At 34.9% G+C, this 57,671-nt stretch carries 59 protein-coding genes, 2 pseudogenes, 1 riboswitch and 1 other annotated feature (1 of these 63 cut by a window edge); of the genes and pseudogenes, 45 read left to right on the top strand and 16 right to left on the bottom strand.

What is annotated here, in order from left to right; translation table 11 throughout:
* Positions 1-593: 593 nt before the first annotated feature.
* From sigI to FS802_RS13900, 3 genes are all read left to right on the top strand, one after another.
* The gene (gene sigI / locus FS802_RS13910) at positions 594-1,316 is read left to right on the top strand and encodes an RNA polymerase sigma factor SigI (protein ID WP_098654169.1); all 723 of its coding nucleotides are present in this window, start codon (positions 594-596) and stop codon (positions 1,314-1,316) included.
* Positions 1,309-2,637: an anti-sigma-I factor RsgI family protein gene (locus FS802_RS13905; RefSeq protein WP_313960236.1), complete on the top strand. Its 1,329-nt coding sequence runs from the start codon at positions 1,309-1,311 to the stop codon at positions 2,635-2,637. The genes sigI and FS802_RS13905 overlap by 8 nt, the downstream gene beginning before the upstream one ends.
* Before the next feature lie 175 nt (positions 2,638-2,812).
* Positions 2,813-3,079: an ArsR/SmtB family transcription factor gene (locus FS802_RS13900; protein ID WP_097908011.1), complete on the top strand. Its 267-nt coding sequence runs from the start codon at positions 2,813-2,815 to the stop codon at positions 3,077-3,079.
* Between the two features lie 160 nt (positions 3,080-3,239).
* Here FS802_RS13900 and FS802_RS13895 read toward each other — a convergent pair whose 3' ends face one another.
* Positions 3,240-4,442, bottom strand: a complete 1,203-nt coding sequence (locus tag FS802_RS13895; RefSeq protein ID WP_144525100.1) for an ankyrin repeat domain-containing protein — start codon at positions 4,440-4,442, stop codon at positions 3,240-3,242.
* A gap of 355 nt (positions 4,443-4,797) precedes the next feature.
* Here FS802_RS13895 and FS802_RS13890 point away from each other — a divergent pair.
* A pseudogene (locus tag FS802_RS13890) lies at positions 4,798-5,600 on the top strand (ABC transporter ATP-binding protein).
* A 192-nt stretch (positions 5,601-5,792) separates the two neighbouring features.
* On the opposite strand, the gene FS802_RS13885 reads toward FS802_RS13890, so the two are convergent.
* Positions 5,793-6,116 (bottom strand): winged helix-turn-helix transcriptional regulator, encoded by a 324-nt coding sequence (locus tag FS802_RS13885; RefSeq protein ID WP_073515730.1) that lies wholly within the window; start codon positions 6,114-6,116, stop codon positions 5,793-5,795.
* A gap of 124 nt (positions 6,117-6,240) precedes the next feature.
* Here FS802_RS13885 and FS802_RS13880 point away from each other — a divergent pair, with 124 nt between their 5' ends.
* The 5 genes from FS802_RS13880 (at position 6,241) to FS802_RS13860 (ending at position 10,830) form a co-directional block, all read left to right on the top strand.
* Positions 6,241-6,774 (top strand): NAD(P)H-dependent oxidoreductase, encoded by a 534-nt coding sequence (locus tag FS802_RS13880; protein WP_141546046.1) that lies wholly within the window; start codon positions 6,241-6,243, stop codon positions 6,772-6,774.
* A gap of 132 nt (positions 6,775-6,906) precedes the next feature.
* Complete coding sequence (locus FS802_RS13875; protein WP_098654165.1) at positions 6,907-8,409, top strand: class I adenylate-forming enzyme family protein; 1,503 nt, start codon at positions 6,907-6,909, stop codon at positions 8,407-8,409.
* A gap of 144 nt (positions 8,410-8,553) precedes the next feature.
* Positions 8,554-9,117, top strand: a complete 564-nt coding sequence (locus FS802_RS13870; protein ID WP_144525098.1) for a GNAT family N-acetyltransferase — start codon at positions 8,554-8,556, stop codon at positions 9,115-9,117.
* On the top strand, positions 9,114-9,818 hold the full coding sequence (locus FS802_RS13865) for an SDR family NAD(P)-dependent oxidoreductase (protein ID WP_098654163.1): 705 nt from the start codon (positions 9,114-9,116) through the stop codon (positions 9,816-9,818). Before FS802_RS13870 ends, FS802_RS13865 begins: the two co-directional genes overlap by 4 nt.
* Positions 9,819-9,930: 112 nt before the next feature.
* Positions 9,931-10,830 (top strand): PhzF family phenazine biosynthesis protein, encoded by a 900-nt coding sequence (locus FS802_RS13860; RefSeq protein WP_098720692.1) that lies wholly within the window; start codon positions 9,931-9,933, stop codon positions 10,828-10,830.
* 136 nt (positions 10,831-10,966) lie between these two features.
* On the opposite strand, the gene FS802_RS13855 is transcribed toward FS802_RS13860, so the two are convergent.
* On the bottom strand, positions 10,967-11,176 hold the full coding sequence (locus tag FS802_RS13855; protein WP_000801656.1) for a hypothetical protein: 210 nt from the start codon (positions 11,174-11,176) through the stop codon (positions 10,967-10,969).
* Between the two features lie 175 nt (positions 11,177-11,351).
* On the opposite strand from FS802_RS13855, the gene FS802_RS13850 reads away from it, so the two are divergent.
* The 17 genes from FS802_RS13850 to FS802_RS13770 all read left to right on the top strand — a co-directional run bounded on the left by FS802_RS13850 (position 11,352) and on the right by FS802_RS13770 (position 27,957).
* Positions 11,352-12,191, top strand: a complete 840-nt coding sequence (locus FS802_RS13850) for a phosphotransferase (protein ID WP_098720693.1) — start codon at positions 11,352-11,354, stop codon at positions 12,189-12,191.
* A 27-nt stretch (positions 12,192-12,218) separates the two neighbouring features.
* On the top strand, positions 12,219-12,776 hold the full coding sequence (locus FS802_RS13845; protein ID WP_061672760.1) for a DUF7010 family protein: 558 nt from the start codon (positions 12,219-12,221) through the stop codon (positions 12,774-12,776).
* Positions 12,777-12,804: 28 nt separating this feature from the next.
* Positions 12,805-13,629 carry an MBL fold metallo-hydrolase gene (locus FS802_RS13840; protein WP_098654160.1) on the top strand — a complete coding sequence of 275 codons (825 nt, stop codon included), beginning with the start codon at positions 12,805-12,807 and terminating at the stop codon, positions 13,627-13,629.
* A gap of 16 nt (positions 13,630-13,645) precedes the next feature.
* Positions 13,646-14,212 (top strand): SGNH/GDSL hydrolase family protein, encoded by a 567-nt coding sequence (locus FS802_RS13835; RefSeq protein ID WP_000855211.1) that lies wholly within the window; start codon positions 13,646-13,648, stop codon positions 14,210-14,212.
* A 356-nt stretch (positions 14,213-14,568) separates the two neighbouring features.
* Positions 14,569-14,964, top strand: a complete 396-nt coding sequence (gene spxA / locus FS802_RS13830; protein WP_000236196.1) for a transcriptional regulator SpxA — start codon at positions 14,569-14,571, stop codon at positions 14,962-14,964.
* Positions 14,965-14,994: 30 nt separating this feature from the next.
* On the top strand, positions 14,995-15,129 hold the full coding sequence (locus FS802_RS13825) for a BA3454 family stress response protein (RefSeq protein ID WP_000573513.1): 135 nt from the start codon (positions 14,995-14,997) through the stop codon (positions 15,127-15,129).
* Positions 15,130-15,479: 350 nt separating this feature from the next.
* The gene (locus FS802_RS13820) at positions 15,480-16,592 is read left to right on the top strand and encodes an RNA-guided endonuclease TnpB family protein (protein ID WP_144525096.1); all 1,113 of its coding nucleotides are present in this window, start codon (positions 15,480-15,482) and stop codon (positions 16,590-16,592) included.
* A gap of 226 nt (positions 16,593-16,818) precedes the next feature.
* The gene (gene saiR / locus FS802_RS13815; RefSeq protein ID WP_001083470.1) at positions 16,819-17,232 is read left to right on the top strand and encodes an Rrf2-family transcriptional regulator SaiR; all 414 of its coding nucleotides are present in this window, start codon (positions 16,819-16,821) and stop codon (positions 17,230-17,232) included.
* Positions 17,233-17,356: 124 nt separating this feature from the next.
* Positions 17,357-17,692, top strand: a complete 336-nt coding sequence (locus FS802_RS13810) for an IDEAL domain-containing protein (protein WP_000987459.1) — start codon at positions 17,357-17,359, stop codon at positions 17,690-17,692.
* A 1,035-nt stretch (positions 17,693-18,727) separates the two neighbouring features.
* The gene (locus FS802_RS13805) at positions 18,728-20,047 is read left to right on the top strand and encodes an aromatic amino acid transport family protein (RefSeq protein WP_001014153.1); all 1,320 of its coding nucleotides are present in this window, start codon (positions 18,728-18,730) and stop codon (positions 20,045-20,047) included.
* Positions 20,048-20,217: 170 nt separating this feature from the next.
* Positions 20,218-20,640, top strand: coding sequence for an STAS/SEC14 domain-containing protein (locus FS802_RS13800; RefSeq protein ID WP_098653422.1), 423 nt, complete (start codon positions 20,218-20,220; stop codon positions 20,638-20,640).
* Between the two features lie 252 nt (positions 20,641-20,892).
* Positions 20,893-21,369, top strand: coding sequence for a heme-degrading domain-containing protein (locus tag FS802_RS13795; protein WP_000107928.1), 477 nt, complete (start codon positions 20,893-20,895; stop codon positions 21,367-21,369).
* Positions 21,370-21,757: 388 nt separating this feature from the next.
* Positions 21,758-23,242, top strand: a complete 1,485-nt coding sequence (zwf, locus tag FS802_RS13790) for a glucose-6-phosphate dehydrogenase (protein WP_098653423.1) — start codon at positions 21,758-21,760, stop codon at positions 23,240-23,242.
* A gap of 96 nt (positions 23,243-23,338) precedes the next feature.
* Positions 23,339-24,232, top strand: a complete 894-nt coding sequence (gene gnd, locus FS802_RS13785) for a phosphogluconate dehydrogenase (NAD(+)-dependent, decarboxylating) (protein ID WP_001263671.1) — start codon at positions 23,339-23,341, stop codon at positions 24,230-24,232.
* A 51-nt stretch (positions 24,233-24,283) separates the two neighbouring features.
* Positions 24,284-24,952 (top strand): fructose-6-phosphate aldolase, encoded by a 669-nt coding sequence (gene fsa / locus FS802_RS13780; RefSeq protein WP_061672754.1) that lies wholly within the window; start codon positions 24,284-24,286, stop codon positions 24,950-24,952.
* Positions 24,953-25,219: 267 nt separating this feature from the next.
* The gene (gene gntK / locus FS802_RS13775; RefSeq protein WP_033657643.1) at positions 25,220-26,761 is read left to right on the top strand and encodes a gluconokinase; all 1,542 of its coding nucleotides are present in this window, start codon (positions 25,220-25,222) and stop codon (positions 26,759-26,761) included.
* Positions 26,762-26,889: 128 nt separating this feature from the next.
* A complete protein-coding gene (locus FS802_RS13770) occupies positions 26,890-27,957 on the top strand; it encodes a lactonase family protein (protein ID WP_098720277.1) in 1,068 nt (355 codons plus the stop codon).
* Positions 27,958-28,028: 71 nt separating this feature from the next.
* Here the strand turns inward: FS802_RS13770 and FS802_RS13765 are convergent, their stop codons facing one another.
* A complete protein-coding gene (locus FS802_RS13765; protein ID WP_001162795.1) occupies positions 28,029-28,202 on the bottom strand; it encodes a DUF1272 domain-containing protein in 174 nt (57 codons plus the stop codon).
* 195 nt (positions 28,203-28,397) lie between these two features.
* Between FS802_RS13765 and FS802_RS13760 the strand changes: the two genes are divergently transcribed.
* On the top strand, positions 28,398-29,219 hold the full coding sequence (locus FS802_RS13760) for a pentapeptide repeat-containing protein (protein WP_000181439.1): 822 nt from the start codon (positions 28,398-28,400) through the stop codon (positions 29,217-29,219).
* Positions 29,220-29,262: 43 nt separating this feature from the next.
* On the opposite strand, the gene FS802_RS13755 is transcribed toward FS802_RS13760, so the two are convergent.
* Positions 29,263-30,147: a DMT family transporter gene (locus FS802_RS13755; protein ID WP_000814709.1), complete on the bottom strand. Its 885-nt coding sequence runs from the start codon at positions 30,145-30,147 to the stop codon at positions 29,263-29,265.
* A gap of 326 nt (positions 30,148-30,473) precedes the next feature.
* On the opposite strand from FS802_RS13755, the gene FS802_RS13750 reads away from it, so the two are divergent.
* Positions 30,474-31,259, top strand: coding sequence for a glycosyltransferase family 2 protein (locus FS802_RS13750; RefSeq protein ID WP_098653424.1), 786 nt, complete (start codon positions 30,474-30,476; stop codon positions 31,257-31,259).
* On the opposite strand, the gene FS802_RS13745 is transcribed toward FS802_RS13750, so the two are convergent.
* The 5 genes from FS802_RS13745 to FS802_RS13725 all read right to left on the bottom strand — a co-directional run bounded on the left by FS802_RS13745 (position 31,228) and on the right by FS802_RS13725 (position 36,117).
* Entirely contained in the window at positions 31,228-32,151 is a 924-nt protein-coding gene (locus FS802_RS13745) for an NAD-dependent epimerase/dehydratase family protein (RefSeq protein ID WP_141545933.1), read from the bottom strand. The two genes, FS802_RS13750 and FS802_RS13745, sit on opposite strands and share 32 nt — an antisense overlap.
* Positions 32,148-33,371, bottom strand: coding sequence for a class I SAM-dependent methyltransferase (locus FS802_RS13740; RefSeq protein WP_000435761.1), 1,224 nt, complete (start codon positions 33,369-33,371; stop codon positions 32,148-32,150). Before FS802_RS13740 ends, FS802_RS13745 begins: the two co-directional genes overlap by 4 nt.
* A 12-nt stretch (positions 33,372-33,383) precedes the next feature.
* Positions 33,384-34,439, bottom strand: a complete 1,056-nt coding sequence (rfbG, locus tag FS802_RS13735; RefSeq protein WP_000168669.1) for a CDP-glucose 4,6-dehydratase — start codon at positions 34,437-34,439, stop codon at positions 33,384-33,386.
* A 1-nt stretch (position 34,440) separates the two neighbouring features.
* A complete protein-coding gene (rfbF, locus tag FS802_RS13730) occupies positions 34,441-35,208 on the bottom strand; it encodes a glucose-1-phosphate cytidylyltransferase (RefSeq protein WP_098653425.1) in 768 nt (255 codons plus the stop codon).
* 114 nt (positions 35,209-35,322) lie between these two features.
* Positions 35,323-36,117 (bottom strand): glycosyltransferase family 2 protein, encoded by a 795-nt coding sequence (locus FS802_RS13725; RefSeq protein ID WP_002096423.1) that lies wholly within the window; start codon positions 36,115-36,117, stop codon positions 35,323-35,325.
* Positions 36,118-36,393: 276 nt separating this feature from the next.
* Here FS802_RS13725 and FS802_RS13720 point away from each other — a divergent pair, with 276 nt between their 5' ends.
* From FS802_RS13720 to FS802_RS13705, 4 genes are all read left to right on the top strand, one after another.
* Entirely contained in the window at positions 36,394-36,801 is a 408-nt protein-coding gene (locus FS802_RS13720; protein ID WP_000285637.1) for a MerR family transcriptional regulator, read from the top strand.
* A gap of 121 nt (positions 36,802-36,922) precedes the next feature.
* On the top strand, positions 36,923-38,251 hold the full coding sequence (locus FS802_RS13715) for a hemolysin family protein (RefSeq protein WP_002096424.1): 1,329 nt from the start codon (positions 36,923-36,925) through the stop codon (positions 38,249-38,251).
* A 52-nt stretch (positions 38,252-38,303) separates the two neighbouring features.
* Positions 38,304-38,717: an ATP synthase subunit I gene (locus FS802_RS13710; protein WP_046957915.1), complete on the top strand. Its 414-nt coding sequence runs from the start codon at positions 38,304-38,306 to the stop codon at positions 38,715-38,717.
* 200 nt (positions 38,718-38,917) lie between these two features.
* Positions 38,918-39,466, top strand: a complete 549-nt coding sequence (locus FS802_RS13705) for a DUF2179 domain-containing protein (protein ID WP_000938437.1) — start codon at positions 38,918-38,920, stop codon at positions 39,464-39,466.
* A gap of 95 nt (positions 39,467-39,561) precedes the next feature.
* On the opposite strand, the gene FS802_RS13700 is transcribed toward FS802_RS13705, so the two are convergent.
* Positions 39,562-39,789 (bottom strand): DUF3923 family protein, encoded by a 228-nt coding sequence (locus FS802_RS13700; protein WP_000830332.1) that lies wholly within the window; start codon positions 39,787-39,789, stop codon positions 39,562-39,564.
* 76 nt (positions 39,790-39,865) lie between these two features.
* Positions 39,866-40,246, bottom strand: a complete 381-nt coding sequence (locus FS802_RS13695) for a hypothetical protein (protein WP_064475876.1) — start codon at positions 40,244-40,246, stop codon at positions 39,866-39,868.
* Between the two features lie 359 nt (positions 40,247-40,605).
* On the opposite strand from FS802_RS13695, the gene FS802_RS13690 reads away from it, so the two are divergent.
* Complete coding sequence (locus FS802_RS13690) at positions 40,606-41,520, top strand: tetratricopeptide repeat protein (protein WP_098707668.1); 915 nt, start codon at positions 40,606-40,608, stop codon at positions 41,518-41,520.
* Between the two features lie 82 nt (positions 41,521-41,602).
* On the opposite strand, the gene FS802_RS13685 is transcribed toward FS802_RS13690, so the two are convergent.
* Positions 41,603-42,793, bottom strand: coding sequence for an MDR family MFS transporter (locus FS802_RS13685; protein WP_098707667.1), 1,191 nt, complete (start codon positions 42,791-42,793; stop codon positions 41,603-41,605).
* A 113-nt stretch (positions 42,794-42,906) separates the two neighbouring features.
* On the opposite strand from FS802_RS13685, the gene FS802_RS13680 reads away from it, so the two are divergent.
* The 3 genes from FS802_RS13680 to FS802_RS13670 all read left to right on the top strand — a co-directional run bounded on the left by FS802_RS13680 (position 42,907) and on the right by FS802_RS13670 (position 45,812).
* Positions 42,907-43,449 carry a CGNR zinc finger domain-containing protein gene (locus tag FS802_RS13680; protein ID WP_141545932.1) on the top strand — a complete coding sequence of 181 codons (543 nt, stop codon included), beginning with the start codon at positions 42,907-42,909 and terminating at the stop codon, positions 43,447-43,449.
* A gap of 41 nt (positions 43,450-43,490) precedes the next feature.
* A complete protein-coding gene (locus tag FS802_RS13675) occupies positions 43,491-44,246 on the top strand; it encodes a class I SAM-dependent methyltransferase (protein WP_000446400.1) in 756 nt (251 codons plus the stop codon).
* A 147-nt stretch (positions 44,247-44,393) separates the two neighbouring features.
* Entirely contained in the window at positions 44,394-45,812 is a 1,419-nt protein-coding gene (locus FS802_RS13670) for a BclA C-terminal domain-containing protein (RefSeq protein WP_098707666.1), read from the top strand.
* Between the two features lie 54 nt (positions 45,813-45,866).
* Here FS802_RS13670 and FS802_RS31070 read toward each other — a convergent pair whose 3' ends face one another.
* Together FS802_RS31070 and FS802_RS13665 are read right to left on the bottom strand one after the other, a co-directional pair.
* Positions 45,867-46,010, bottom strand: coding sequence for a hypothetical protein (locus tag FS802_RS31070; protein ID WP_000945246.1), 144 nt, complete (start codon positions 46,008-46,010; stop codon positions 45,867-45,869).
* Between the two features lie 96 nt (positions 46,011-46,106).
* Positions 46,107-46,249, bottom strand: a riboswitch (cyclic di-AMP (ydaO/yuaA leader).
* Positions 46,250-46,292: 43 nt separating this feature from the next.
* Positions 46,293-46,748: pseudogene (locus FS802_RS13665) on the bottom strand (GNAT family N-acetyltransferase); the annotation flags it as partial.
* Between the two features lie 137 nt (positions 46,749-46,885).
* Between FS802_RS13665 and FS802_RS13660 the strand changes: the two are divergent.
* Complete coding sequence (locus FS802_RS13660) at positions 46,886-47,134, top strand: GlsB/YeaQ/YmgE family stress response membrane protein (protein ID WP_000539721.1); 249 nt, start codon at positions 46,886-46,888, stop codon at positions 47,132-47,134.
* A gap of 63 nt (positions 47,135-47,197) precedes the next feature.
* Entirely contained in the window at positions 47,198-48,319 is a 1,122-nt protein-coding gene (locus FS802_RS13655; RefSeq protein ID WP_141545931.1) for an AI-2E family transporter, read from the top strand.
* Positions 48,320-48,347: 28 nt separating this feature from the next.
* Here the strand turns inward: FS802_RS13655 and FS802_RS13650 are convergent, their stop codons facing one another.
* Entirely contained in the window at positions 48,348-49,505 is a 1,158-nt protein-coding gene (locus tag FS802_RS13650) for a 1-deoxy-D-xylulose-5-phosphate reductoisomerase (protein ID WP_098707664.1), read from the bottom strand.
* A gap of 138 nt (positions 49,506-49,643) precedes the next feature.
* Positions 49,644-49,852: a binding site (T-box leader), on the top strand.
* A gap of 42 nt (positions 49,853-49,894) precedes the next feature.
* Between FS802_RS13650 and FS802_RS13645 the strand changes: the two genes are divergently transcribed.
* The 7 genes from FS802_RS13645 to FS802_RS13620 form a co-directional block, all read left to right on the top strand.
* Positions 49,895-50,893, top strand: a complete 999-nt coding sequence (locus FS802_RS13645; protein ID WP_098653432.1) for a tryptophan--tRNA ligase — start codon at positions 49,895-49,897, stop codon at positions 50,891-50,893.
* Between the two features lie 77 nt (positions 50,894-50,970).
* The gene (locus FS802_RS31065; protein WP_098199700.1) at positions 50,971-51,120 is read left to right on the top strand and encodes a hypothetical protein; all 150 of its coding nucleotides are present in this window, start codon (positions 50,971-50,973) and stop codon (positions 51,118-51,120) included.
* Positions 51,113-51,871, top strand: a complete 759-nt coding sequence (locus tag FS802_RS13640; protein WP_144525094.1) for an ABC transporter ATP-binding protein — start codon at positions 51,113-51,115, stop codon at positions 51,869-51,871. The genes FS802_RS31065 and FS802_RS13640 overlap by 8 nt, the downstream gene beginning before the upstream one ends.
* The gene (locus tag FS802_RS13635) at positions 51,868-54,357 is read left to right on the top strand and encodes an FtsX-like permease family protein (RefSeq protein ID WP_098653433.1); all 2,490 of its coding nucleotides are present in this window, start codon (positions 51,868-51,870) and stop codon (positions 54,355-54,357) included. The genes FS802_RS13640 and FS802_RS13635 overlap by 4 nt, the downstream gene beginning before the upstream one ends.
* Positions 54,358-54,767: 410 nt before the next feature.
* A complete protein-coding gene (locus FS802_RS13630) occupies positions 54,768-55,331 on the top strand; it encodes a maltose O-acetyltransferase (RefSeq protein ID WP_048560029.1) in 564 nt (187 codons plus the stop codon).
* Positions 55,332-55,400: 69 nt separating this feature from the next.
* Positions 55,401-56,594, top strand: coding sequence for an MFS transporter (locus FS802_RS13625; RefSeq protein ID WP_098653434.1), 1,194 nt, complete (start codon positions 55,401-55,403; stop codon positions 56,592-56,594).
* 122 nt (positions 56,595-56,716) lie between these two features.
* On the top strand, positions 56,717-57,671 hold the 5' portion of the coding sequence (locus FS802_RS13620; RefSeq protein WP_000003034.1) for an ROK family transcriptional regulator. 86 nt of this gene lie beyond the right edge of the window; only the first 955 of its 1,041 coding nucleotides appear in the window; its start codon is at positions 56,717-56,719; its stop codon lies off the right edge, out of view.

Genomic DNA, 57,671 nt, shown 5'->3' with positions numbered 1-57,671 from the left:
AAAGGTAACAATAGAGAAAATCGGCAGGAAATAGTGAGAACAGCAGATATTCTTATATATAATGAGAACCCAACTTAATTTAATAGATATTATAAGAAAACCATTGATTAGCCTTTTTTCAAATCAATGGTTTTTATTTTTGAAATAAATATATATTTTATAAAAAATATTCTTTGACCCCCATAAAACTATGTATTCCTTCGAATATATATAGTGAAGAAAATCAATAGAAGAAAAATGGTTATGAAAGAACATTGAAGTGGTAATAAAATTACTAGATTAAGTGGGGAATCCGAAATAAAAGGATGAAATTACCAATGGTATAGAGAAGAGTTATTCAAGGATTGCAGATAAAATAGAAAAAGAGTAAGCAAAAAACAAGCGGAAGAAAATAAGAAAGTACATTAAGAATACAAACTTAACTTTAGTGCCGAGAGAAAAGGGAAATTATTAAGAAAACGGTGGAAAAAGTTAGTCTCGAAAAATATAAGTTACAGCAAGAGGACAAACCAAAAGAAAAAATACAAAATATGGTTAAATGGTCACTTGTTTAGTGGCCTTTTTGCTATTTGAAGGAGGCTGGAAGATTACTAGTGTTGAGTTTAGTAATGAAGATCCTAAGAAAACCGAAAATAGAAGATATCGTATGTAACATACAAAACAATGGAGGAGATAGGGAAGCATTTATCGTACAGTATCAGCCTTTTATTAGAAAATCCATATCGTCTGTCTGTCGCCGATATATTACAGAACAGGATGATGAATATAGTATTGGACTGTTTGCGTTTAACGAAGCAATTGAACAGTATTCATATAAAAAAGGGAAATCTTTTCTAGCGTTTGCTGATCTTCTTATAAAAAGAGATGTAATTGACTATATACGCAAGGAGTCTAAGCATAACTTTGTCTTTTTAAAAGAAGATGAGCAAGAGGAAATGTTAGAAATGCAAGTATCGCTTACGGAGTATATGAAAGAGATCGAAAATAGTAACCGTAAGGAGGAAATTCTTCATTTTCAAAGTGTGTTAGCTGAGTTTAAAATTACATTTTCAGAGCTTGCTAAAGAATCTCCTAAGCATCGTGATACGCGTGAACATCTAATAGAAGTTGTGAAGATTATTATAAAAGAAGAGGAAATGATGGAAGAGCTGTTCCGAAAGAAAAAATTACCCCTAAAACATATTGAACCACTTGTTAGGGTAAGTCGTAAAACGTTGGAACGACATAGGAAATACATTATTGCAATGTGTATTATTTTTACAAACAACTATACATACATTCTTGATTATATAAGAGGGGAAAAGCATGATGAATAAAGGAATTGTGATGGATATAAAAAAGCATAACGTAGTTGTTTTAACTCCAAATGGAGAGTTTATTACATGTAAAAGAAAAGCGCACCCATACATGATAGGAGAGGAAATCTCATTTAACAAACAAGAACAAAGGGCGCCGCGGTTTTCAATGCCACCTTTCTTAAAGCCTACAACAGTAATTGTTGCTGGTTTTCTATGCGTATTGCTGTTTTTTTACAATCAACCAGAAGAAAAAGTGTTTGCTTATGTCTCAGTTGATATAAATCCAAGTTTAGAGGCGAGCGTAACGGAAGATCTTCGTGTTATAGATTTGCGAGCTTGTAATGATGATGGAAGGCGTATTTTAAAAGAAATGAAAGGGTGGAAAAATAAGCATCTGCAAGATGTGATACGTACGATTGTAAAGCAAAGTCAAGAGGATAAATATTTAACGAATGATAAGCAAGTTATGCTAACAGCTGTTGCAAAGGACAAATCGCTAGAACCACAGTTGGAAAAGGCTTTGCAGGAATTAAAGAAAGAGTATGAGATAAAACATATTACAGTTGAATATCAAAGCAGTACGATGCAAATACGGGAGGATGCCAAGAAAGCAGGAGTTGGAACAGGCGTTTATATAAAACAAGAGAATGAGAAGCACAACTCGCTTACTCCACCTGCACCGTCGTCTAATCAAGAACAACAAAAGTCATCTTCTGATGCATCATCGGACGCGTCTCCTGTAAAAGAAGAAAGCAACGAGAAGAAAGAGTATATAGAACAAAAGCAATCTAAGGAACAACAATCGAAGCAAATAAAAGAAAATTATGGGAACCAGCAAGAGAACAACGGAAGAGGATCGCAAGGGAATAGTGGACATCAACAAGAGAACAACGGAAGAGGATCGCAAGGGAATAGTGGACATCAGCAAGAGAACAACGGAAGAGGATCGCAAGGGAATAATGGAAATCAGGAAGGGAACAATGGCAGAGGATCCCAAGGAAATAGTGGGCATCAACAAGAGAACAACGGAAGAGAATCGCAAGGGAATAATGGGAAGCAGCAAGAGAATAACGGAAGAGGATCGCAAGGGAATAATGGGAACCAGCAAGAGAACAACGGAAGAGGATCGCAAGGGAACAACGGAAGATGGTCTCAAGGGAATAATGGAAATCAGCAAGAGAACAACGGAAGAGGGTCTCAAGGAAATAATGGACACCAGCAAGAGAATAACGGAAGAGGATCGCAAGGGAATAATGGGAAGCAGCAAGAGAACAACGGAAGAGGGTCTCAAGGGAATAATGGGCACCAACAAGAGAACAATGGTAGAGGGGCTCAGTAAGGAAAGTTCCTATCGCATAATATAGAGTGAAAGAAAAATCTATAGAATAGGGAGGATTCCCTCCATCTGAAGAGATTTTTAAATATTTTTTTAAAATGACGGACATAAAATCATATATCCTTTCGAATTATATATATGGATATCATTAATGTTTATATAAAAGGGGAGAAAAAACATGAAAGAAATGTATGAAGAAATCACTGAAATATTGAAGGTATTAGCACATCCTGTCCGTTTATCATTAGTAAAAATAATGCTTGCAAAAGGTCCTATTAACGTAACGACAATGTATGAAACATTACAAATGCCTCAAAGTACAATTAGTCAACATTTATCTAAACTAAAAGCTACGAAAGTCGTTACAGGTACTCGGAAAGGATTAGAAATTTATTATGAGGTAACTGACAATCGCACAAAATCAATATTAGCATGTTTAGTTTAAATGCTGACTTCTATTTCAAAATAAAAAGTGCTATTCTTTCCTACGTATTTACAGAGAGAATAGCATTTTTTACTTTTAAGGAGTATCTTTTTTATTAGTTTGATAGTGATATGGTATTAACTCTAAAATATAAAAATGTTACTTTTGTTTTCATTCTTTCTCAAAAGTTTGAACTCAAAAGTTCGACTATCTCATCGTATCCAAGGCGTTTAGCGGTTTCTATGGGGATTTCTATTAATTTTTGATTCTTTGGCATACTGTATAATGTTGCTTTCGCATGTAAGTTCGGTTGATGTTGTAGTAACACTCGAACCACTTCAATAAAGCCTCGTTCACATGCACTATGTAACGGTGTAACCTTTCCTTGTCCTTTACTATGGATATTAGCTCCATTTTCTAACAACAGCGCTACCATCTCTGGTTTATTGCGGTCGCAAGCAAGACTTAATGCACTCCTTTTGTATTCTTCTAGTAATTCCATATCAATACTGTTGTCTATTAAAACCTTTGCTGCTTCAAGATTGTTATCATCCACTGCGTAGTGAAGAGCTGAACTTTTTCTGCTTGTCACCGCATTTATATTTGTAATACGCTCTAAAATATAATGAACAATTTCTTGATTACCAGACTTACTAATTAAATGAAGAGGAGTGACCTTTCCAACCATTATTTCATTTGCATTTTCACCTCTAGAAATTAAGTATTTAATAATTTCTACGTTACCTTTTCCGCATGCTAGGGCAAAAGGTGTTTCTCCATGATATTTAATCTTCAGATTTGCTCCTGCTTCCACTAGTAATGTAACTATATCAATGTTTTCATTTAAACAAGCAATGTGAAGTGGTGTTTTTCTATCAGGTCCTTTTTTATTTAATGCAGATAATTTAATGTTTACTAACTTTTCTTTAACTGTTTCTATGTCATTCCTCATACACGCGTAGTTTAATGTTTTCTTAAAACTTTCTGCTTTAATAGCGCTTTGTAGTTGTGATTTACCAAAATCAGAGGTTGGTTCAATATGATAATGGCTGTATGCAAGCAAAAGTAGTGCAGAACTGCACTCTAAAGTAGGATTTAAATCATCATAATAATCAACTTCATATAAACCATTTGTTTTGACAGTTAAAACAAATGCAGTCCAGTTTGATTCCCCAGTATGACGTACTCTTTGAATATTGTCCATAATTTCATTAGATGGAAGCCCTTCTGAGCCATGTTCAAATACTTCCATAGATTCATAATGAAAGTAACTATACGTCGTGACAACCCCATTGTAAAATGCAAATAACATCGATTTTTCAGCTGTATTGGATATATGCTTTAACATGATTTCGACAAGTGTTTCTATATATTGATTCTTCAATGATTTCACCTCTATTAATATTTGAACGGGTGACGTTATAATTATTTGGAATTTCTAACATACTAATAATCTTGAACATCACTTTACGTAATTTTTAAAAAAATTGACTTTTACATATATTATAACATTTCATCTTAGTTTGTTGGTAAAAGGCTTTTATGTTCGCTAAGTTATCTGTTCTTTATGTGTGAATTTTTTGAAAACTAAATTGCCAGTAACAAAATTTATTTAGTTGATAATTATGAAGAGTAACAAATAACCTAGGTAGAGAAACTCATACTTTTGGATAGAGAGCATTCTATGTTTTTGATATATTAATAGTTAGAGAACAGAAGTAAGGGGTGAAGATATAGAAATGGAATTATTTGATTACTATAAGCGAAAAGAGAAGTTTAAGCTGTTAATTGGAACGGGTATTTTTATTCTCGCTTTATGCACTGTATATGACGATTGGGGATATATTAATTGGGGGCAGATTGTCTTTTTTGTTATCGCTTCTTCTATCTTTTTTGGAATTGGATTTTGGCAGTTAAGAAAAGGGAATTTGATACAAAAGAATACGGTGAAAAGTAATATGACGTTTTGGGATGTGGAGACTTTTGTCGTATTAGAATTACCTAAACGGAACAAGCAATATGGTTTATATCATCCTGATGGCGGGTATGTTGCAGGAACAAAGATAGTTTCATCTAACATTCTTTTTTCAGTAATACCTTTTTTACATAATAAAGATGTATATACATTAGAAACGAGTAGCGGGGAAATTCTAGCATATTTTCATACTGAAGTGGACGGATATGATTGGGTAATCTATGATTCGAATTATAATCAGATTGGTATGTTTAAAGAAAAAATGATACAAGGATTTACTATGATACGTGGTACTTTGCTGACTGATAAAGCTACAAAATTGTCCGATATAGAAGTAGAATTTGATTTTATTCAAAGTACTCTTCGTACAATAGATGGGCGTATATTAGCAATCGGTAAGCAAGGATATATGCCTATAGAATGGAGTGAAAGGTTCATGGGCTTAAATGTACCTACTATTACATATTAGGTTCTAATGCGTCTAATAATGAAAAAATTCTCAGTTTAGGGGTGCTCCTTTATAGCTTACATACAATTGAAATTCGAAAAAATAGGGCGAGCGTTTAATGAGGGGGAGCAGTGTTTATATGCGAAACTTTATAGGAATTTCATTTTTCTAATTATATCTTTTTAGATTGATGGATGTGGGGTCACGTCCATCAATCTAAGAAAACAAGTTAGCCTAAAGAAGATAAAAATAAACTTTATAAAAACACGAAATATGAACGTAGAGGATTAAACAAAATTTATAGTACTTTTCTAGTCATGTAATCTTTTCATTTGATGATCTTTTCCCCATTCACATAGTTCATCCATAATTTGCATTAAAGATTTCCCGTATTCGCTTATTGTGTATTCAACCTTTGGTGGTACTTCTTGATATACAGTACGATGGATAATCCCATCAGCCTCAAGTTGCCGAAGTTGTTGTGTCAGAACTTTTTGCGTAATGTTTGGGATTTCTCGCCGGATTTCATTTGTTCGCATTTTTCCATCCATCAAAACACATAAAATATGAACTTTCCATTTTCCACCGATAACATCGAGTGTCGTTGCAATTGGGCAGTCTTCATTTTGATTCATATAACACCTCCACAGGTACTTTAAGGTTCCTATAGCACTTTAAAGTACGTACTTTTTAATTATATGTGACTCACTCATACTAATACGTAAAGGATTGAATAATTTAAAAAGGGGATGGAAGATGATGAGAACACTTGTAATTGTAGCACACCCTGATATTGAAAAATCAAAAATTAATAAAAGGTGGATCGAAGAACTTGAGAAACATTCGGATGAAATAACGGTGCATGAATTATATAAAGCGGCACCGAATTGGGAGTTTAATATTGAAGAAGAGCAAAAGCTATTAGTAGAACATGACAGATATATATTTCAATTTCCGCTTTATTGGTACAGTTCACCACCATTATTAAAAAAATGGTTTGACGATGTATTAACATATGGATTTGCGTACGGATCAAAAGGAGATAAAGTGAAGGGGAAAGAGTTTGGTCTAGCTATTTCTATAGGTGGATTAGAACAAGACTATGAAAATAGCGGAATTACAATGGATGAGTTAACGAAACCATTTCAAGCTACTTGCTTATATACAGATATGAAATTTATACCTTCATTTTATTTATATGGTGCCGAATATAAATTAAGTGATGAAGAGATTGATAAAAGTGCACCGGAGTATGTGCGCTATGTGATGAATAAGGAGTATTCTAATATATAAGAGGAAATAGCCATTTACTTGTTAAGTAGATGGCTATTTTTAGTGAATTTATATTCACTAAGTGTAATCTTTAGTAAATTAATAGTTAATCTGGTAAAATAAAATCCTAACATATATAAAGGGGAGTTTTACTTGAGAACGATGCGACAATTATTACAAAAAAGAGCAATGCAATCACCAAATTTGGAAGCGCTTGTAGGGGGAGAGAAAAGGTATTCGTTTCAGCAGTACAATGAACGAGTAAATCAGCTTGCACACGCTTTGCTACATAAAGGTGTACAAAGAGGAAATCGTATTGGAATACTATGCAAAAATAATCATCCGTTTCCGAGCGTTATGATGGCAAGTTTAAAAATTGGAGCTGTATGTATTCCGCTAAATCATCAGCTTACTGCTTTTGAATTAGAAACGATTGTAAAAGAAGCAAAATTAAAAGTGTTAGTTATTGATGAAGAATTTCATGAAGTTTTATTAAAGATTGATGCTATTAAAGAAATTTCTTATGTAATTAAAACGACAGAAGAAGGCTTTGGTTCATTTGAATTAACATTACAAGAACAGCCAAGTACAGAACCGAACGTAGAAGTTCATGAAGATGATGATGCGATTTACTTATTTACTTCAGGAACGACTGGACAGGCGAAAGCATGTGTAATTGGTCATAAAAATTTACATCATTATTTTGCTGAGATTGCGGGCCAAAGAGAAATTCCTGCAGGTGAGCGCTTTTTATCCGTGCATCCGTTATTTCATATGAGTGGCGTGCTTTCTATTTTAAATTGTATTTATCATGGCGTTACGATGATTTTCTTAGCTGATTCGAATCCTACTCTTATTTGGGATAAAATTGAAGAAGAGAAAATTACGACGATGCTTGCGTTCCCAGCCGTTTATAGCTACATGCTTGATGAGCTAAATAAAAAAGAACGTAACATTTCAACTTTTAAAGTAGCGCAAAGTGGTGGTACAAAAGTGCCAGAAACCCTCATTCAAAAATATATGGAAAAAGGAATATATATGGTGCAAGGATATGGGAGTACAGAAGGTTGGGTTGTAACTTCATGGCATCCAATGATGGGAAAAGAAAAGATGTCTTCTGTAGGGAAAACTTTGAAACATGTAGAGTTAAAAATTGTTCATCCAGAAACAGGTGATGAACTAACAACAAATGAAGTTGGCGAGATTCATGTAAGAAGTCCATACATGTTTAAAGGGTATTGGAATAATGAAAAGGCGACAAAAAAGGTAGTAAAAGATAATTGGTTTAACATGGGCGATGCTGGCATGATAGATGATGACGGATTCCTGCATATTATGGGAAGATATAAAGACGTTATCATACGCGGTGGTGACAACGTATATCCAGATCAAGTAGAAGATGTTATTCATGAAATACATGGTGTTTTAGAAGTTGCAGTAGTTGGGGTTTCAGATGACTTTTGGGGAGAGATTCCGACAGCGTACATTGTAAAAGACATGCAAACGTCTTTAACGGAAGAAGAAATTATACAGCATTGTAAAGGAAAATTAGCAAGTTATAAAATACCCGAAGTTGTATTTATGGAAAAATTACCGAAAAATGCTTTAGGGAAAGTGTTGAAGAGGGAATTAAGGGAAGATGTACTTGTAAAATAAAAAGTTATTAGATGATGAGAAATCCAGTTATGCAGTGAGCATGACTGGATTTTTACTTGTAAAGAACATAATAATTTACTAGATTTTGTATTTCTCGTAAGATAATAAAGAATATTCAATCATTAATTAAAGGAAGAGATATAAATGAAGCTGCCGCTATTACAAGTAGAGACAGAGAGACTTATGATTCGTCAGTTCCAAAAAAATGATTATGAAAGTTGGTTAGATGGATTTCGAATGCGGTTACCAGCTCAGTATAAATACGATGATGGCTATCATGATATGTCGTCTTCCACAAAAGAATGGTACACGGAATGGATAAGAGGTTTTGATGAAGCAGCGCATCGAGATGAGATGTATGTATTAGGTATTTTTCGTAAAGAAGATGGGGCTAATATTGGAAAGCTAGAGCTAATAAAAATTTTACGTATGGACTATCAATGGGCGATGATGGGCTATTCCATACATAATCAATACTGGAAAAATGGATATGGCATGGAAAGTGTGAAAGCTGCGTTATCGTTATTTTTTAATAGTCTTCATTTTCATAGAATTGAATTACATATACATGTTGATAATGAGCCATCCATTCGTCTTGCGGAACGAGCAGGTTTTTCTTTTGAATGCAAGAGAGAGGCGTTTTCTTTAGAGAATGGTAAGTGGATGGATTTTCTTATTTATTTTAAAAATAAGGAGATGGAAAAATGAGAGTTCTAATTACAGGTGGAAATCGTGGATTAGGGTTACAGTTAGTAAAAGTATTTCATGAACATGGGCATATCGTTTATCCGTTAGTTAGAACTGAGGTTGCGGTTACGCAATTGAAGCAAATGTTTAGTTGTAGATGTTTTCCTATAATGGCAGACTTATCGATTGATGAGAGTACGGAGCGAATTAAGAACCAGCTTAAGGAATATACGGAGCATATTGATCTAGTTATAAATAACGCTGGAATTACTGGAAAGGAGACTGAGGTTTTACATACGAATTCAGAAGAGTTAACAGACTTATTTAATATTCATTGCTTAGGTGTAATTCGAGCTGTAAAAGGTACCTATGTGGCTTTAGCTAAATCGGATCATCCGAGAATAATAAATGTGTCCTCTCGATTAGGATCATTACATAAAATGGCGAACAAAGAATTTCCGCAAGGTCAGTTCTCATATTCCTATCGAATTGCTAAAGCTGCACAAAATATGTTAACACTCTGCTTACAACAAGAGTTTGAGAATAAAGGAATTCGTGTAACGGCAATTCATCCTGGGAAATTAAAGACTGACATTGGTGCCTTTGATGCGAATATGACTCCGGCTGAAGGAGCGCAAAATATATATGATTGGGTAATAGATTCTAATGAGGGTACTTCAGGGAAGTTTATTGAGCCAGGTGTGGGGGAATTGAAGTGGTAAAGTATGATCTTATAAGTATTCAATGACTATTTGGATTTTCATGGAGAATATGAAATGGTTTGCTACACATAATTACAATTGGAAAATTAGAAGAAGATTAGGAGAAAAGAAAATGAAAACTATAAACGTATTTCATTACGATGCATTTACGAATAAACCGAATATGGGGAATCCAGCAGGTGTTGTATTAGAGGCGGATGGATTAACAGAAGGGGAAATGCAGCGTATTGCTGAAAAAGTTGGATTTAACGAAACGTCATTCGTTCTTTCTTCAGAAGTAGCAGATATAAGAATGCGCTTTTTTACACCTCGTTTTGAAATGGATTTATGTGGACATGGGACAGTTGGGACAATATTTGCCTTGCGTGAAAGAGGTTTATTAGAGGAGAAAACAAATTTTACGATTGAAACGAAAGCAGGGATTTTACCGATACAAATAGATGTAAATGATAAGGGAGAAACCTTTATTAAAATGAGACAGGCTATACCTCATTTTAAAGATTTTGCAGGTTCAAAAGAAGAATTAGCTCATAGCATTGGTTTGGACGTAAGTGATTTAGATGTAAGTTTGCCGATTGTATATGGAAGCACGGGGAACTGGACTGTAATTGTACCAGTCAAAAATCTAAATGTATGTGAGAGAATGAATCCTAACAATGAGGTGTTTCCATCGATATTAAAAGAAATACCTAACGCTTCTATTCATCCAGTTTGTTTAGAAACTTATGATGAGCAGGCACAAATGCATGGGCGACATTTCTCATCGGCTTATGCTGGAACGATTGAAGATCCAGTGACAGGAACGGCTTCAGGTGTGATGGGAGCGTACTATACGATGTATGTGGAGAAAGATTTTGACCATGAAATGGAATTAATCGTTGAACAAGGACAGGAAATGAATAAAGATGGTCGTGTAACCGTATATGTAACGAAAGATGTAGAAAATGAGAAATTACAAATAGATATTTCTGGAACAGCGGTGTATGTGAAGGAGTTTGAAGTTTCAATATAAAGTGAAACTTTAATCAGTGGGAGGGTGTTCGTTCCCCACCTAACTTCTTTATTTCCGCTGAATTTTGAGGTGGAGGTCTTACTGCCCGGCAAATAGCGGGAGAAAAAAGAAAGCCCGGAATACATCCGGACTTTCATTATCTGTTCAACACTTCAATATACGAAGCATCTCCAGTTGTTCTTAAAGCAGAGCGGAAATTGTTGTTTTCTAACGTTTTAGCGACTTGTTGTAACTGCTGTTCATCATCATGATGGATTAGTAAGCTGTCAGCACCACTTTCTTCTATATGAATGTGTTCGACATTTCCAATAGCATCATGTACTGCTTTTAAAAATTCAGGTTTCATTTTGTCCTCCTATATGTATGTAACGTTGTTGTTATTATTTCCTTATTTTTGAAATATAAAAGTAAATGATTTTTTGTTATATTAAGATTTTGGAAGGGATTTCCTATTCGTTTGTCAAATAATAGTAAAGTTGTCTTTTGGATTGAGGGAATTTTCGGGATTAAAGGGTGAGAGAATGGACATTTCAATAATTGCTGCACAACTAGTTAAGGAGAAAGTTATTTTACATTATCCAAATAGCGTAAAAGCGTTGAACGGAGGAACGACAAGTACAGTATATTTGTTGGACGAAAAATATGTTGTAAAGCTGAATGAAGCGGAAGTAATACGTGAAGAAGCTAATTTTCTCTCATTTTATGAGGAGAATAGTTTATTTTCAAAGCTTTTATATAAGGAACCTTTACATACATATTTCGTGTATTCTTTCCTTGAAGGTAATACTTCGTGTAAACAAGGATATAAACGAAGTACGCTTCGTACACTTGTAAAAGAAGTTATCAATAAGTATAAAATGGTTCCAGAGGCAGAAGGCTGGGGATGGAAAGAAAGTCCGGTTCAATGTTGGAATGAATTTTTAACGGCAAATGTGATGGAAGCTTATGAAAATGTAAGACGTTACATAAGTGAGGAAGAGTATAGAATTGTTCTTAAACTAGCAAATAGGGACGCCGGAGTAAATCAGCCATTTTTATTACATGGCGATTTCGGATTTCATAATTTTATATTCCAAGAGAATGAGCTGTATGGAGTAATTGATCCATTACCAGTGCTAGGAGATCCTATATATGATTTAATTTATGCATTCTGTTCAACTCCGGAAGATTTAACGAAAGAAACGATTGATTATGTGATGAAACAATGTGTATTTCATAAAAAAGAACGAGATTTATACGAGGAAATAGTAATAGGATTATATTTGCGTATAGATACATGTTTAAGACACCACCCGAAAGATTTAGAAGATTACTTAGTAGCTTGGCGTTATTGGATGGGTGAAATTGAGCCGGCTTTATAGTACAAATAGTTTGGGGGAGATAGTGAAATGAACATAGCAGAAGCAAAACGAGATTTAGCACAAAGAACGAAAAAAGGATTTCCAGTTATAATAGCTGGTATTTTATTTTGGATTGTAGCGAGTGTAACGGGTATTCTTCTTTCAGAAAAACAAGTTGTGTGGGTGTATTTAATTGGTATGGGCTGTGTGTTTCCTTGTGGCTTAATGATAGCTGCTATATTGAAAATTGATATGTTTGCGAAAGGAAATCCGCTAGGGACTTTAGCTGGATTAATTGGCGGGATAAATGTATTAAATATTCCGTTTGTGTTACTTGCCTATTTTCAATTTCCAGAGTGGTTACCTTTTGTAGTAGCGATGTTAATAGGTGTTCATTTTGTGCCGTACGTATGGATTTATGAAAGTAAAAGTTATGGTTTACTGTCAGTAGGGACTGTATTCGTAACGTCAGTTTGCGGGATTCTTTTTGCCGACAATGGATTTACTGTAATTCCATTGTCAGTTACAGCTGTCTATTTACTGACTCTAATAGGTTTAGTAATTGAAAATAAAAAAGTAGATCATTATCAACAAAAATCAGCTTAATAAAAATATAGGGATAGGGGGAATTAGTTTGAAAAATTTCGTTTGTACAACGTGCGGCGTACAGTATGCAGCGAGTGTGGAAGAACCGGTAAGTTGTGTTATTTGTGATGAGGAGAGACAATATGTGAATCCGAAAGGGCAGTCTTGGACGACTTTAGAAAACTTGCGAACGAGTGATACATATAAAAATGAAATAATAGAAGAAGAGCATGGACTTTATAGCATTACGACAAAACCGAAATTTGCAATCGGTCAAACCGCATTTGTTATAAAAACGGATTCCTATCGTTTATTATGGGATTGTATTACTTATTTAGATGAAACGACAATTGAGAAGATAAAAGAGTGGGGCGGGTTAGATGCGATTGCATTGTCTCATCCACATTATTATTCAACGCAAGTAGAATGGGCAGAAATGTTTGATGTACCAATTTATATACATGAAGACGATAAAGAGTGGGTAGTGCGCCCGAGTAGTCGCATTATTTACTGGTCTGGCGAGTCTATACAATTAGCGGACGGAATTACTATTCATCGTCTCGGAGGACATTTTAGCGGCGGTTCTGTATTACATTGGGAAGAAGGAAATGATGGGAAAGGTATTTTATTAACAGGTGATATTATTCAAGTCGTAGCGGATCAACAGTGGGTGAGTTTCATGTACAGCTATCCAAACTTAATTCCCTTACCGGCGAGAAAAGTGGAAGAAATGGCGAATCGAGTGAAGCCATTACAATTTAATCGTTTATATAATGCTTTTCACGGAGTAGTGAAAGAGAATGCAAATGAGGCAGTGGAACGTTCTGCTGAAAGATATATTAAGGCGGTAGAAGGAAAGTTATTTCGTACGTAAAAGGAGAATTAGCTCTATGAAAACGTTAGTATGCTTCGGTGATAGTATTACAGCTGATGAAACGTTTTTTGATGGAACGCCAAGGTTAACACCGCGTCTGCAAGAGATGTTTCTAAATTGGAAGGTGGTAAATGCGGGGGTTCCGGGCGATAATACGTTCGACGCGTTACATAGGGTTGAAGATGATGTACTATCACATAAACCAGACTTTGTAACAGTTTTTCTTGGTACGAATGATTCGGTATTATTTGATCCAGTACCATTACAAGTATACAAAGACAATTTAGAGAAGATTGTAAGTAAGATTTCACCAGAAAAAGTATTACTTATTAGTCCTGCACCAGTTGATGAAAAACGCCAGCATAATAGAACCAATAAAGTACTTGGTCAGTATGCAGACGTAGTAGAGGAAGTGGCGAAGGAAACAGGAAGTTATTTTCTGAATTTATATGCTGAGATGATTCAAGAACAGAGTTATAAAAGATTTGTAGAAGATGATGAAAAAGACGGTTTACATTTTGGCCGACAAGGTTATGAATATTTAGCGGAGTTAATTGGTAAAAAGTTAAAAGGGATTTTGTAAGAAGCAAAGTGTGCGCGCTTTGCTTTTTTGTTCGCGTATTTCCTCCTACAATGTTGCTGTGTTCAATGCAGTAGCTTTTATTATGCTAAACATGTAGGAAAGAAATAAATAAAGTGGAATATAATTTGTTTCGCTAATGGAATGCATCCAAGACTTAACAGTTGATTAATTGAACTGTAAAGTTTAAAATTACAGTATAGTTTTTAGAAGTGAGTTGCCATCGTTTGTAAAAAACAGATAAATTAAATATATTTTGAATAAATAATATAACGTGTATTTCATTCTAAACTGTAATTTTTTTTAATACATTTCAATAATCTATATAATAATTTAAAAAGTAAAGGAGTGTGTAAAATATGGTGATTTTATATACGACAGCAAGCTGTAGTTCATGCCGAAAAGCAAAAGCATGGCTTGAAGAACATCAAATTGATTATACCGAAAAAAATATCGTATCAAATTCTCTTACAGTCGATGAGCTTAAATCCATTCTCCGTTTAACTGAAGATGGTGCTACTGAAATTATTTCAACTAGATCTAAAACTTTTCAGGAATTAAATATAAATATTGAGGCGCTTTCGCTTAATGAGTTTTATAAATTAATAATTGAGTATCCTCAAATGTTACGTCGTCCAATTATGCTGGATGAAAAAAGATTACAGGTTGGTTTTAACGAGGAAGAAATCCGCAAATTTTTACCGCGTAGCGTTCGAACATTTTTGAATATTGAATTGCAAAAAATGGCTAATTAATAAGTAATATTTTGAAAGGAGGAAGCAAAAGTGATTGAAGTATGTGTTACAGTTAATTATAAAGATAGAAACTATCACACAAATGTTATTGTGAGTAAAGATACGATTTGGACAAAAATTAAACAATTGGCAGAAGAACAAGTTAAGAAACAGTGGACTGTTTAAATTTATTTGCAACTTAAAAAGTTAAATGAAGTTAGGAGATATAGGGGAGTTCTGATAGAATATAAAGGGATTAATTTTTTCATGCTAAGCATTCTTCTTGAATATTTTAACATATTATCCAAAAGAAGTCTCCTTCCTCAGGCGTGTGAAACACGATAGTCTAGCGGCATTTCGGAGATGAATTTCGGTTTGGCGTAGCCAAACATTTGGTTTTCCTATTTATTTCGCCTCTGATATAATCAGTCTTATAAGAGGGGAATTTTGGTATAACAATGAAAGTAGATAATAATCTTGTAGTGTTCAGGTTGTGTGATCACCGTCATAGCTTATGGAAAATGAGGTGAATGGATATGCCAAAGCAGAATAAGGCGTATAAATTCCGTCTGTATCCAACAGAAGAACAAGCACATCTCATACGAAAAACATTCGGGTGTGTACGTTTTGTGTATAACAAAATGTTAGCTGAACGAATAGAAGTATATGAAAAATATAAAGAGGACAAGGAAGAACTAAAGAAAGAAAAATTCCCTACTCCTGCAAAATATAAGACAGAATATGAATGGTTGAAAGAAGTTGATTCATTGGCATTGGCCAACGCGCAATTAAACTTGCAAACTGCGTATAAGAATTTTTTTAGTGGTCAAAGTGATTTTCCTACATTCAAAAGTAAAAAGAGTAGAAAATCCTATACAACGAATCGAGTAAACGGAAATATTATGTTATTTCATGGTTATATCAAATTACCAAAGTTGAAAATGGTGAAACTGAAGCAACATAGAGAAATCCTGCCAAAACATATCATCAAATCTTGTACGATTTCGATGACACCTACTGGTAAATACTATGTGTCCATCTTGACTGAATATGAAAAAGAGATTGTACAAAAAGAAGTACAAACTGTAGTTGGATTAGACTTCGCAATGGCTGAATTGTACGTGAGTAGTGAAGATGAGAAAGCCAATTATCCTCGCTTTTATCGTCAGATGTTAGAGAAATTAGCGAAGGCACAACGAGTATTAGCAAGACGTGTGAGAGGTTCAGAGCGCTGGAATAAACAACGCATTCGTGTAGCGAAATTGCATGAAAAGGTCGCCAATCAACGTAAAAATTTTCTTCATCATAAGTCTAAAGAATTAGCTACGAGTTTTGACGTTGTAGCAATCGAAGACTTACATATGAAAGGAATGTCACGAGCATTTAGATTTGGTAAGAGTGTAGCGGACAACGGTTGGAGGATGTTCACGACATTTTTAGCATATAAGCTACAAGAACAAGGAAAACAGCTTGTAAAAATAGATAAATGGTTTCCTTCTACAAAGATGTGTAGTAATTGTGGAAATAAAAAAGAAATGCCATTATGTGAACGCATATATGCTTGTTTGTGTGGACTCACAATTGGCCGTGATTATAATGCAGCGATCAATATCAAAAAGGAAGCCATCCGCTTATTAGTGTTGGCATAAATAGTAACAAAATAACCTTTGGAACAAGGGAGTTAGCTCGGCTGTCCTAGGACAAATTCATTAGCTATCAAAAGTAGCGATGAACCGAGAAGCCCCTACTTCAAGTAAGCTCGTAAGAGGTACTAAGTGGTGGGTAGTTCACCGTTTGACTAACCTATCTGTAATATTTATGGCTACAGTATGTTACTAAGCGAGAAATCATATTTTTTATCGTAGGAGGACAACAATGAACAGCGACTTTACTTTGGCCATTCACAGTTTAACTTATTTAGCTTTACAGCCAGATCGGATGTCAACAAGTAATGCTATTTCAGAAAGTGCAGGTGTTCATCCCGTACGCATTCGCAAAGTGCTAAGTTTGTTAAAAAAACATAAGTTTATACAATCAAAAGAGGGAACTGGTGGAGGTTTTATTTTTGCCCGTGATTTAAGTGAAATTAATCTTTGGAATATTTATCAAATAACCTCTGAAGGTGCATTGCAGCCGAAGTGTCCAGAATCAAATGATCAGTGTATTGTAGGTTCGAACATGCGGAAAGTTCTTTTTGCTATTTTCTTAGGTGCGGAAGAACATCTAGGTGAATATTTAAAGAATTATACAATGAAAGAAGTTGTTGACCTTATTAATCAAGAACGTTAAGCGGCTTAATTATTATGTAGCCGTGAGTTCTTAAAAAATAACTGTAATTAAAAATAATACAGTTTAAGTTAGTTTTTATATCTTTTTTATCGTTACAAAAATATTGATAAGAAGGTGAAAAAGTATGATGTCAAATAATAATCATGTTTTAAAAGTGGGAGATTGGGTTCGTGGAATATCAAATGAGGGTGAATTCATAGTTGGTTACATTGTATCACTTGATGAAGTGGAAGATGTAGTTACAGTTAGTATTGTGAAACGTGACGACAAGTACACAATGAACGAAGCGATTTTACTCTTTAGTAAACACGTTAACAAACTCCCTGAATCAAAGGTAATAAATAAGGAGCAAATCCTGTATCTTATAGACCTTGCATTATTAACAGGGGATGAAGAATGGTTTATTGAGCTTTCTGCAAAATTAAACTTGATAAAAGAGCTAGTTAATGAGGGATTTTAAAGGTTAAATTATTCGCTTTTCATAGGTTGAATCGTGTAATAATCAATAATATCATCTCTTTTGTTGCATTTTAATAAAAGTGGTGATTGAATGATGTAAATGAGCTGTCCATATGGGCAGCTTATTTTATTTTTTCGTGTAGCAAAATGTGAGCGGTTCTCTCGTTAGCATCAAGTTTAAAAATGTATATGAATGCACTGTTTATAATATATATCCTAAAATTTGGTTTATGCATTTAAAAAGATATTTTTTTCACCACATTAATTATTTATTAGGATATCTTTTTTAGTTTGAAATAAAATTTTTAGATAAAGAAAAATATAAAAAATTTTAAAATGAGTAGCTTAAATAAACAATATTTTACTGTATTTTATGCTGATTAATTCCATTTTAAGCGATAGGAACAAGGGTTGCGCGCTAACTGTAAAATATTATCCATGTAAAATTATATCCAATTAATATTTCTGAAAATATAAAAATATTAATTTTATAAATATACACGTTATAATGAGTGCGTCGAGAGAAATTTTATTATCTCTGGAGAAAATATAAAAAATGCGATTATTAGTAAGAAAGGTGTGTGGTTAGAGGCGAAATGTATGTAAAGTGCTTCAGTGGCTTGTGTAATCAATACCATAAATGCTGCCGAAGCTATTAAAGTGATGTATAGAATTGAGAAAGAAATGCCTCATAAATGAAGAGAGGCCGGTTTAACTGAAATTACTGTTACAAGTAATTTAGAGAAACCATAAAAGTAATACACTGTTATTAGAAATGTTGCAACGTATTTATGAAGTCTATTCAATATTGTTCTCTTAAGCGGTCTTTATATAAAGAGCGGATATTACGAGTAAACTTTTTTGTGAACGCTAACATTTATGTTAGGACGCTAACTAGCGAATGTTTCAATTTGGATTCATTATGATGAAGGACTTGCAATGTGGGGCAACTTGTAAGGAATTCATTTTCCAAAAAAAGGAATATTTGTTAGCTATAAAGAGAGACGCAAGAATAGATACAAGGGGGAGTTATTATATGAACGGGAATACTGCAAAGAAAATAGAAGTTCAAGCTGAAAATATCGCACTAAAAAATGAGCAATATGCAGATCCGAAAAAGTGGCATAAGCAGGATACTACATGGGCATTGAGCCTATTTGGAACTGCAATTGGAGCAGGGGTGCTCTTTTTACCGATTAATGCAGGTTCAGGTGGTTTATTATCATTACTACTAATTACATTGCTTGCATATCCAGTTATGTATTACTCACATAGGGCACTTGCTAAAATGATATACGCTTCTAATTCTGCTGATGAGGGGATCACAGGTACAATTAGAGAGTATTTCGGAAATAAAGCAAGTATCATTTTTAACATCGTATATTTCGGTTCAATTTATACAATCGTACTAATGTATTCGGTTGCGCTTACAAATACTGCAAGTAGTTTTATCGTGCATCAATTGCACATGCCAGAGCCTCCAAGGGCTATTTTATCACTTGTATTAGTTCTTGGTCTTATTGCTATACTGAATTTTGGTCAAGATATTACTGTAAAGATCATGAGTATGCTAGTGTATCCTTTCATAGCTTCTCTACTGTTTATCGCAATATCTTTAATTCCACAGTGGAATACGTCAATGCTTAGCTTTTCAGCTGTTTCTACTGCTTCAACAGGAACAGGATATTTTGGAACGATACTGTTGATTCTACCAATCATCGTATTCTCATTTAATCATTCACCTATGATTTCATCATTTGTTGTGAAACAGAGAGCTACGTATGGAATAGAAGCTACTGATGCTAAATGTGCGCAAATACAAAAAGTTTGTTATATCATGACATTCGCTGTAGTTATGTTCTTCGTTTGGAGTAGTACATTAAGCTTGACTCCAGAGGATTTAAAAATGGCAAAAGAGCAAAACTTATCAATTCTTTCATATCTTGCTAATGAGCTTAATTCACCTGTAATCACGATTGCAGCTCCAATCATTGCTTTTGTGGCTATTACAAAATCTTTCCTTGGCCATTATATCGGAGCATTTGAAGTAATGCGTGACATGATTATTAAGTTCGGTAAATCACGTGGAAAAGTTATTGAAGAAAAAACAATTAAGACAATCGTCCTTACTTTTGTTGTATTATCATGCTGGTTTGTTGCTTATACAAATCCAAGTATTCTTGGGCTTATTGATTCTCTAAGCGGTCCATTAGTTGCTGCTATCTTATGTCTATTACCGATGTATGCAATCAATAAAGTACCAGTACTAGCTAAATACAAAGGGAAAATGAGTAACGTATTTGTTATTATTGTAGGTGTACTTACTGTTTTAGCAAGTATTAAGTCATTATTCTAATTTACGATTGTTAGTTCTAATGTAAAATAAAATAGAACGATTTTGGGACAGACTTCTCCGTTTGGAGAGTCTGTCCTTTTTTAAATTAGCGACACAAGATCATCTTTCACATAGGCTCTTTTCGTAAATAAGATTGCTTCAATGCGTAACAATTTTATCTTATTGATTTTATGGGATATTTCCGCATAATTGTAACTAAGGGAGATGATTCCAATTTGAGTAAGCTGAATATAAGCACAACGGTTTCCGGAGATATAATTGTTACTCGTCTTATAGGCAAGATTAAAACAGATGATGTTTATGAATGGTTTAATGGCTTCGAACAAGTTTGTCAGCAATTCATTTCCGAGGGGCGGAAATACAAATTGCTGGTAGATAGAAAAGGGTACACGCCAGATCATTTTTCTGTTCAAAAAGTATGGAAAGATAAGTTTTTCAATGAAACGATTTTGAATCACAGTAAGGCAATTGCTGTTCTCCTTGAAGAAGGGGAGATACTGAATTATTTACAACAATCCAATACAAAAGAATCTATAAAATTTTTCGATGATTATGAACAAGCATTAGTTTGGTTGAATGAATATCCTATATGAAAATTTTAGCGAACCGGTTGCTCAATCAACTGGTTTTTTTATGCTTGTAAGAAGTATCCGGAAGAAAACTTCTATACGAAATGTTTAGTACGAAAGGACATACATTTTTAAGGCGTTAAATATAATTCATAATAGCACCAAGAAGAAAAGAATACGCTTTACGTTATTAGGTTATATGGAAAGTCAGTACGGTAGGGTCGCATAATTTTAAAAATAGCAATGTGGCATAAAGTGAGTAAGGGGGATAAACATATGAGTACTTCAAATTTGAATGAAATTAGTAAACAAATTTTAATAGAGGAGGAAACACTTCAATTTTCGTCTTTTACAAATGAAGATGCTTTGCAAATAGGTTTATTTATCGTTGAAACAGCGAGGAAGGAAGGGAAATTGATTGCTGTTGATATAGCGAAAAATGGTGTGCAACTATTTCATTTCAAGATGACAGGGACAACTGCGGAAAATACACAATGGATTGAGCGTAAAAAACGAGTTGTTTCTTTGCATAATCATAGCTCGTATTATATGCAGATACAAAGTGAAATAACGGGCATTCCATATAATGAAAAATATCTTTTAGATAGGTCGGATTATGCTGCGTTTGGTGGTTGCGTTCCTGTGCAAATAAAAGATGTAGGAGTTATTGGAATGATAACAGTTTCAGGGTTACCACCAGAAGAAGATCATGAATTAGTTATAAGGGCAGTTAAAAATCATTTGAAACAATAATAAAAAGGCAAAACCGAACATATTCTTGTTCGGTTTTGCCTTTTTATTATTCAGTTCATGAACATATTTCTAATAAGATGTTACGGAATAAAAATCTTTAATTCGAGACACTTTTCTTGACGATTATAATCTATGTAGTTAATATGGTAGATATAACGTAATTAAATTACTAAAAGTAATTAAGTTATTTAATATAAGTTAAACTGAGTAAGTAGGATGTGGGGAAAATGCTTTGAATTGCCACTATTAATATTGGGGACAATGAGAAAGCGACAAATATAAAAAATTAGAATTTAAGAAGTAAGATTGGATCAACAATAATAGTAGCTTCTGTACAATGCATTTTTACTATAGTGACAATGACTATACATCACGAGGGGGACTGAAATTGGAATCAATGACCTTTGTTTTATTTGGAGCAACAGGGGATTTAGCTAAAAGGAAAATTTACCCTGCACTATATAACTTATATAGAGATCAAAAGCTTCCAAAGCAAATATCCGTTATTGGGCTTGGAAGACGTGAAGTATCTCATTTAGATTTTCAAAAAAGAGTAAAAGAATCAATAGAAACTTTTTCTCGTCGCAAAGATGAAGGTACTCCGAAAATAGAAGATTTTTTAGAGTATTTTCGTTATTGTCCGTTAGATGTGAATAAGCCAGAAGATTATAAAAGGTTATTGCAAGTAGTTCGTGAAAGGGAAGAAGAACAAAATATACAAGGGAATAGAATGTTCTACCTTTCAGTTACTCCTGACTTCTTTGAGACCATTGCTTTAAATATTAAAGAAAGTGGACTTGATAAAACGGATGGATGGAAGCGCCTAATGATTGAGAAACCATTTGGTCATGATCTTACATCTGCCCGAGAGCTGAATGATAGGCTTAGTCGAACGTTTGAAGAAGACGAAATATACCGTATTGATCATTATTTAGGTAAGCCGATGGTTCAAAATATTGAAGCACTTGAATTTGCAAACCCTGTTCTCCAATCGATTTGGAATAAAGAACATATTGCGAATGTACAAATCACAGCTAGTGAAACGGTTGGTGTAGAAGAAAGGGCAGCATATTATGATCATGCAGGAGCCATTCGCGATATGGTTCAAAATCATATGCTGCAAATATTAATGATGACTGCTATGAATCTGCCGGAAAAGATCAATGCATGTGAAATTCGTGAGGAAAAACGAAAGGTCATGGAGACTCTTCGTAAAGTGAAAAAAGAAGACGTTCAAAACCATATCATTCGCGGACAATATGCTTCAGGGGAGATAAAAGGACAACAAGTTGTGGCGTATAGAGAGGAGCCAGGAGTAAATCCTTCTTCTCAAACAGATACATTTGTTGCGGCTCGCTTATGGATTGATAACCCATTTTGGACTGATGTTCCTTTTTACATACGAACAGGAAAAAGAATGAAAGAAAAGTCTACTCGTATTGTAATTGAGTTTAAAAATACGTTAAAACAGCAGTATCAAGATAGTAATCCAAATGCAGCGCCTAATTTGTTAATCATTGAAATTAGCCCAAATGAAAATGTTTCACTCCAATTAAATAGTAAAAATCCATTGAACAATGGAGAGCTTGAACCGATCCGTATTCATTTTACTTGTGAGCAAACAGGTGTGGGAATACCTGAAGCTTACGAAAGGCTTATCTATGATGCTGTATGTGGAGATTCTACATTCTTTGCTCACTGGAGAGAAGTTGAATTGTCATGGGAATGGGTGCAGCCAATCCTTGAAGCATTCGAAGAAAACTTGTTACCTCTTCATGAATATGAGTCTGGCTCGTATGGTCCGGATGCTGCTCATGCTCTATTACAAGAAAGTGAATTTAAATGGTGGTTAGATGAAGGATTGAAAAAATAAGTACATCCTTATAAGTAAAGAAATATGACAAAAAGATATTCATCATTTTATTAATGTGTATTTATGATGAAAGGTAATTCAAGGAGGAATTATATTATGAGAGTAGGATTAATTGGTTTAGGTAAAATGGGATTAAATTTAGGGAAGAATTTAATTGATCATAAACATGAAGTAGCGGCATTTGATTTAAATACGAGTGCGGTGGAAGAAATGAAAGAGTACGGTGCTACAGGTGTATCTAGTTTAAGCGAACTCGTTCAATCATTGGAATCACCAAGAATTCTATGGGTGATGGTTCCGCACGCTGTTGTTGATTCTGTTATTAATGAGGTTACACCGCTGTTATCAAAAGGAGATATTTTAATTGAAGCTGGTAATTCACATTATAAAGAGTCTATTCGCCGATATGAGCAATTAAAGAAAGATGGTATTCACTTTATGGATGCAGGAACTTCTGGCGGAATGGAAGGTGCTCGTAATGGTGCTTGTTACATGATCGGAGGAGATCAAGAAGCTTGGGACATCGTTGAACCTATCTTCCGTGATACAGCTGTAGAAAATGGATTCTTATATGCAGGGAAAGCTGGTAGCGGTCACTTCTTAAAAATGATTCATAACGGAATTGAATACGGAATGATGGCTGCTATTGGTGAAGGATTTGAGGTTTTAGAGAAGAGTGAATTTGATTACGATTATGAAAAAGTATCAAGAGTATGGAACAACGGTTCAGTCATTCGTTCATGGTTAATGGAATTGACTGAAAATGCATTTTCTAAAGATGCAAAACTGGATGAAATTAAGGGCGTTATGCATTCTTCTGGTGAAGGGAAATGGACAGTAGAAACAGCATTAGACCTTCAAACAGCAACTCCTGTTATCGCAATGTCTCTATTAATGCGCTACCGCTCATTAGATAATGATACATTTACAGGGAAAGTTGTAGCAGCACTGCGCAATGAATTTGGCGGACATGCAGTAGAAAAGAAATAAACATTTTAAAAGTATAACTCGTTAACGTTTAAAAAATGGAGGGAATAAATCATGAAGTTTTTTATTGATACTGCAAATCTTGAGGACATAAAAAAAGCATATAAACTAGGTGTTTTAGCTGGCGTGACAACAAATCCGTCTTTAGTAGCGAAAGAAGGCATTAAGTTTGAAGACCGTATTGCAGAAATTTGTCAGGCAGTACCTAACGTTGAATCTGTTTCGGCAGAAGTAACTCCAGATGTTGTAGAAGCTGAAGAAATGATCTCTCAAGCAGAAGAACTGATTAAAATTAACGGTGGTGATAAAAACATCACGATAAAACTTCCGATGACGCTAGCAGGATTAGAAGCTTGCCGCTACCTTACTGAAAAAGGTGTGAAAACAAACGTTACACTTATTTTCACTGTGAACCAAGCTCTTTTAGCTGCTCGAGCAGGTGCAACGTACGTTTCTCCATTTTTAGGTCGCTTAGATGATATTTCTGAAGATGGCGTACTATTAGTTGCTAAAATTGCTGAATTATTCGATGTTCACCAATTAGATACACAAATTATTGCGGCTTCTGTCAGACACCCAGATCATGTAACTCGTGTAGCGATGGCAGGTGCTCACATTGCAACAATTCCTTATAAAGTCATTGAACAACTTGCTATGCATCCGCTAACAGATCAAGGTATTGAAAAGTTTGCTGCGGATTGGGCGAAAGCGCCTAAGTTATAAGGAAGTAAAGTTTTCACAAATTGCTTTTCACGAGAGGACCAATCTCTATGTAACTTCATCCTGTAAAATAAATCCTGAGTTTGGTACCTTATTACGTGAAAGCAGCGATATAAAAAGACACCATGCATTTTCAAAACAGCACAATGGTTATAAAAAGGATCCCCTTATGGAGAGTGAAGTTTATGAAAACGTAGCTCTCATAAGGGAGCGTCTTTTTGTATACATCATGGTGCTCTTTTGTTATAGGAATAATTTGAAAGGGGTTACATAGTGAGCTCGAAATATATGATTGGTGTAGATATTGGGACAACTAGTACAAAATCAGTTTTGTTTTCGGTGGATGGATCAGTTATTACAAGTCATGGAATTGAATACCCTTTATATTCTCCCGCACCAGAAACAGCAGAACAAGATCCAGAAGAGATTTTTCAAGCGGTCATACATACGATTAAAGAAACTATACAATCGAGTAATGTGCAGCTAGTTGATATTCTTTGTGTTTCTTTTAGTTCGGCAATGCATAGTGTCATTGCTGTAGACGAAGCAGGGAAGCCGTTAACGAGATGTATTACTTGGGCAGATAATAGAAGTGCAAGCTGGGCAGAAAAAATAAAAAATGATATGAATGGTCATGAAATTTACCTTCGTACTGGAACACCAATCCATCCTATGTCACCACTTTCAAAATTAGTTTGGCTTAAAAATGAACATGCTGAGTTATTTGCAAAAAGCTATAAATTCATCTCAATTAAAGAGTATGTTTTCTATAAGTTATTTAATGAATATGTAATTGATTATTCTATAGCATCAGCAACAGGGATGTTCAATTTGAAATCTTTAAAATGGGATGAAGAAGCTCTTCGTGTTGCAGGAATTTCGGAGGGAAAGCTTTCTAAACTCGTTCCAACGACGCACAGCTTAATAGGATTAGATGAAGAATTTGCAAGAGAGATGAATGTACTTGTTACTACTCCTTTTATAGTCGGTGCGAGTGATGGGGTACTATCGAATTTAGGTGTAAATGCAATAGAGCCTGGAGTAGTTGCTATTACAATTGGTACGAGCGGTGCGGTGCGAGTTGTAACAAATCAGCCTGTAACGGATCCGAAAGGTAGGACTTTTTGTTATGCGTTAACTGAGGACCTTTGGGTAATTGGTGGACCGGTTAATAACGGTGGTATGATTTTTAGGTGGGTTCGTGACCAATTATGTGCGTTAGAAGTTGAACATGGGAAGCGCTTAGGAAAAGATCCTTATGAATTGCTTACTGAAATAGCAGCGAAAGTGAATCCTGGATCGGATGGTTTATTATTTCATCCGTATTTAGCAGGAGAAAGAGCTCCTTTATGGAATGCGAATGCGCGTGGATCTTTCTTTGGGCTTGGGCTACATCATAAGAAAGAGCATCTTATCCGTGCTGTTTTAGAGGGAATCATTTATAACTTGTATACAGTTCTTCTTGCTTTAAAAGAGCTAATTGGTGAACCGAAAAAAATTCAAGCGACAGGTGGCTTTGCAAGATCGGAACTTTGGAGACAGATGATGGCGGATATTTTTCATCAAGACGTATATGTTCCTGAAAGTTTCGAAAGCTCTTGCTTAGGAGCGGCAATCCTCGGGTTATATAGCTTAGGTGAAATAGATACATTACATGTAGTTTCTCATATGGTAGGTGCCAATTTTTATCATGAGCCAAACATGGAAAGTGTGGAGAAATATAAAGAATTAATACCGATCTATATTCGTCTGGCCCGTCATCTGGAAGAAGAATATGAGAGTATAGCGGCTTTTCAGAAAAAGTGGGTTTAGAGGCTATTTGGCAGGGAAATATGGTAACTTATAAAGAGGTACTCAAGTTTTTTTAGATGTTCTTTCAAAAAATAGTTTAAGGTTGTTCTGTAAAAAATATGAGGGACAAAAACTATAGGGAGAGGGTTATGAAAATGAAGGATAACAAAGAGTTTATTGGATATGTTGGAACGTACACGAAAGAAAATAGTGAAGGAATATATAAGTTTACTTTAGACACGGAAGCAAAAAAAATTAGTAATGTAACACTTGCGGCCAAGCTGGATAACCCTACATATGTAACGATTAGCAAAAATAATCAATATCTCTATTCTGTTGTTAAGGAAGGCGAATCTGGTGGTGTAGCTGCTTATTCGATTCATAGTCATACTGGAGAGCTAAAGGAAGAAAACAGACAAGTAGTAGAAGGGGCTTCTCCTTGTCATATTAGTGTTGATAGTGGAAACCATACGGTAGTTACAGCAAATTATCATAAAGGAACGATTGAGTCTTTTGTAGTTAATGAAGAAGATGGAACTGTAAATGCTGCCACATCTATTATGGCACATGAAGGTTCAGGTCCGAACAAAGAAAGGCAAGAAAAACCACATGCACATTATGCGGGATACACTCCTGATGAAAAATATGTAGTGGGTGTTGATTTAGGGATTGATAAAATCATTACGTATGAAATAAAAGATAGTAAGTTAAAAGAAGTAAATAGTTTGTCTGTAAACCCAGGAAGTGGTCCGAGACATATTGCTTTCCACCCGAACGGAAAACATGCTTATGCCATGACTGAACTTAGCTCGGAAGTTATTGCATTATCATATAATCCGGAAGAAGGGTCCTTTACAGAGTTGCAGTATATTTCTACCGTTCCAAAAGAATTTGATGACAATAGTCAAGGAAGTGCGATTCATATTTCTTCTGACGGCCACTTTGTATATGCAGGTAATCGCGGTCATAATAGTATCGCTGTTTTCAGTGTGGATCAAAATTCAGGTCAGCTTACATTTGTTGCACATACATCTACAGAAGGAAATTGGCCGAGGGACTTTGTATTAGATCCGACTGAAAAGTTTCTTATTGCGACAAATGAAAAGTCACATAACCTTGTGCTATTTTCAAGAAATGAAACGACAGGGAAGTTAACACTGCTACAATCTGATGTTGTTGTACCAGAGCCTGTTTGTGTGAAGTTTTTAAACGTTTAATTTGTGATTGGTAGAATTTCTATATATCCCAAAAACAAGAAAAAAGCAAAGCGATATCGCTTTGCTTTTTTCTATTTCTTCTTCGGTCTACGTACTAATTCGCCGCCACAGTTTGGGCAAACATTTTGTCTTTCTTCTGTACATGGTGCACAAAATGTACATTCATAGACGCAAATGTATGCTTCGGAATTTGATTCGAGAGATTGGTCGCAAATTTGACAGTTTGTTTTCATTTCGAGTGCCATAGTAAGTCTCCTTTTAGTTTGAATATTTATAATTTAATTATAATTCATTAGATAGAAACTGTCTTTTTCAATTGAAAGGAAATCAAATGATAAAGTTATGATTTGAAATGAAAGAGTCTATTTTATTTTAAAATTGATTATTTAGTGCAGTTGGAATATTATGAAATAGTCAAAAGACAACAGGGGGTATATATTTTGACTAATCATAACGATCATTTAAAAGCAAACTGTGAAAAATGCTTCGGTCTATGTTGTGTAGCGTTACCGTTCGCAGCATCGGTAGATTTTGCGGTGAATAAAGATGGCGGGAAGCCATGTTCTAACTTACAATCAGATTTTAAATGTAGCATACATAAAAATCTTAGAGGAAAAGGTTATAAAGGTTGTACAGTATTTGAGTGTTTCGGTGCTGGACAGAAGATTTCTCAAGTGACATTTAACGGGATTGATTGGCGGAAAGATGCAAAGCATGCGAGAAAAATGTATGACGCTTTTCCGATTATGCATCAGCTTCATGAAATACTGTGGTATTTGAATGAGGCTATTCTTTTGACGGCCACACAACCGATTCATAAAGAACTAAGTAAAGCAATTGAAGAGACGGAGCGCCTTTCAAATTTAAATGCGGACGAGTTAATGAAAGTAAATATTCCGTTACACCGTGCAGAAGTAAATGTATTACTTTTAGAAACGAGTGAGCTAGTTTGGAAGGAAATGAATGCCGCGCATAAGAAACGAATGAGTCACCGCGGAGCAGATCTTATGGGAGCAAATTTGAAGAAGAAAGATTTGCAAGGAGCGAATTTAAGAGGAGCTTATTTAATTGCGGCAAACTTAAATGGAGCAAACTTAAGAGGAGCAGATCTTATCGGAGCAGATTTACGAGATGCAGATATTCGTGGGGCTGATTTTACAAATAGTATTTTTCTGACGCAAGTTCAAATTAATGCAGCGAAAGGGGACAAACATACGAAATTGCCGAAAATGTTGTCCCGTCCATCGCATTGGAGTGCGTAAAGAGTATGGAACAGGCAGAGATTAAGAATCTCTGCCTGTTTTTTCATTTCTTTTCAAAAGTAGTAATGAAAACACTACATATAATAAGAATACCACCAATAAAAAAGTTACTATTTAATGTCTCATTTAATAAGAGCCAACCAAGCAACGATCCGACGATAGGTTGGAAGAAGAAAAATAACGATCCGATGCTTGCGTCCATTAATTCTAATCCTTTATTCCAAAGGAAAAAGGCACCTGCCGTTGAGACGACACCTAAGTAAATTACGCCTAATATTACGTACGTATTTACTGTTTCGATAGAGGTTGATTGTAGTTCCCATATCATAAAAGGTGTAATGAAAAAGAGTGAAAAGAATATGGCGTACGTTGTAATAACTAAAGATGAAAATCGAGCTGAAGCAATCTTCACATAAATGGATAGTAAAGCCCACGTAATAGCGGCCCCGACTAATATGATTGTACCGATAAAATAGGAGCCAATTTCAATATCCCATCCAATGACGATAATGACACCGATTGTCGCTATTATAGTAGATAGCAATCTGCGAGCGGTTAGCTTTTCTTTTAAAATGATTGCTGCAAATATAACCATAAATGCAGGTGTAGCTGACGTTACTAACGAGCCTGTATGAGCGTCGGATAATTTTGTTCCGATAAATTGACATGTAATCGAAATGAAATAGCCGATAAATCCAATCCAGGCGAAGAGTAGCCAATCTTTTTTGTGAATGGTTACTTTTTTCTTTTGCTTTTTTTTAGCTATTTTCAAAATTGCATATAAAACAACAAAAGCAATGATAAAGCGTAGCCAAACGAGTGTCAGTGGTGGGATAAAATCGAGTACGTATTTACTAACAACATACATACCGCCCCATATACTTGCTGCTAGTGATAAACATATAGCTCCTAAAATTGTTTGTTTCATGTAAAGTACCTCCGTCTATTTTTAGGGTATTATGAGTTCCCTAAGACGAGGCATAGTGTTATGTGTTATATGAATGCCCGCCTTAGTTTATAGACGGCCTACAGGTTGATCGTTTTCGAATGAAGTGTTGTAGTACATGAATGCATTCCTCCTTCATATTTTATAATGATATTATAACTTAATTTTCAGTTTATTGGGATGTTTCTTTAGAAAATGGAAATTGTTTAAGAAAGCATAGTATATGGTAGAAAAACATATTTTTGAAATAAAAGAAACCAATTACATTAATGATAAGTATAGTAAGAGTAGGATGAAAAAGTAGATTAATAGAGAAAGAGGAGGAGATTGTTATAACTACAACCGTTATTTCTCATTTTTATAATGAAGAATATTTATTGCCGTGGTGGCTTATGCATCATACGAAACTGTTTGATCATGGCATTTTAATTAATAAAGGTTCTACTGATCGTTCAGTGAAAATTTGTAAAAAATTCGCGCCGCATTGGGAAGTGCGAGATTCTTTAAATCCAGAATTTGATGCACTAGCGACAGATAATGAAGTGATGATGGTAGAACAAGAAGTAAAGGGATGGAAAATGATTTTAAATACGACTGAGTTCCTTTGTGTGCAAGATAAAAATCAGTTTTGGAAATCACTAAATGAATTGGGAGGGAGGATGTATTGGCTGGAAGGGCTTATTATGGTCGATGATCTTAACTATAATTATCCAGACCTTAACTTTGGAATACCTTTAATGAAACAGCGATTTCACGGTTATTTACCAGAAGATTGGCCGTTATGGAGAAGAGGTAGATTTATTCATAATCATGAACATGGAAGTTATACGGTTGGAAGACATTTATCTGCACATGAATCTATGATTTATCCGCCACTTGCGTGTATTGCATGGTTTGGTTTCAGCCCTTGGAACGATGCGATGAGAAAGAGGAAATTACAAATTGGTCCTACTCTTTCTGAAGCTAGTAAGCAAGGGGGAATGGGCACGCATCATATTATTACACCTGAAAAATTAGAAGAATGGTATAAGGATTTAGCAAGTGGGACGAAGGATTTACGTTTTAGTAATGCGTATCGTTATGCTTTTTTATAAATGATTCCCACCATAAAATTGTTTCTTCGATTCCAGTATTTAGATCGTATGTTGGTTTCCAGTTTACTTCAGTTTTTAAACGCTCTACATTAACGCCGACAAATAAAGGTTCATCTTTAGAGAAAGGAATCGCACCTAGTTTAATGAAATGTTCTTTTCCTATTTTTTTAGCAATGATAGAAGCTAATTCTTTAATTTGTACAGATTGACCAGAAGCGATATTGATTGTTCCTGTAACGCCATGTTCTAATACTGTTACGAGAGCATGAGCGACGTCGCTCACATGGAGAAAATCTCTTGATTGTTTTCCGTGTGTACATAGTGCTTCCTCATTTTTTAATAAGGAATTGATAATGTTAGAAACGAGCCGGTTCCCTTGTTCGTGAGGGCCATACATATGAAAAATGCGGCCCCAACACATGCTGAGGGCGGTTTGCTCAGCATACGTTTGTAGCCAGGAGTGTAGCGCGTTTTTACATAATGAATACGGTGTTTTATAGGAAAGAAGCGGTGAATCTTCAAATAGTACGCCGTTAAACCATTCATATTCTGCGCCAGTACCGGCAACAACGACTCGCTTTCCACCGCAAGTTGTGAAGTGTTGAATCAACGAGATACTGGATGTAAGCCAATAGTAATTATTAATAGATACATAACACGCTGGCGGCACTGCTTCCCAAGCTAAATGAATGAGATGACTAGGCTTCATGTCGTAAATGAGTTTTTTTACTTCTTCATCGCAAAGTAAGTTTACTTTATGCCAATGGCAAGAAAGGTGAGAAGGTTTATTTGTATTGTAGGTGGCGTGCACTTCATAGCCCTTTTGTATAAGAGAATTTACAACATATTTACCAATCCATCCACTACCGCCTGTTACAAGGATTTTTTTCATGGCTCAATCACCTCAACTTCTGGAATCGTTACTAAAAATTTGCCGCCCCATTCACGAATGAAAGAGCATTCTTTCATAATTTCATCTTTTAAATTCCAAGGAAGTATGAGAATGTAATCGGGTTTTGTACGTTTAATTTCTTCTGGAGATTTTATTGGAATGCGAGTTCCTGGTAGAAGGAGATTTTGTTTGTGAGGATTTTTATCTACTGTATAAGCTAGAAATTCTTTTCCTATCCCGCAATAGTTTAAAAGGGTGTTTCCTTTAGCTGGAGCACCGTAACCGATAATTTGTTTGTTTAAAGCTTTCGCTTCGATAAAAAACTTTAAAATATTTATTTTCAATTGTTCGATGTGTTTAGAGAAAAGGAGATAGCAATCTAATGTATCTAGCCCGTGATCTACTTCTTTTTGGATTAAGTTTGTAACATTGGAATGGATAGTGGATGAGTCATTATGATGGTTTATAAAAATACGCAATGAACCACCGTGCGTTGAAAGTTCTTCTACATCGACAATTTGTAAATGATGGTGAGCTAAAACTTTTTGAAGACTTATAAGTGAGAAATAGGAGAAATGCTCATGGTAGATTGTATCAAACTGTTTAAGGGAAATTAGATTTAATAAGTGCGGGAATTCAATTGTTATCGTGCCATCTTGTTTTAATAACGTTTTTAAACCGGCGACAAAATCATGTAAGTTTGGAACGTGTGCTAATACGTTATTTGCGACGATTAAATCAGCTTGTGGTAATTTTTTTGCTAAGTCATTGCTGAAAAAATTCACTTCAGTAGGAATTCCTTTTTGAATAGCGATTTCTGCTACATTTTTTGCTGGTTCAATTCCTAACGTTTCGATATGTTCTTTTTGAAAGTATTGTAATAAGTACCCGTCGTTACTCGCGATTTCAATTACTTTCGAATGATTTGTTAAGTTGAAACGCTTAACCGCCATTTCTACATATTGTTTAGCGTGTAGTAGCCAACTGGAGGAGTAAGAGCTGAAGTATAAATAGTCATGAAAAATGTTGTGCGGAGATTCAAATTCATCTAATTGTACAAGTAAACAAGAGTGACAAACAAATGTGTGGAGCGGATAAAATGGTTCCATTTTATATGAGTGTTCAGGAGCTACAAATGAGTTAGCGAGAGGGGAAACACCTAAATCTAAAAAAGTATTTGTGAGTAATGAGTGGCAAAAACGGCATTTTTTCTGTTCCATTTTATAGCCCCCTTATAAATTTTTGAATGCACCGATTTGTTGGCGCGTGAAAGATTCCATATTTTCACCAGATGCATATTTTTTGTACCAATCAACAGTCCAAGCGATAGAATGATCTGTTGATAACTTAGGAGTCCAACCGAGTTTATTTACTGCTTTTGTACTATCTAGTGTTAAAATGGGCGATTCATAAGGAGTATTTGTATGGGGGAAATGGATTGTTAGTGGTTGATTCCATAATTTCATTATAGAGTGAATGATATCATGAACTGTTCTGTTAGGTTCATTTATCGGGCCGAAATTCCACGCTGCTGCATATTCGGCATCCTTCCAAAGCTTCTCAGCTAAAAGGATATAGCCATGTAAAGGATCTAATACGTGTTGCCACGGGCGAATCGCGTGCTTGTTTCTAATATTTAATGTATCATCTTGTAAATATGCACGAATGACATCTGGGAATAATCGGTCTTCTGCCCAATCACCGCCGCCGATGACGTTACCTGCTCTTACTGAGGCAAGATGCAGAGTGTTAGTGCGAAAGAATGATTTTTGATAGGACGTTGCAACTAGTTCAGCGCAAGCTTTACTAGCACTATAAGGATCGAAACCTCCTAGCCGGTCAGTTTCCACGAATGCTCGGTTACCGCTCCCGTCATTTTCATAGCATTTATCACTTGTAACATTAATGATACTACGTATACTTTCTATATGTTTTGCGGCTTCTAATACGTGAACGGTACCTAAAACATTCGTTTTAAATGTTTCGATAGGATTTTTGTATGAAGTGGTGACGATTGGCTGGGCTGCTAAATGAAATAGTATGTCCGGGGTATGTTGTTTCAGGGTATGGAATAAAGAATCGTAATCTGTAATGTCGCCTTTAATTGATGTGCATTCTTTTGCTACGTTACCTTGTTCAAAAAGGTTAGGGATGGATGGGGGATGAGAAGAATAGCCAACTACTTCTGCGCCTAAAGAACTTAAAAAAAGGGTGAGCCATGAGCCTTTAAAGCCAGTATGTCCCGTAATGAATACTTTTTTCTTATTCCAAAAAGATGATGAAGCCATATTACCAAACCTTCCACGGAGCATTATTACTTTCCCATAGCTCGACTAATTTATTTTTATCGCGCAATGTATCCATTGGATGCCAAAAACCAGTATGTTGATATGCAGCCAATTCGTTTTTGTTTACTAACTGAACTAAAGTGTCTGTTTCAAAAACAGATTTATCTCCACTAATGTAGTTGAAAACATCAGGATTTAAAACGAAAAATCCACCGTTAACCCATCCGCCATCACCTAGTGGCTTCTCTTGAAAGGATGTTACAGATTGTTTATCTAAGACGAGAGAACCGAATCTACCAGGAGGTTGTACGGCTGTAACAGTAGCCGTTTTGCCGTGTTTTTTATGAAAAGCAATGAGTTCTTTTATATTTACATTACTTAATCCATCGCCATAAGTGAGGCAGAAAGGCTCATCCCCGACGTAATGTTGTATTTTTTTAACTCGTCCACCTGTTTCGGTATTTAGACCAGTATCGATTAATGTAACTTTCCATGGTTCTATACGATGAGAGTGGTTCGTAATTGTATTGTCACTTAAATGTATCGTGAAATCGGACATGTGTAAGTTGTAATTTAAAAAGAATTCTTTAATTGCATATCCTTTATAGCCTAAGCAAATAATAAACTCAGTAATCCCGTAATAACTATACAAACTCATAATGTGCCATAAAATAGGCTTTGTTCCAATTTCAATCATAGGTTTTGGTTTTAAATGAGTTTCTTCCCCAATCCTCGTTCCATATCCACCTGCAAGAATAACAGCTTTCATTTTTTCCTCCTAAAATAAAAATTTATAATATATACAGTATTCATATGAAATACAAATGGTATGGTTTTTAGCTAAGTGTGTAAAAATGTGTGGAACATGATAGGGTGAGAAATATTAAGGTTTGAATTTAGGGAATAATTGTTGATACTCAGGGTGATTACGTAGGTCTTGTGTTATGTTACTAAGCTCTAAAAATCGAGTTTCGAGTTCCTCAGAGGACTGACCATAATGAGTTTGAAGGCCCATTTGAACACCCGTTTTTGAAAGAGTAGGTGTAATTTGTAATTTTCTTATCTTTGCATGTTCGTTCCAAGGGCTAAAATAAAATTTAACAATAAATGAAGGGGAGTTATAAACTGTATGTTGATGCCGAGTAAAATGTCTACCAGGTAAATATGCGCCGTCAAGATGATTGTGTATAAATCGCCAAGCACATCCGATTTCTGGTTTATAAGGAAAAAGACCATGGTATCGTTGCTCTACTAACGGAATAGAATATCTTAGTTTTGAATAATTGTAATTATGCTTATCAATCATGACAATCATTCTAATTGCGTACATATTTTGGCCTAACATATGAAGTGATGAGAAAAATTCTGCTACATTGTTACAACAAAGAAATTCCGTAGTATTTAATACCATTTTCCAACCTGAAACTTCTCTTTCAATTTCCATCACCTCAATATCAGTATTAGTGGGATCGAAATCAAGGAATCTTGAATTTCGTACTTCCCAGTTGGGAGCAAATAATTTACAAATTTCAACCGAACGATCTGTAGAACCTCTATTAATTAATATGCCGTGATCAAATATTTTTGTATGATGCATAAGCCACCATGGTAATAAATACTCCTCGTTATAAAAATGAGAGATAATTGTCCTAGTGATTTTAATCTCCTCCAGTTGCATAAATAATGATTTTATTTCAATATTATTATCATATGTTTTAAATTAAGGAAGGTTGACAGGAATGTGTGATTCCATTTTTACATTTTGGTATCGGCATATCGAAAAAACAGTAATCTAACTATATGGATAGAGTTATAGAGTGTGAATATACTACATACTTAGATGGTATGTGGAATTGTGTATAAATTATGAATAATAAACCGTCACGTTTGACTGTACAGTTTATGTATTGTATGATGTTAGTAATATAAACAAGGGGGGAAGATCGTTGGGAAGGTGTATCGAATCGGACAGTTGGCTCTCATGGCTCACGTGTCGAAACGCACGATTGATTATTATACGAATCTAGGTATCTTAAAAGCGGAGCGATCTCAATCTAATTATCGCTATTACGATGAAACAGCATTTGAGACATTACAATTTATTGAGAAGTGCAAAGAAATGCATATGCCGCTTTGTGAGATTAAAGAGAAAATCGAGGAGAAGAAGAAGCTGCTCGGTATCAATGAACACGTTTCGAAACAAGTGAATGAAGTGACAGACCATATTCATCGGTTAGAAGCAGAGTTAACGGAGTTAAAGCCGCTTTTAGATGGATTGACTGATTCACAACGTGAAAAAATATCGAAATCTTTATCTGGTCAAACGACAGCTTTAATACAGACACTTGCTCTATTATTATAGAAAAAAGTGAAATCCGACCTCTTTAATTTTTGTATCGGGCTATGTTTTCTAGTGAACAAATAAGAAAACATTATAGTATACAGGAGGTGGACACCTTAGTTTTTTAAACTAAGGGGATTCATTGGAAATATTTAATTTAGTCATGGTTGCGATTTTAATCGCATTTACTGGATTTTTCGTAGCAGCAGAGTTTGCGATTGTAAAGGTACGTTCAAGTCGTATTGATCAGCTTGTTGCGGAAGGGAAACGCGGTGCTTTAGCAGCGAAAAAGGTAACAACAAATTTAGATGAATATTTATCTGCTTGTCAATTAGGTATTACAGTTACAGCTATGGGATTAGGTTGGTTAGGTGAACCGACAATTGAAAAGTTATTACACCCGTTATTTGAGAAATGGAACATAAATCCTTCTATCTCATCAGTATTAACATTTGGTCTTGCCTTTATGCTAATGACGTATTTACACGTTGTAGTAGGGGAATTAGCTCCGAAAACGATGGCAATTCAAAAGGCTGAACAAGTAACATTGTTATTGGCAGGTCCGTTAATGATGTTCTATAAAGTCATGTATCCATTTATTTGGGTATTAAACGGTTCAGCTCGTGTTGTAACTGGCTTATTCGGTTTAAAACCAGCTTCAGAACATGAAGTAGCTCATACAGAGGAAGAATTACGCCTTATCCTTTCAGATAGCTATGAAAGTGGCGAAATTAATCAGGCTGAATACAAGTATGTAAATAACATTTTTGAATTTGATAATCGTATTGCAAAAGAGATTATGGTACCGCGAACAGAAATCATTGGTTTCTACCTGGAAGATTCAGTAGAAGAACACATGAAAGTAATCCAAAATGAGCGATACACACGTTATCCGATTTTTGGAGAAGATAAAGATGATATTATCGGTATGGTCAACGTAAAAGATTTCTTTATTCGATATATGACCGAAGATCAAAAAGATTTATCATCCATTCGCACGTATATGCGTCCGATTATTGAAGTGATGGAAACAACTCCAATTCACGATTTATTACTTCAAATGCAGAAGAAGCGAATTCCGATGGCTGTTTTATATGATGAGTACGGAGGAACAGCAGGAATTGTAACGCTTGAAGATATCTTGGAGGAAATCGTCGGCGAAATTCGTGACGAATATGATGAAGATGAAGCACCACCAATTCAGCATGTGAATGAGCACCATAAAATCGTTGATGGAAAAGTGCTTATTTCAGAAGTAAAAGATTTGTTTGGATTACACATTGAAGAAGACGATGTGGATACAATCGGTGGCTGGATTATGATGCAAAATCATGAAATTGAAGAAGGACAACATGTTGAGGCGGAAGGTTATGAATTTAAAGTGTTAGAAAAAGACGCTTACCAAATTAAACGTGTTGAAATTCGTAAAATGGAACAAGAGCAAGAAGAAGAGAAAGCAGCAACTGTGTAAGTTGCTGCTTTTCTTCTAACGTATAAAAAATGCGAAATTAGGAGCGGATATTTTGATTCAAGCAGCCTTACGTGTATATCGATTACAATTGTATGCGATCTTTAGTGGTTTACTACTTATGTGGACGATTACTCCGTTTGGAAAACAAGTAACAGGGTTTGGTATCGGATTAGCTGTAAGTGCCTATTGTCTTTGGTTATTAGCTCGCAGAGTGGAGAAACTTGGGAAAAGTATCGTAATGAAGGAAAAGGCTCCTGGATTAGGAGTTCTAAACCGATTTGCAGCTGCCATTTTAGGAGCAATCATCATGTATGAAATTGAGCATGAAATGGAAATGTGGGCATTTGGTACAGGCATTTTAGGTGGTCACTTTTTAATGATTGCAAATTTAGCTTATGCAAATATGCAGTTAGTGAAAGAGGAAGAGAAGCAAAGGGAACATGCTTCGAAAAACATAGAGCTATGATGAAAGGGGCCTAATGGGGTTCCTTTTTTGTGTTTAAGCGAGCTAATGAAAGGAATCAAATTTACGACAAATATAATACGCTTCTTTTTTACGTTTTTCAATAGTATGAAAAATAATGTAAAAAAATTTAAAAACCCATCGATTTCTAAAGGTTATGTATGTTATTATGACAAAAGACTTTTTGAAAGAGGTGGATACCAATGTTACAAGCGTTACTTATTTTTGTGCTTCAAATTATTTACGTTCCAATTTTAACAATCCGTACGATTTTGCTTGTAAAGAATCAAACAAGATCCGCTGCTGGTGTTGGATTGTTAGAAGGAGCTATTTACATTGTCAGTTTAGGTATTGTGTTTCAAGATTTATCAAATTGGATGAACATTATTGCCTATGTCATTGGCTTTAGTACGGGACTATTATTAGGCGGTTATATAGAGAACAAATTAGCAATTGGTTATATTACGTATCAAGTTAGTTTACTAGACCGTTGTAATGAATTAGTAGATGAATTACGTCACTCAGGATTTGGCGTTACAGTATTTGAAGGCGAAGGTATTAATTCTATACGTTATCGTTTAGATATCGTTGCAAAGCGTTCTAGAGAAAAAGAACTGTTAGAAATTATTAATGAAATTGCACCGAAAGCGTTTATGTCTTCTTATGAAATCCGTTCATTTAAAGGCGGATATTTAACGAAGGCGATGAAGAAAAGAGCGTTAATGAAGAAGAAAGATGAACATGTATCGTAAAGAAAAGGGAGTAGTGCAGCTTTAAAAGCACGGCATAATCCCAAAATAAAAAGAGAGGAATCTAGTTTGAAAAAGATTCATCTCTTTTTTCTGCGTTATTTTTTTCTACTCTTTCTCAGATTAACAAGTAACCATACAACTTGAATAATGATTGGTAATATAAACGCAATTAATAAAACGATAAAGGCTATTAATTTCAGCTCCGGTGTTTGAGTAACACCGGTCCCATCAACCTCTCTTAGCCAAATGATAGCTGCCAATATCCCGAAAGTTATAATCCAAAATATGTTACCAATCCACCAATAAATCCATCTTCTTTTCATGCTAGCCCCCCTTACATTTACCCTCTGTTAAAAGTAAATTTTCGTTCGTTACATTTATAATGAAATACCTATAAAATTAATTTTTTTTAACTGTATATCTAACTTGTTTAAAGGTTACCATGTCTCCATCTTGAGTATCATCTTTCGTTTGCAAAAGTTGAACTTTTGGTTTGTAATCTGTCTTATGAGCGTGCTCGATATCTTTAATGTTAACTTTGTAGGATTCGCCATTATTAATTTTTTGTTCCAATACTTTTTTATTGGCAACATAAATAAACGTCACTTTATTTTCATCAATACCTTCAGTCTTAATTTCTAATTCGTTATCTTTTGTTGTAATCGTTGGTGTTAATAATTCAATACTGCCTTTTCCAGTTTCTAAAGAATTTTCTACTATAGTTGAACATCCGGATAATATGATTCCGATGAATAGAAGAACAGCTAATTTCTGTTTCATAACATCCCCCAATTTCAAGTGATTTTTGATTTTGGTATTGCTAGACTGCTAGTGTGGAACGTAAATGTTTAGCTAGCACACTTTTTGATTGTACCATAATATGTAAATTAAAACAGGCTGTATATCCAATTTAAGGGGTTTGAAAAGTTTACTTATTGTTTTAAATTAGTATCTTTCCAGTAGGTATATATTTTCTGTAGAAAGCAGTGTTGTTAAAATCATTATGAATTGGATATCCAAATGTAGATAGGAGAAAGAACGTAATACGAAGCGCACTACTTTTTTATAGAAATTACAATTTTTTCATATTAAAATAATGATAGGGAATAGATGAATTCATTCACTTCGGAGGTAGTTACTTGAACATTAACGAGAAGGCAATTGAAATGTTTGAACAAAATGAATATGTGGAAGCAATGAAACTGTTTCACCTAGCAGTACATGAATCTAGAGGTGTACAATCTCTCAATAATCTTGCTTGGATGTACTTTTATGAGGAAGAAAATGACGATAAAGCTCTGGAATTAATAAAAGAAGTTGTTAAGTTAGATCCGTCCTCATACTTCCCTTATAACATCTTAGGGGAAATTTACACGAAACAAGAAAAATGGGAAGAAGCGAAAGAAGTATTACAAAAGTCTATTTCGATGCAACCATCCAATGAAGCATTTCACAATGTAGCTGTAGCGCATTATAACCTTGGAGAGTTAGAAAAAGCTTCGGAATTTTTCTTGCGAGTTGCAGAGGATTCGGACTATATAATGTATAGCTATGTAAAATGTTTAATTGATTTAGGGCGAACGACAGAAGCGAAAGAGAAGTTAGATGCTTTTAACAGGAAAGCTGATAATTTTTTAGGAGAAATTCATGTAGCAGATTTATATGTTGAGTTGAATTGCTATAACGAAGCAATTGAATGGTTCGAAAAGGGATACAAAGAAGTTTGGAAAAGTCCTAACTGGATTAGTAGGTTTGTGTATGCTCTATATAAAGCTAATAATTTCTCCCGTATAAATGAAGTTATACAGGAATCTATCGAAGCGAAAACATCAGAAATAGAAGATGTTCAGAATGAAGAAGTAGAAGAAAACTGGACAGAAAAAGATAAGACAGAGTTAATTGAGGAATATACAGAAGAGAATAATTGTTATAAAACAATGATAGAACGTATCAAATCTGGATATGTTCCAGGGTTAGAATTTGAAACTTATCATTTAGGGGGTTGCTATTTATTTGGTTGTAAAAGACATAATCATCTTGAATATGAAAAATAAAAAGATTCGACTGTCAAATATGATGGTCGAATCTTTTTATTATAGGTTGCTTGTCTAAAGGTACCATTTCAATTGTAATGTGTTAAAGATGTTTCGTCTCATTACATAGGTATATATCCTCTTTAGAGGTCCCTTTTTTAATATTATGGAGTGAAATAAAACCAATAAGTCCTATTCCGCCGAAAATAAGCCATGGCGTATACATTCCGTTTAAGTTGGATGTAAAAGATGTACCGGTATAATTACCAATGATAAAACCAAATGCGAGTGATAGTTGATAAAATCCGAAGTAAGTAGCTGTATATGATTCGTTACTGTAATTTGCAATAGCGATATCAGCGTTAGGTAATACGAGTGTTTCACCGATTGTAAATAAAATTACACAAATAAATAGCCAATATGGGTGTTGAAATAAAGGAATGAGTAAAAAGGAAATACTCATTAATAAAACACCGTATTTAATAATCGAAAGTGTGTTGTATTTATGAAATAGTTTTCGGAATAATACCATAAATATGACGCCTGTTATTGCATTTATCGTAATAACTAGTGTAGCAAGCTGGTTGCTATTACTAATGTTTTTCATATGAAGTGGAAGTGCGACAGTAAGCTGAGTAAACATAATATAGAAGAAAATCATAATAAATGAAAACAAAAGGAAAGATTTGTTTTGTAAGATAGCTTGTATCCCTAATGTAATAGACGTGTTTTCAGTAGTGACTTGGAAGTGATTTTTAAGTAAGTAAAAGATAAAAGCGAATAACAGCATAAGAGATCCTGTTAGAGAGAAAGTGTAGATTGGATCGAGTAAAAGTAAGAACCCTCCTGCAATTGGTCCGATTATTGCACCGCAATTAAAACTAAGGTTTAAATATGTAAATAAATTTTTTCTCATATGAGCTGGTTGTGAGCCGAATATGGCGCGAGCAGCAGGTTCGTAAAATGCAGTTCCGAAGCCAATAAGTGCAGAGGAAATAGAAATTGTATAGAAATCAGAACATATTCCTAAAGCGATAAATCCGATTCCTCTTAAAAATAATCCGGCTATCATCATAATGATATAGCCGATTTTGTCAGCAATTAATCCTGAAAATAATGGGATAACTCTTGATGTGATTGTCATAACCGTCAACACTGTTCCTACTTGAACAGCTGAAAAATGGAGAAAGGTTAATAGATAAATAGCTAAAAATGCGTATACTGCAAAATATCCAAAAGACATAAAAAATGAAGAAATAAGCATGAAACGTATCGGTATTGAGAAACTTTTCATAAAACTCCTCCTAATATTGTAACCAGTAAAAAAGTTTGATGGTTAACTTTATGTATATTATAATTATACATAAAGTCAGAAAAAAGTAAATTTTAAGAAGAAGGTGAATGGAATTGAATCAGAACGCACCAAATGAATTAGAATATATTCGGGAATTTTTAAATACATGGAAAGTACCAAACGATACGAGAGAGCCAATTGATTTGCTGCAAACAGAAGAAGATATAAAGCTCTTTATGAAAGAATATTTTCATGAAGAGCTCCCTTTTCATACGATAGAGGAATTAAAAAGTTTTCGAGAAGATATTCGGGTGGCAATTGAAGGCGAAGGATCATTGCAAAAATGGTTAGAGAAATACCCATTTCATGTACAGGTAAAGGAAGATATGAAAGGTATTACATATAGGCCTGTGCACGAAGAGAATGTATATACAAAAGTCTTAAGCATTGTGTTAATGTCAATTCGAGAAAATTTGTGGGGAAGGTTAAAAGCATGTCCAGATTGTCGCTGGGTATTTTATGATCATTCGCGAAATGGAAGCAAAAGATGGTGTGGTATGTATGCTGGAGAAGAAGGAGGAAGAGCGTGCGGAACGATCGCGAAAGTGAAAAATTACCGGGCGAAGAGAAAAGGGAGATCGGGTTATGATGTGTAATTAATATTAGGGGAAGAAAATAGGATGGGGGAATGAAGGATATGGAAAGTACACAAATGTTAGCTTTAAATAAAAAGTGTTGGGATACAGTTGCACCTTATTTCTTTCAAGTGGATTGTTTACCGAAATATGGTCCGTATACAGCGTCTGAAGATGAGATTCATTTGTTAGATTCAATCAGAAATAAAAAGGTTCTTGATATTGGGTGTGGAAGTGGGCATTCGTTGCAATATATGGCAGAGCACGGGGCAGAGGAAGTATGGGGGCTTGATCTTTCAAGTGAACAAATTAAAACAGCGAATGAAACGTTAAAGTGTTGGAATCCAAAGTTAGTATGCGGAGCGATGGAAGAAGAAGGAGATATTCCGAAAGAATATTTTGATATTGTATATTCCATTTATGCATTAGGTTGGACTTCGAACTTAAGAAAAACGTTGGAACTAATTTATTCATATGTAAAGCCAGGAGGAAGTTTTATATTTAGCTGGGAACATCCCATATATTCAAACTTAATGTATGGAACAGAGGAGATTGCTTTAAGCTCGTCTTATCATGAGGAAACTCCTATTACGTTTGAAACATTTAAAGGGGAACATGTACAAGCAACGTTATATAAAAGAAAAATGAGTACATACATAAATGAGTTAAATAGAGCGGGATTTACAATTGAGAGAATAGAAGAACCTGAACCATCTAGCGCGTTTGATGAAGAATTAGCTGAGCCGTCTACGAAATATTATTCGTTATATAAAGCTAGAGTGGTGCCAACTACTTTTATTATTAAGGCGAGGAAGTAAAGTGTTTTATAAAAAGAAGCCTATCATTTCAAATACATGAAATGATGGGCTTCTTTATTTTTAAAAAAATGAAGTCAGAGGTGTACTTTTCATATAAAAATGCATTTCATATAAAAGGTGTAATGATTTTAGGGAAGGGGGATTGTTGTGCATCATCATAAAAATTGCAAAAAATTCGGAGTGGCACTGCCTCTTCCGCTTATAGGTGCAACTGGTCCAACAGGTAATAGTGGCCCTGTAGGTCCAACTGGAGGGCATGAAGGTCCGGTCGGTCCTCCGGGAATTACTGGACCTAGAGGAGCAACTGGTCCACAAGGCCCCCAAGGTATCGAGGGAATACAAGGTCCGCGAGGGACAACAGGAGCTCAAGGAATACAAGGTGCCGTTGGTGATACTGGAGAGCAAGGAATTACAGGTCCGGTTGGTTTACAAGGTCCTCAAGGATTAATTGGAGAGCAAGGTCCTGTTGGTGATATTGGATTACAAGGACTGGAAGGAATACAAGGGATTACAGGCCCTGCTGGTAGTCAAGGTATACAAGGTTCCCCGGGGATACAAGGGGAAATTGGAGAAAGAGGACAAACGGGAGCACAAGGAATGCAAGGTGTGATAGGTGAAGGTGGTATTACAGGTGTAATAGGTCCTCAAGGTCCTCAAGGAGCGCAAGGAATACAAGGGGAGGATGGAACTACAGGTATACAAGGAGAAGAAGGTCCCCAAGGAATACAAGGAATTACTGGAGAGCAAGGACACCAAGGTGATCAAGGGATACAAGGTGTAATAGGTCCAACTGGTTCTACTGGAATACAAGGACCTCAAGGTATAAGCGGAATAAAGGGGATAACAGGTGTAATAGGCCCTCAAGGTCCACAAGGTGTTCAAGGCATACAAGGAATAAACGGATCCACTGGTTTTCAAGGAGCAAAAGGAGTACGAGGGATAACAGGAGCAACAGGGAGTATTGGTATACAAGGACCAGAAGGACCTCCGGGTGCTCCGACGGGAACAACCGGTCCAATTGGTCCATCTAGTGGAGTGACTGGTCCATCTGGCCCACCCGGTCCACCTGGGGGACCAACAGGCCCAACAGGTGTCACGGGCCCAACCGGTTTAACAGGAGCAACTGGATCATCTGCAATATCAACAGGTGGCGGCTATTTCTTTTCTACTTCAACAAGTACAATTGCAGCCAATGCCAACATTCCAATTAATTCAGGATCTACAGTATATGGAACAGGAGTATCTTTAACTAGTGCTACAACTGTCACAGTATCCACCCCAGGAATATATTTAGTAAGCTATTATTTCCAAGGGGACGCGACTGGTGGGAATGAGACGGTATCTGTCAGACTACTATTAAATGGGACGCAACTAGCAGGGAGTTTTATACAAAACGTAACGACAGTAACTGTAGTAATCGAACCTGCCATTTCAAATACGCTTCTTGTGAATGTAACGAGTGCCAATTCAACATTAATATTACAAAACGGTCCATTAGGTGTAGGGCATGTGACCACTATAGCAGGTGCGATTACGGCAAGTTTAAATGTAGTGAGAATATTATAAGGAATATAAAAAACACAAGGAATGTCTGTATAGACATTCCTTGTGTTTTTCTCTTTATCTTTTCGGTTGAAAAATATGCTGAAAGAAGTATTTGTGATGTAAGTTATCTACAACTTTATTTGCTTGATATGTGCGATGTTGTTCGAGTCGAAGTCTTTGCTCCATCATTTTTATTGCGTGATCAGATAAACGTAACATTATACATGTCTCCTTTTCTATAAATATAGGTGTCTATTGGTATCGATCCCATATTTATAATTAAGGAGGTACACTGTGTAACATAGGCAAAAAGCACCTTCCTCTCCCATTACGCTTACGAGGTTAGCTGTCGGACTCGGGAAGTGAGAGTTTCCCTACTTAAAAAAGATTCGCCCCAAGTAGCATGGCTACAAAAATGGTTCCCCCGCTCCAAATTTTGGACTCAGCAAAAGGTTTTATAAAGTAAAAGATAACACAAATAAATCGACAAGTCAAACTATTTGATGTTTTCTGATTTTTTAGTGAGGTTAAAACCACTCCATCGGATAATATAATATCATTTATTTTAATAAATCCATGTTTTTTATATAAAGACAGAGCAGGTGTATTTTCTTTCCCTGTTTGTACAATATATGTTTGTGAAGGGGAGAACATGTCAAATACATAAAGTAGTAGTTTTGTAGCGATTCCTTTATGAAAATGATCGGGGGATACTACTAAACGATGAATATCAACTTCCTCTTCATCCATTTTAAAAGAAATAAACCCGGCAAGTGTATCTTCATAAAAATAGCCGTAGAAAATTTCATCACATGATCGAATATCGGCTACAGTATCATAAAGGCGAGGGATAGCTGTACTATTTATATATTGTGCCTCGATTTCATAAGCTGGTATTTGAATGCTTAAAATAGAAGTAGCGGTTTTGTGAGAAGTTGTTATTAATTTTTGAATCACTCGGTAAAAACCTCCTTGTAAGCTTTATTTTCATAGATTTGACAAGATTTTTCTTTATTGGATATAATAATTATAATAGTTACATAATAATTTAGTATCAAAAAGAAATACACCATAATAGAAATGGAGGACTAAAGATGGGATGGATTATCACATTAATAGTTGGTGCTATTATAGGTGCAATTGCAGGTTCTATAACGGGTAAAAATTTTCCGGGTGGTATGTTTGGAAATATTATCGCAGGTTTATTAGGTGCTTCGTTAGGTGGTAGATTATTTGGATCTTTTGGGCCATCATTTGGTGGGATTCATGTCGTGCCAGCATTATTAGGAGCAATCGTATTAATTCTTATTGTATCATTTGTAGTGAAAGCTGCAAGAAAATAATGATATAGATTATGATGAAGAGCCCTGAATAAGGGCTTTTCATCATTCGAAGAGGTGGTTTCATTGGAAAAAGTAAATATAAGAAAAAGAGATAAGTTGAAAAAGTTTTTTAGAGAACAAAATTATTTAGCTGTGTTACTTGGATTTGCGTTATTGTTTATTAACATATTATTGCTAACGAAAATTTCTTTTGTATTTACTCCGTTTATCGTCTTTTTAAAAACAATTTTCTTCCCTGTATTATTAGCAGGTGTACTATTTTATATTTTACATCCATTCGTTTCGCTTTTAGAAAAGAAAGGCGTTTCAAGAATCGTATCAATCGCTTCTATATATATAATAGTACTAGGATTATTTGTGTTTTTAGTTGTAACAGTAATCCCGATTATTAAAGATCAAATTGATGCATTAATAGATAACTTACCGTATTTCGGTCATGAAATTGAACGAGCGGCACGTAGATTCGGGGAAAGTAATTTACTAGGGAAAATTCAGGAGAATTTAAATATTGATGTAGCGAGTATGGTAAAAGACTACACAGTTGATTTTACGAAGTCGTTATCATCAGTAACTGGAAATGTAACTGGATTTTTAAGTACTGTTACAGAGGTCGTTTTAACGTTTGTAATGGTTCCTTTTATATTGTTCTATCTTTTAAAAGATGGTGAACAATTACCGAACCACTTTTTAAAGTTTATTTCAGAGCAAAGACAACCAGCAGCGATGAGAATACTAGATGATATGCATTATGCGATTAGCTCGTATATTAGAGGGCAAATTATCGTTAGCTTGTTTATCGGTATTATGCTATTAATCGGTTACCTTATTATTGGTATTAAATATGCGGTATTACTCGCTATTTTAGCAATGATTGTAAATATCGTTCCGTACGTAGGACCAATCATTGCAATTACACCAGCATTAATTATCGCATTTATTGACTCGCCATCAATGGTGTTAAAAGTAATTATTGTAATGATGGTCGTACAATTAGCAGAAGGTAAATTTATTTCTCCGCAAGTCATGGGGAAAAAGCTAGATATTCACCCGATTACTATCATTTTTATTATTTTAACTGCCGGAAATTTATTTGGAATTATGGGGATTATTTTAGCAATTCCAGGATATGCGATATTAAAAGTGTTAGTAACGCATAGTTATAGATTTGTTAAGTTGAATACGTAAAAAAAGAGCTAAAACAGATAAAACTGTTTTAGCTCTTTTTTATTAATAATTGATTTGCGTATTGGCGTGCCCATTGATCAGCTTCTAATATAGCATCGAGTGAAGGATCTTTTACATTATGATGAGCTTCAACTGTATTGTAAATTGTTTTTTCAATATCGAAAAATGCAATTTCATTTTTAAGAAATAGTGCATTTGCAATTTCGTTCGCTGCATTTAATACAGCTGGAGTTGTACCGCCAATTTTGCCACATTCAAATGCGTATTGTAGACAGGGGAACTTCTCTAAATTTGGTTTTTCAAAATGCAAACTACCAATTTCTAATAAATTTAATTTTTCATAGGATGAAGGTAGTCGAGTAGGGTAGTGAAATGCATATTGAATCGGCATTCTCATATCAGGGGCACCGAGCTGTGCCATGACTGATCCATCAATAAACTCTACTAAAGAGTGAATGATACTTTCTTTATGAATCATAACATTAATTTTTTCATAAGGAATATCGAATAGCCACTTAGCTTCCATCACTTCAAACCCTTTATTCATTAACGTGGCAGAATCTATCGTTAGTTTTGCCCCCATTAACCAGTTTGGGTGTTTTAAAGCATCCTTCGCTTGTAATGTTTTCATTTCTTCACGTGTTTTATCACGAAAAGCGCCGCCAGAAGCTGTAACAATTAATTTTTCGATTTCCTTATTATTTTCCCCATTTAAACACTGGAAAATAGCTGAATGTTCACTATCGACTGGAATTAGGCGGCATCCGTTTTGTTTCGCTAGTTCGGTTACGATATGTCCAGCTGCAACTAAAGTTTCTTTGTTAGCGATGGCGATATCTTTCTTCGCCTTTAATGCTTCAATTGTTGGGAGTAAACCTGAAACACCGACAACTGAACTTAATACAAGATTTGTATCAGGATGGGTAGATACTTCAATTAAACCATCAGTTCCATATGTAATTTTTGTATTTGTTGAAATACGAGAACGCAATGTGTCCGCTAATTCTCTTGTCGCTACGCTTACAATACGAGGCTGAAACGATTCGATTTGCTTTTCGAGAAGATCGATATTATAATTTGCGGTTAAACCGACGATTTTAAAATGTTCAGGATGAGCGGAAACGACATCTAATGCAGATGTGCCAATGGATCCCGTTGAACCTAAAATGGATATATATTTTACCATGAAAAAACCTCCAAAGTTGTTTCGAGTATTTCTGCAAACCTATATATTATTAGACAATCAAGGTGAAAATTCCTGCTATATAAAACAGAAAATTAGGGTTTAATTGGAAAGGGAATGTGATAAACTGTAAAAAATAACTAAAAAGCAATGAAAGAGAAGAGTACATATTCAAAACTTTTCAGAGAGCTGATATGTGGTGGAAATCAGTAAGGGATGAATATGGAATGGGCTCTGGAGCTTCTAACTGAAATGAGTAGGTAAAGACGGTTACTTCACGTTAAGAAGTTGAAGTGAGGTATTAATGATAGCTAATTAAGGTGGTACCGCGGGAGTCTCTCGTCCTTTTTAAGGATGAGGGGCTTTTTTATTTTGAGAAAGGAGGGGTTAGTGTGAGTGAAAAAATAATGTTAACAGGAATTAAGCCAACTGGTTATCCGCATTTAGGAAATTATATTGGTGCGATTAAACCTGCGCTGCAAATGTCAAAGAATAATGAAGGAAACGCATTGTATTTTATAGCGGATTATCATGCGTTAAATGCTGTGCATGATTCAGAAAAGTTCAGTAGTTATACGAAAGAGGTAGCAGCTACTTGGTTATCACTCGGACTTGGAGAAGATGTTATTTTTTACCGACAAACAGAAGTGCCAGAGATTTTAGAACTAGCTTGGATATTAGCTTGTCTAACTCCGAAAGGTCTTATGAACCGTGCTCATGCGTATAAAGCGAAAGTAGAGCAAAATAAAGAAGCAGGGTTAGAGGTAGATGCTGGAGTGAATATGGGATTATATACGTACCCGATTTTAATGGCAGCTGACATATTATTATTTCAAGCTACTCATGTACCAGTCGGGAAAGACCAAATTCAACATATTGAAATTGCCCGTGATATTGCGTCGTATTTTAATCATACATTCGGCATAACATTTACGCTTCCGGATTATGTCATACAAGAAGAAGGTGCCATTTTACCTGGTCTTGATGGAAGGAAGATGAGTAAAAGTTACGGAAATGTGATCCCATTATTTGCAGAACAAGAAAAACTACGAAAGTTAATATTTAAAATCAAAACAGACTCCTCACTTCCGAATGAACCGAAAGAACTAGAAACGCTATTTATGATATATAAAGAATTTGCGACGGAAGATGAAATACAGTCGATGCGCGAAAAGTATGAAACTGGAATCGGATGGGGCGATATGAAAAAAGAGTTGTTTCGCGTTGTAGACCGCGAATTAGCAGGACCTCGGGAGAAATACGCTATGTATATGAATGAGCCAAATTTATTATATGAAGCGTTAGAAAAAGGTGCTGAGCGGGCAAGAAAAATCGCGAGGGTAAATTTAGCAGAAATAAAAAAACGGATTGGATTTGAGAGGGGACGCTGAGCGTTCCCTTATTTTTTTATAAAAAAATCGAACGAAATTTAAATTTGTTACCAATATAGATTGAGGGAGGGATAGAAATGGTTACAATTCTCGAATTAAAAATGTTGCTAGTTCAAATAGGAACAGAAATTGTACCAACTAGTAATCTAAGAGAAAAAATTTTAATTCAAGTTAATCTGATGGAGGAAATAACATTTAATCATGTTGAGGTGAATAAAGATGAGTGAAATTGTGTTAGCAGTTCAAGGTTTAAGTAAGACTTATGAGAGTGTAGATACAAATGTTAGAGCCTTACAAAATGTATCTTTGGAGTTAAATAAAGGAGAACTCCTTGCCGTAATGGGAACGAGTGGGTCTGGGAAGAGTACATTACTTAACATACTGGGTGCTTTAGACAAACCTGATGAGGGAGTCGTATATGTAAATGGTGAAGTCCCTAAAAATATGTTTGTTGAACCATTCGCAACGGAGTACAGGCGGGATAACATAGGATTTATATTTCAGTCATTTCATTTATTAAAGGATTTATCTGTAGAAGAAAATATTGCGTTACCCCTCATATTATCAACTGATTCAGAAGAAGAGATACGAGAAAAAACAAATAAAATATTAGATGTTCTTGGTTTAGTAAATTGGAGAAATCATCGACCAGTTCAGCTTTCTGGGGGACAACAACAACGTGTTGCAATTGGTAGGGCATTAATAACATCTCCTCCAATTGTTCTTGCAGATGAACCTACTGGAAATTTAGATTTCAATACGTCTAATGATATTTTACGAGTACTAGTCGATATGAAACAAAGATTCAATCAAAGTATGATTCTTGTTACTCATGATCCTCACATTGCTACGTATGCAGATCGGGTTCACTTCTTTCATGATGGAGAAAATGTTGATGATTATACGTGTACTCATGGAGTAAATGATATGAATATCATTTTAGATAAATTTAAAAAATTACTGGAGAAATCAAAATGATAAAATCAGTACGAGGATTAAGTTTACGCTTTTTTAAGACAAATAAATATACTGCTATTTCCTCTATCGTTAGCGTTATGTTGGCTGTTTCTCTAATTGTTACGATGGTTGTATTTTCGAGTCATGCGAAACAGTCTGTTATAAATGAAGTGAAAAATGTATATGGAGATATGGATTTATCAGTTGGATATAACCCTGATCAAAATAAGTTGATGGATAAATCTTTACTACAAAATATTAAAGAACAAAAAAATATTGAATACATATCAAAAGTATTAGTAAATCATTTGCAAGTGAATAAATTGAATACCGCTATTTATACAGTAGGCGTTCAAAATGATTCGTTATCGAAAAGTCGATATCACTTCTCTAAAAATCTATCAAATGAAGAAGTAACATTAAATCATGGATTAGCGGAAACTTTACAAGTAAAAGTTGGGGAAAAGATTGAAATAGAAAATAAATCCTATGTAGTAAAAGAAGTGTTAGCTGATATAGAAGCTGGAGGTTTAGCTCCAGATATACTCATTTTATCGGAAGGTGCAGTGAAACAGCACGTATATGAAAAAACAGGTAAACACAATGAGGCTACTTATGTGTTGATAAAAGCGAATGCGAATGCAGATGTACTAGCATTATCTAGTCAAATTCATAAAATAGACAAAGAATTAAGAATCGATATTGCGGAGGAAGACGAGTTTTTAAAAAGGAACTTAGCATCATTACATATTTTTATAATCGTTTTATCTATATTAATACTTATTATTACTGCGTTATTATTGATATCTAATTTTGAAGTGTTTTTATATAAATATAAAAGTCAATTTGCTATTATGCGATCAATGGGAGCAACAACGAAACAAATGTTTAAAGTTATATTTATTCAATGTAGTGTAATTAATTTCTTTGGTGGAATATTTGGTTTGTTACTAGCTGTAATAAGTAACAGTTTTTTACAAAGTTGGCTAGAGCATTTATTTGCTTTTCAAATGAATTTAATGAGTTTCGACTATAAAATAGCAATTGTAACAATGATTTGTAGTATCTTTTTTATTGAATTGTTTATGTTATATCCTTCATACAGAAGTTCGAAATTATTGCCAGTAAAGCTTATGCGCGAAAATGAAGAATCCGACTTTTCTAATAAAAAAACACGTAGCACTATGGGGAAATTCCTTTTAATTAGTAGCATGTTTTTAACTGTTTTAGGTGGCTTTGTAGCAAATACTGGAGATACGCAGGCGATAGTGATATTAATAGGATCTATATTTCTCGTTTTAGGAGTATATATTTTATTTCCTACTTATCTTTCTTCGATATTAATAGTATGTCTACCTATGATGAAAAAAATATTTGGAAGGAATACATTTGTTGCTATTAAAAATGTAATTCCGCAAGTAAGGAAAAATACATTTGTTATCTTAATGATAAGTACAATGATGGTGATAGTTGTCTTCGGCTCCACTATATTTAAAACGATGCAAAAAAATAATGAAAGATATTTAAAACGCGAATTTCCAACACATATTGTTGTGGAAAATCGTTTGAATAATGATTCAACAATTACCTCATCTCATATACAAAATGTATTTAAAGAAATAAGTAGTGTAAAAGGAGCAAGTACAATTAGTACGAACTCACTGGCAGAATTAAAGCAAGGTAAAAATTATATTACTTTTGACTATAATTTAGGTGATTTGAAAGAAATGGAAAAGCAAGGGTTACTGTCAGAAGTACCAGCAAATTTGGAGAATAGTATAATTGTTACAAAAGAGTTAGCGGAGCGGTATAAACTTCATGTAGGTGATATCGTTCAATTGGGGCTATTTTCAGAACAGGAACAAAAAGTTAGACCGACTAGTAAGGTGGAAATTGGGTTAATTGTTAATGAGCTACCGAATTCTCCTGCGGTACTCATGGATTGGAGGAATGTAACATATAAACAAGATTATACAGCCTTTGAGCGTGCATTTATTAGTTCAAATAATGAGAGAGAGACGTTGGAGCAATTAAAGAAATTGAAAGGCCAATATCCACAATTAAAAATAAGTAGTTATACTCAATCGTTAAAGCAATCTAATTTAATGTTTCAGCAAAGGTGGTCCATCTTCATCGTTGTTATTGTAGTAATTTTGTTTAGTGTAACATTAGGGGTATGCAATACACTTATAAATAATATTCAATCTAAAAGAAAAGAGTTTGCTATTTTACGAGCAATAACAGTTAAGAAAAAGGGGATTGTACAAGTTATTTTGATACAAGTTAATTTATATGTACTTATTGGAATCGTACTAGGGGCTGTTATAGGAATATTATTAACCTATATGGTAAGTATAATAGATCGTACATCTTTATTTTTTGATTTCAAACTTATCGTAACGGTAATAGCGGGGATGTTCGGAATAGTCCTTATTATTTTTATACCTTTTGCTAATAGAATAGGAAAAAGGGATCTTATTCAAGAGTTAAATAAGGATAATAAATGAAAGAGATTAACCCAAGTAGTTATTCAGCTACTTTTGGGTCAATCTCTTTTTTATTAACACTTGATTTGCATATTGGTTTGCTCATTAATAAACATATAGTATAGCGCCTAAAGGAGAGGATTTCATGTAACGATGAGTCTCAACGGTTTTAATGAAAAACAATGGATAAATCATTATATTAGTTAAATGTCACCAAGTAATATCATTAGGTGAAGTAAGAATTCACATTTCCTTTCAAAACTTATTAGTTGCACATATTAAAAAATATGCTAATATAGGGATACTTATTAAACTTGTTTAATAAGTATAATTAAAGTCACTTATTAAAGTCGTTTAATAAGTATAATTAAAGTCACTTATTAAAGTCGTTTAATAAGTGTAATTCATTCTATAACGAGGGAGAGGATTGTATGAAAACAGAGAAAGAAAAGATGTTAGCGGGAGAAATGTATGTTGCGGAGGATGAAGAATTAGTGGCTGATAGGGTGGAGGCAAAACGTTTAACACGCCTTTATAACGAGGCGATGGAGACAGGAGATGAAAAACGTTTTACATTATTAAATCAGCTTTTAGGTTCTTCAGCTGATGGGAAAGCCCAAATTAATCCTGATTTTCGTTGTGATTACGGCTACAATATCCATGTTGGAAAGAGCTTTTTCGCAAATTTTAATTGTGTGATTTTGGACGTTTGTGAAGTACGAATCGGTGATAATTGTATGTTTGCACCAGGTGTCCATATTTATACGGCCACTCATCCTTTACATCCGGTGGAACGGAATTCTGGTAAAGAATATGGAAAGCCTGTAAAGATTGGTAACAACGTTTGGGTTGGCGGGGGAGCTATAATTAACCCTGGTATTTCAATTGGAGACAACGCTGTAATTGCCTCAGGGGCAGTTGTGACAAAAGATGTACCTCATAATGTAGTTGTTGGTGGTAATCCAGCTAAAGTTATTAAAACGATAGACTTATAGAAATCGTTTTTTACGGGTATATGAATAAACTGGTGTCTTATCGTATAGACAATTTGAAAGGTGTTTCATATGGAGAAATATAGTGTGGACAATCATACAAAGACATTACTTGCCCCTCGAAACGCTCTTTTTCTCTTATTTGCTTTGCCAGGTGTCGCGTTTGCTACATGGATTTCAAGAACAGCAGCTACTCGAGATATGTTAGCAGTGTCAAATGCAGAAATGGGTTGGATTTTGTTCGGACTATCTGTTGGTTCAATAATTGGTTTACTGAGTGCAAGCCGCTTCATTGACTGTAAGGGAGCTAGAGACGTTATTATAGGCAGTATGTTTTTTATGATTGTTGGATTGATTTGTTTAGGTATAAATATTTATTTTGTTTCTAGTATGGGGGCTTTTAGTAGCTTACTAGTATTTGGAGTAGGCTACGGATTGGCGGAAGTCGCATTGAATGTAGAAGGTTCTTCCATTGAGCAGAAATTAGGAACAACTCTTCTTCCGAAATTCCATGGCTTTTTTAGTGTAGGAACTTTAGTAGGCGCGCTCAGTGGTTCTGTCGCAGCGTCGCTTCACATCCCGATTCTGTATCAGTTTCTTGTGATTTCGGTCATGTTTCTATTACTTGTATGTATGGTGTATCGTTTTCTTCCGCATGGAACAGGAAAGAAGGAGAAATCGCGGAACAAAAGGAGAGAGAAGCGTACTTCCTTACGTATGGAAAAAAAGGTGCTTTTAATTGGTCTTTTTGTGCTTGGAATGGCATTTGCAGAAGGTAGTGCAAATGATTGGCTACCTATCGTGATGGTAGATGGACATGAGCAAAGTATAGTGGCAGGTTCTATTATGTACGCAATTTTTGTATTAGCAATGACGTTAACTCGTATGTGTAGCAGCTATTTCCTTGATCGATTCGGTCGTGTCGCTGTCGTACGTGCCACTATTATGATGGCGATTCTAGGAATTTCAATCGTAATATTTGAGAGTAATTCGTATTTTCTAGCATTTGGCGTAGTACTGTGGGGGATTGGTGCAGCGCTAGGGTTCCCAATTGGTCTGTCAGCTGCTGGAGATGACCGTGAAAACGCGACTTCTAATGTTGCTGCAGTTTCTATCATTGGTTATACAGCCTTTTTAGTCGGACCACCATTTTTAGGGATACTTGGGGAAGCATTCGGAATACGTAATGCCTTGCTAGCTGTTTTATTATTTGTTCTTTTGTCTGGAATTGTATCGTCTATTACAAGAGAGAATACACCGAGCTAAATAAGGATTGCATGCAGCGGAAATATATCATCTCTATTGCTTTAGAAAATGATGTATGATATATTGTCAACGCAACTTATTAAAAGTGTTTAATAAGTATGTTGATTAAGGTGGTGAGCGATTTGAGTGAACAATTTGTTACTCAAAAATCGATTAAAGAGACGATCCTTCGCGGCATTCGTACGGCTCTTCTAGAGCAAGGAAGTGCGACGAAAGTTGAACTTAGTAATACATTAGAAATTAGTTTTCCAACGATAAGTAAATTTATAGAAAATATGAAACAAGATGGTGAAGTCACTTTAGTCGGTTTAGATGATTCAAGTGGCGGAAGAAGAGCGAAACGATATGCGTATAATCCGGAATATATGTTAGGATTAGCGATATTTTTAGAGAAAAATGAAACAAACTATACCATTTTTAACTGTTTAGGGGAAGTAAAAGAACAAGGAAGTACTTCAAGTGTATTAATTGATACTGGCGTAAATCTATTATCTAAACATATTGAAAGTCTTATAGCTACATTCCCGAAAATAAGCTCTATATCAATTGGTGTGCCTGGTTCGGTTGATAATGGTCGTATTTTTTATATACCTGGTTATGAAAAGTTCCAAAATTTTAATTTGAAAAGTCATTTGGAGAATCTGTTTTCTATACCTGTAGTAATAGAAAATGATATGAATGCCGCAGTCCTTGGCTATTATAAAAATACTGGAAATAATGATAAATCATCTCTTGTATATTTGTATTCAGGTCAAAACGGCCCAGGGGCGGGAATTATGATAAATGGAGATGTGGTACGAGGGAGTACCTTTTTCTCAGGGGAGATATCTTTCGTTCCACAGTATGATAATAAAAACTTCTTACAATCTTTGAGAAGTGAAGATGCAGTAAGAGATTCAAATAATCCAGAGCAATATAATATAGATGCTATTACTCGTTTAATAGCTACATGTATAGCTATTATTAACCCGCATGCCTTTATCTTTTGTGATGATGAAGTGAACCAATTTGTAATAGATCAAATTGTAAAAACTTGTCCGAAGTACATTCCAGCGGAACATATTCCGAAAATAACAG

The sequence above is a fragment of the Bacillus sp. DE0042 genome (assembly GCF_007680225.1).
Lineage (GTDB): Bacteria > Bacillota > Bacilli > Bacillales > Bacillaceae_G > Bacillus_A > Bacillus_A wiedmannii.
Note: the sequence above shows the minus strand (reverse complement) of the source record. Positions and strands in the feature narration are given on the sequence as shown.

Excerpts from the sequence above, each read along its gene's own strand:
- FS802_RS13800 (WP_098653422.1), top strand. The coding sequence starts at position 20,218 with ATGGGATATTTCCGCATAATTGTAACTAAGGGAGATGATTCCAATTTG.
- FS802_RS13905 (WP_313960236.1), top strand. The coding sequence starts at position 1,309 with ATGAATAAAGGAATTGTGATGGATATAAAAAAGCATAACGTAGTTGTT.
- FS802_RS13705 (WP_000938437.1), top strand. The coding sequence starts at position 38,918 with ATGTTACAAGCGTTACTTATTTTTGTGCTTCAAATTATTTACGTTCCA.
- FS802_RS13855 (WP_000801656.1), bottom strand. The coding sequence starts at position 11,176 with ATGAAACCTGAATTTTTAAAAGCAGTACATGATGCTATTGGAAATGTC.
- FS802_RS13740 (WP_000435761.1), bottom strand. The coding sequence starts at position 33,371 with ATGGAACAGAAAAAATGCCGTTTTTGCCACTCATTACTCACAAATACT.
- FS802_RS13805 (WP_001014153.1), top strand. The coding sequence starts at position 18,728 with ATGAACGGGAATACTGCAAAGAAAATAGAAGTTCAAGCTGAAAATATC.
- FS802_RS13765 (WP_001162795.1), bottom strand. The coding sequence starts at position 28,202 with ATGGCACTCGAAATGAAAACAAACTGTCAAATTTGCGACCAATCTCTC.
- FS802_RS13700 (WP_000830332.1), bottom strand. The coding sequence starts at position 39,789 with ATGAAAAGAAGATGGATTTATTGGTGGATTGGTAACATATTTTGGATT.
- FS802_RS13795 (WP_000107928.1), top strand. The coding sequence starts at position 20,893 with ATGAGTACTTCAAATTTGAATGAAATTAGTAAACAAATTTTAATAGAG.
- FS802_RS13835 (WP_000855211.1), top strand. The coding sequence starts at position 13,646 with ATGAAAACGTTAGTATGCTTCGGTGATAGTATTACAGCTGATGAAACG.
- FS802_RS13745 (WP_141545933.1), bottom strand. The coding sequence starts at position 32,151 with ATGAAAAAAATCCTTGTAACAGGCGGTAGTGGATGGATTGGTAAATAT.
- FS802_RS13660 (WP_000539721.1), top strand. The coding sequence starts at position 46,886 with ATGGGATGGATTATCACATTAATAGTTGGTGCTATTATAGGTGCAATT.
- FS802_RS13865 (WP_098654163.1), top strand. The coding sequence starts at position 9,114 with ATGAGAGTTCTAATTACAGGTGGAAATCGTGGATTAGGGTTACAGTTA.
- FS802_RS13870 (WP_144525098.1), top strand. The coding sequence starts at position 8,554 with ATGAAGCTGCCGCTATTACAAGTAGAGACAGAGAGACTTATGATTCGT.
- spxA (WP_000236196.1), top strand. The coding sequence starts at position 14,569 with ATGGTGATTTTATATACGACAGCAAGCTGTAGTTCATGCCGAAAAGCA.
- gnd (WP_001263671.1), top strand. The coding sequence starts at position 23,339 with ATGAGAGTAGGATTAATTGGTTTAGGTAAAATGGGATTAAATTTAGGG.
- FS802_RS13885 (WP_073515730.1), bottom strand. The coding sequence starts at position 6,116 with ATGAATCAAAATGAAGACTGCCCAATTGCAACGACACTCGATGTTATC.
- FS802_RS13755 (WP_000814709.1), bottom strand. The coding sequence starts at position 30,147 with ATGAAACAAACAATTTTAGGAGCTATATGTTTATCACTAGCAGCAAGT.
- rfbG (WP_000168669.1), bottom strand. The coding sequence starts at position 34,439 with ATGGCTTCATCATCTTTTTGGAATAAGAAAAAAGTATTCATTACGGGA.
- fsa (WP_061672754.1), top strand. The coding sequence starts at position 24,284 with ATGAAGTTTTTTATTGATACTGCAAATCTTGAGGACATAAAAAAAGCA.
- FS802_RS13650 (WP_098707664.1), bottom strand. The coding sequence starts at position 49,505 with ATGGTAAAATATATATCCATTTTAGGTTCAACGGGATCCATTGGCACA.
- FS802_RS13770 (WP_098720277.1), top strand. The coding sequence starts at position 26,890 with ATGAAAATGAAGGATAACAAAGAGTTTATTGGATATGTTGGAACGTAC.
- FS802_RS13810 (WP_000987459.1), top strand. The coding sequence starts at position 17,357 with ATGATGTCAAATAATAATCATGTTTTAAAAGTGGGAGATTGGGTTCGT.
- FS802_RS13635 (WP_098653433.1), top strand. The coding sequence starts at position 51,868 with ATGATAAAATCAGTACGAGGATTAAGTTTACGCTTTTTTAAGACAAAT.
- FS802_RS13625 (WP_098653434.1), top strand. The coding sequence starts at position 55,401 with ATGGAGAAATATAGTGTGGACAATCATACAAAGACATTACTTGCCCCT.
- rfbF (WP_098653425.1), bottom strand. The coding sequence starts at position 35,208 with ATGAAAGCTGTTATTCTTGCAGGTGGATATGGAACGAGGATTGGGGAA.
- FS802_RS13845 (WP_061672760.1), top strand. The coding sequence starts at position 12,219 with ATGAACATAGCAGAAGCAAAACGAGATTTAGCACAAAGAACGAAAAAA.
- FS802_RS13900 (WP_097908011.1), top strand. The coding sequence starts at position 2,813 with ATGAAAGAAATGTATGAAGAAATCACTGAAATATTGAAGGTATTAGCA.
- FS802_RS31070 (WP_000945246.1), bottom strand. The coding sequence starts at position 46,010 with ATGTTACGTTTATCTGATCACGCAATAAAAATGATGGAGCAAAGACTT.
- FS802_RS13880 (WP_141546046.1), top strand. The coding sequence starts at position 6,241 with ATGAGAACACTTGTAATTGTAGCACACCCTGATATTGAAAAATCAAAA.
- FS802_RS13850 (WP_098720693.1), top strand. The coding sequence starts at position 11,352 with ATGGACATTTCAATAATTGCTGCACAACTAGTTAAGGAGAAAGTTATT.
- FS802_RS13685 (WP_098707667.1), bottom strand. The coding sequence starts at position 42,793 with ATGAAAAGTTTCTCAATACCGATACGTTTCATGCTTATTTCTTCATTT.
- FS802_RS13630 (WP_048560029.1), top strand. The coding sequence starts at position 54,768 with ATGAAAACAGAGAAAGAAAAGATGTTAGCGGGAGAAATGTATGTTGCG.
- FS802_RS13820 (WP_144525096.1), top strand. The coding sequence starts at position 15,480 with ATGCCAAAGCAGAATAAGGCGTATAAATTCCGTCTGTATCCAACAGAA.
- saiR (WP_001083470.1), top strand. The coding sequence starts at position 16,819 with ATGAACAGCGACTTTACTTTGGCCATTCACAGTTTAACTTATTTAGCT.
- FS802_RS13860 (WP_098720692.1), top strand. The coding sequence starts at position 9,931 with ATGAAAACTATAAACGTATTTCATTACGATGCATTTACGAATAAACCG.
- FS802_RS13695 (WP_064475876.1), bottom strand. The coding sequence starts at position 40,246 with ATGAAACAGAAATTAGCTGTTCTTCTATTCATCGGAATCATATTATCC.
- FS802_RS13725 (WP_002096423.1), bottom strand. The coding sequence starts at position 36,117 with ATGCAACTGGAGGAGATTAAAATCACTAGGACAATTATCTCTCATTTT.
- FS802_RS31065 (WP_098199700.1), top strand. The coding sequence starts at position 50,971 with ATGGTTACAATTCTCGAATTAAAAATGTTGCTAGTTCAAATAGGAACA.
- FS802_RS13675 (WP_000446400.1), top strand. The coding sequence starts at position 43,491 with ATGGAAAGTACACAAATGTTAGCTTTAAATAAAAAGTGTTGGGATACA.
- FS802_RS13640 (WP_144525094.1), top strand. The coding sequence starts at position 51,113 with ATGAGTGAAATTGTGTTAGCAGTTCAAGGTTTAAGTAAGACTTATGAG.